This window comes from Streptomyces sp. WI03-4A (assembly GCF_033792105.1).
Classification (GTDB): Bacteria; Actinomycetota; Actinomycetes; order Streptomycetales; family Streptomycetaceae; genus Streptomyces; species Streptomyces collinus_A.
This window is the reverse complement of the sequence record NZ_JARAUO010000030.1, coordinates 56,512-108,146: the sequence shown is the minus strand read 5'-3', so window position 1 is coordinate 108,146 and position 51,635 is coordinate 56,512. Positions and strand designations below refer to the sequence as shown.

Sequence of the window (51,635 nt, the reverse complement as noted above, 5' to 3'; positions counted from 1 at the left end):
GCGCCGCCCCGGGGCGGCGCGCCGGCGGGCCCGGCTGTACAGCAGGGCGCGCAGCGTCGGCGTGTAGGAGGAGGCCACCCGGTCGAGGACCGCCGCGCCCGCCGGCGCGCCGGGTCCGTGGTGCCCGGCGGCGTGCAGCGGGAAAGAGTTGAGCACGCCGGACGGCGACCACCACAGGCGCGGCCAGGGCGCACCCGGTTCGGGCGGGCCGGTCAGCCCCAGGCTGTCCAGGACGGGTTCGGCCAGGACGTCCCACAGCCAGGCCAAGGTGCCGGTGAAGACCTCTCGCGCCTCGTGGTGCAGGGGGTCGCGCGGCCCCGCGGTCAGCACCTCGACGGCCAGCCGGAACGACTCGGCCTGCGCCACGAGGTCGGAGGCGTACAGCCGGGGCAGCCGCACCGTGCGCAGCCCGTCGGCGCCGAGCACGAGCGCGTCACAGCGGCGCGGATGGACGTTGACGCTGACCACGGGCCCCTCGGCGGCCGCCGGCAGCAGGTCGTCCAGGCCGAGCGGCAGCGGGGTGAGAAACCGCTGGAAGCCCGGCCGCCCCTGGAGTTCGGTGATCACCCGGGCCGCCTCCTCCTGCGCGGTCCGGTAGGCGGCCACCTCCTCCTCACCGGGCCAGCGGCCCGGCTCCGCGCGCAGGCGCAGGGAGTGCAGCCGGTCCAGCGCGGTCCGCAGCCGGTCGTGCAGCTCGGCGTCGGCGCCGCGCAGACCGGAGAGTTCACGCCGGGCGTTGAGCGCGGTGGACAGCAGATGGGCCCGGCCGTCCTCCAGGCTCTCCAGCGCCGCCACCGGGTCGCGGTCGTCGAGGGCCTTGGCGGCCTGGTCCGAGGCCAGCCGGGTGACCGCGCCGGCCGGCCGCCCGGCCGGCGCGGTCCCTTCACCGTCCAGCAACCCCACGTTGCGCAGCCGGGAGTTGACCGCCGAGGTCCACTGCGCCAGCAGCATCACCGTGCGCAGGTCCGGTTCGGGCGTCGCGGTCAGCTCGCGGGCGATGTCCACCGCCTCGGTGAAGTCGGTTTCCTCGGACCACAGCATGTACCGGATGAAGAGGGAGAAGGCCAGGGAGGTCCGGGTCTCGACGTGCTCCCGGCTGCCCGGGGCCAGTCCGGAGAGCCTGCGGCGGGCGGCCCGCACCCCGCCCTCCAGGTACCGCAACTGGTCGAAGGGCGACTCGAACGCGAACGCCAACGCCGTGTAGCCGCCGAAGAGTTCCGGTGTCAGCCCCATCTCCCGCAGACGCGTGGGCAGGTCCTCGATCATCCCGCGCAGCAGCGGCAGGGAGGCCCGCATCCGGGCGAGCCGCTCCTCGTCGGGGCCGGGGTCGTGCATGACCCGGAGCAGGGCCAGCATGGCCTGCCCCTCCTTCGCCACGCGGTACTCGGGGGAGCCCGGCGCGAGACGGGGCAGCAACCGCTCGTGGACCTCCTGGAGTTCGTCGAGCGGGGCGGTGTCCACCGGCTGCTGCGGTGGCGGCGGTTCCCGGTCGGCGCCGCCGCCCGTCATCAGGTCCGCAAGAGCCTGCGCGCGCTCGCCCTCGGGCAGCCTGGAGACGCGCCGCAGCTCCATCTCCACCGCCCTGGTCATCACGTCGTCGAGCGAGACCTCCTCGGGGTAGCCGAGCAGCAGGGTGCCGAAGTCCATCAGTTCCTGGCCGCGGCTGCCGCCGCCGGGCTCGCCCATGCCGAGCAGGCGCATCACCGCGGCGATGGGGTGGCCGTCCCCCTCGCCGGACAGCGCCGACCGCATCAGCCCGTCGATGGCGTCGGAGTCGGCCCGCTGCTCGGGGCTGAGGCCCGCCCGGGAGGACAGCTCGCCCTTCAGCACCGCGGCCCGGCGCATCAGCCGCCCGGCCCGCGCGGTCCGCTCGGTGTCCCCGGCGAAGTCCGCGTCGGCCCCGGCCAGCAGGTCGATGGCCTCCTGCGGCCGCTGCGCGGAGACCAGCGCGTCCGCCAGCCGCAGCAGGACGTCCGCCCGCCCGGGGTGGCCGGCGGGGGTCAGGCCGAGCAGCCGGCCCAGCACCTCGACGGCTTCCGCGGCCGGTCCGGCGGACCGGCCGCGGTCGCCCGGGGCCACGCCGAGCAGGACGGCCTCGGCGAGCCGGCCGAGGCGGTCGCGGAGCAGGTCCGTCTCCTGCGCCGGGGTGAGTGCGAGGGAGCGCCGCAGCGCGCCGACGGCCTCCTCCCGCACCCGCGGCCCCACCTCCTCGCCCGCCCCGGCGCTGAGGGCGTACGCCGTCAGGACGTACCCGAGGTCGGAGTGCATCTGGGCCACGTTCTCGTCGGCGGGCCCCGCGCACCGGGTCGCCGTGCGCAGCGCCTCGGCCGACTCCGCGAGCAGGGTGCGGTCCTCGCGCGTGCCCGCCCAGGCCAGCAGCGCGAGCCCGAGGCCGTTGGCGCAGCGGGCGCGGTTGGGATGGTCGTCCGGAGTGTCCGCGAGCGCCGTGCGCAGGACGTCCACGGCCTCGGCCAGCCGCTCCGGATCGGCCCCGGCGCCGCCGGCGCCCAGCAGCAGGGCGTAGCCGAGGTTGCAGCCGGCCAGCGCCCGGTCGGGCCCTTCCGGCGCGAGGCAGGGCATGGCCTGCCGGGTCAGCCGGGCGGCCGCCTCCCAGGCGGCCGGCCAGCTCAGCACGATGCCCAGCTCCAGCAGCAGCATCGCCACGTTCGACAGGGACGCCGCGTGCTCGTGGACGATCGCCCGCGGCTCCTCGGGCCGCCGGCCCCCCGGGCCGAGCAGCTCGTCCAGCGCGGCGCGCAGCGGCGGCGGCAGGACGTCCGGGGTGCCGGGCAGGTGGCAGTAGAACGGCGCGAGCAGCAACAGCCCGTACCGGGCCTCCTGTTCGGCGGTGGGCGCCTCGCGCCGGTCGTCGGCGCGGATCAGCAGCGTCACCCCGAGCGTGTACGCCACTTCCTGGTCGACGTCGTGGGCGCCGTCCGGGCCGGTGCCCACCAGGTGCCGCAGCAGGGCGTCGGTCTCGGCGCGCGCCTCCGCGGTGTGCAGCGCCGTGGTGCCGCCCGGGCCGCCGAGCCCGTCCAGCCGGGTGCGGACCGCGGCCAGCAGCCGCTCCCGGTCGGCCCGCCGGTCCGCGCCGGCCGGCTCCTGTGCCCCTGCCGCGTCCGTCCCCATGCTCCGCACCTCCTGGGCCCGCGTCCCGGCGGGTCCGTCACCTGTGCCGCGGTCCGGCTCCCTTGCGGAACAGCTCCGTGACCGCCGGTCCGGCGCTCGCCCGCACCGGGCGGGTCTCCGGGTCGAACCGCTCGAACAGTTCCGGCAGATGCACGTCCACGGCCGACTCCACCAACTCCGCGTACACGTCCACCCGTTCACGACCGCGCCGCCACGCCACCAGGGCCGCGACCGCCCCGGCCACGGCGGCCGGCCACCACACCGCGCCGAGGAGCAGGTACAGCACCGCCCAGCCGCCCAGGCGCAGCGCCTCGTCCAGCGCCTGCCGGGACTCGGTGAGCGGCGCGCGGGTGGAGTCCGGCAGCAGCAGCCACAAGCGGGGCCAGGCGTCCGCCAGTTCCAGCCGGTACTGCTTGCGGACGCGGACCGCCGGGGCTCGCAGCCGGTCCCCGAACCACGTCGGGCAGGCGGGCCGGACCAGCGCCACCTCGTTGCGCGCCGCCTCCAGGCCGCCGAGCGCGTCCGTGCCCTCGGCCGCCCGGCAGGCCTCGTCGCGCTCCGCCCACCGGCGCCGCCGCCGCTCGGTGAGCCGGTCCGCGAACCGCGTCAACGATCCCGGCCAACTGCCGCGCAGGGCGCGCTCGTACGGTCCCGCCAACGCGTCGGCCAGCAGCGCGGCGGTGAACGAGGCGGCCAGCACCCCGAGCAGCAGCACCGCCGTACGGGTCGAGCCCGAGCCGCCGGCGGTCAGCCCCCGCAGCCGGTGGCGCAGCGACTCTACGTCCAAGGCGTGCCGTTGGCCGAGCGTCAGACCGGCCGCCGCCAGCGCGGTGAACACCAGACCGGGCAGCACCAGCGCCGCGGCCCAGCGCTCGGCCAGCCGTCGGCCCATGTCGGTGACCAGCCCGGTGAGCATGCCGGGCCGCTCAGCTCTCGGCGTCGAAGCGCAGGGCCAGGTCGAACACCTCGCACACCGGCAGTTCCCGGTCCGCCCACCGCCGTTCACGGCGGGCGCATACCCCGCGCGGGCAGACGTGCTCGCCCTGCACCGCGTGCGGGCCGTCGTCGGCGACGGCGGTCGGCAGCGTCGAGCGGACCGTCCCCGGCGCACCCGAGCCGACCGGGCCGGCCGTCTCGCCCCCCTCCGGAGCCGTACCGGCGCGCAGCAGCCCGAGCGCGGACAGGTACTCCTCGACCGGCTCACCGTCCCGGGCGGCCCGCACGGCGCGGTCGATCACCAGCCGCTTCGCCGCCCCCACCGGACCCCGGTGCATCCGGCGCAGCCGGGGCAACTGGTCGCACAACAGGGCGACTTGCTCATCCCGTTCCTCAAGTGACGACACATCACCCATGGTAGTCGGATCCTCTACGCTTGATCCCGGGTTCGGCCCGACGGGCACCGGGGGCCGCGGCAGCGGCACAGCGGACGGGGGTACGGGTGGACGTCCTGCTCGGTACCGGGGACGGGGAAGGCGCCGCACGGGCCGCCGCGCCCGGCGCCCCGCACCCCGCGCGCGCTCCCGCGCCCCGCGCGGTTTTCCGCCGGGACCTGCGCACCGTGCGGAACCGGCTGTGGGCCGCCGCCGGCGCCGGGACCGGCGCGCTGGTGTGCTCCCTGTCCGCCGACGGCGCCCGCGCGGTGGGCGCCCCGGCGCCCGTGGTGGCCGAGAGCGTGCTCGGCGCGGCCGTCCTCGTCCTGCTCTGCCTGCGCCTGCTGCTCACCTCCCTGCCGCCGGTCGCGCTCGTCGCCGACGCCGACGGACTCCAGTGGCGCGGCCCGCTGCGCCGGCTGCGGCTGCCCTGGTCCGGCATCGACCACATCGGCGTGGTCCCGGCCGCCGACCGCCGCCTGCTGGGCACGGGACACCGCTTCCCGGAACTGCTCCTGGTGCGCACGGTGTCCCCGGCCGCCCGGCGCCGGCCCGGACTCCTCTTCCGCCTCGTCGAGCCGACGCCCGCCTGGGACCGGCACTGGGGCGGGCTCACCGTCGACCTGCGCCTGCTGGACGCCGACCCGGCCGCCCTCGACGCGGCGCTCGACGCGCACGCCGGCCCCCGCTGGCGCCGTACCGGACTGCCGCCGGACGTTCCCGGGGAGGGCGGTGGTCCCGCACGCCCGGCATCCGCACCGGGCGGCACCGCGCCGACCGGCGGGCCCGCGCATCCGGCATCGGCGTCGGGCGTCCCCGGGCAGGGCGGCGGGCCCGCGTATCCGGCACCCGCACCGGGCGGCCCTGGGGACGCAGGCCCGGCACCCGCACCGGGCGGCACCGCGCCGAGCGGCACGGCACCTGGCGGCACCGCACCGAGTGGCACCGCGCCGGCCGGCGGGCAGCTGATTCCGGGCCGCCTGCGCTCCCCGTTCGCCGCCGCCCTCACGCACCAGGGCCGCCGGCTGTCGGTGGCCGTATGGCTGCTGTGCTGCTGGGGCTACGGATGGCACAGCGCCGTCCGCCCCGCCGCCGGACCGCACTGGCCGTACCTGGGCGCCGCCGTCGCCGCCCCCGCCGTCGTCCTGACCCTGGCCGCCGCCGTCGACCGGCTGCTCGGCCGGCGGTGCGTCCTGCACCTGGACCCCGGCGGCCTCCGGCTGCGCGTCGGGGCGGACACCCGGACCCTGCCCCGCTCCGCGGCCACCCGCACGGCCATCGAGTCCCCGCCCGGTCCGGGTGCCGACCGCCGCCCCCGCTGGATCCTGCTCGTCCCCCTCGCCCCCGCGGAGTCGCGCCGGGGCTTCCAGGCCGCGCCCGACGGCACCGTCAGGGTCGCGCCGCCCCCGCCACCGCCGCCGGTCACCGAACCGCTGCGGGGCTGCTTCCGCACCGTACCCGGCGGCCCGCTGGAGATCGTCCCCGTGCTCGCGGGACCGGTCGGCGCACCCCACGGGCTCGGCGTGTACCCCGAACAACTCGTCCACGTCCTCGGCACCTACGGCTACCCCGTGTCCGGGCCGGTCCGCGGCAGCGAGGCCGCCCGCCGCTGGACCGGCCCCGCGCTCGGCCCCGTGCCGCCGCCCCCGGACCCGCCGCAACCGCCGCCCGCCTCCCGCACCGCCGCCGGGGAGGTCCGCGTCCTGCGGGTGGCCCGCTCGGCGACCCGCGGGCACCGCAGCATCGCGGCGGCGCTGCGCGCCCACACCGGCGACGGCCCCCTCTGCGTCCTCGTCGAACCGGGCCGCTACCCCGAACCCCTCGTCCTCAAGGGCGACGTGGAGATCCGCGCCGTCCGCGGGCCGGGCACCGTCACCGTCGAGCGCGCGGCCGAGACCGCGGTGAGCGTCACCGGCACCGCCGTCCTGGCCGGCCTCACCGTCGTCGCCCGCGGCAGGGCCGCGGTCGCGGTCGGCTCCGGCCGGCTCGCGCTGCGCGACTGCCGGCTGACCGGGACCGCCGGAGCCGTCGCGCTCAGCGCGGCGCCCGACACCGAGATCGCCGTCACGGGGGGCGAACTCCTCGTCGGCCCCGCCACGCTGGCCGGAGCGCGCGCCGTCTTCCACGGCACCCGGTTCGGCGAGGCGGGGGAGGACGCCCTCCTCGTCGCCGACGGCGCCCAGGCCGAACTGGCCGGCTGCTCCTTCGCCGACACCCGCGGCGCCGCCGTCCACGTCACCGGCGCCGGCAGCCACGCCCGCCTCGTCGACTGCGTGTTCACCGGGACCGGCGGACACGGCGTCCTCGCCGACCGGCACGGCGAGGCCGAGGTGCGCGAGTGCCGGTTCACCGACCTCGCCGGGACCGCGCTCGGCTTCCGCGAACAGGGCCACGGCACCGTCGTCGGCGCCCGGGTGAACGGCGCCAACGCCGGCGCCATCGTCGCCGGCGGCGCCGACCCCGTCCTGCGCGCCTGCGTCTTCGAGGGCTGCCGGGCCGTCGGCGTCCGGGTGACCGACGAGGGCGTGGGCCGGCTGGAGGACTGCGTCTTCACCCGCGCCTCCAACGCCGCCCTCCACGTCGACCAGCGGGGCCGGCTGCGCCTCGACGGCTGCCGCATCGACGGCGCCCGCAAGGGCGTGGTCGTGGAGAACGGCCACGCCGTCCTCGCCCGCCTGGAGGCCCGGGCCCTGACCGAGTCGGCGGTACGGCTGTGCCAGGACGGCACGGTCGAGGTCACCCGGCTGACCGCCGAGGACTGCCGCTACGGGGTGTACGCCTCCGACACCGGCTCGGCCGGCGAGGTCAGTGGAGCGGTCCTGCGCGGCCTGGGTGACAGCGCGCTCGTCCTCACCGGGTCCGCCCGGCTCACCGTCCGTGACGTCCGGGTCGAGGGCGCCCTCGGCGACGGCTTCTTCGTCCGCGACACCGCCGACCTCACCGCGCGCGGCTGCACGGTCGACGGTGCCGGCCGGCACGGCGTCCACCTCATGGACAGCGCCGCCCTGACCGCCGGTGGCCTCACCGTCACCGGCGCCGGGGCGCACGGGCTCCTCGCGGCGAACAGCAGCCACTTCGACGTCGGCGACAGCGCCCTCACCGGCAGCGGAGCGGACGGACTGCATGCCGAGAGCGGGGCCGGCGGCCGCGTCAGCGACACCAGGATCACCGGCAGCCACGGCGCGGCGGTGTCCGGCGAGGGCACCGTGCACCGCACCGCGGTGACCACCGACACACGGCCGCCGACCCCGGCGGAACCCGTGACCGGCGGCGACCCGCGCGCCGCACTCGACGCCCTGATCGGCCTGACCGAGGCCAAGCACCAGGTCCGCACCCAGGCCCACCTGCTCCGGCTGGCGGGACTGCGCCGCGCGGCCGGCCTGCCCGAACCGCCCGGCGGCCGCCACCTCGTCTTCTCCGGGCCGCCCGGCACCGGCAAGACCACCGTGGGCCGGCTGTACGGCCGGATCCTCGCCGACCTCGGCGTGCTGACCGACGGGCGGCTGGTCGAGGTGCACCGCAGCGACCTGGTCGGCCAGTACCTCGGCTCCACCGCGCTCAAGACCCGGGCCGCCTTCGACAGCGCCCGCGGCGGCGTCCTCTTCATCGACGAGGCCTACAGCCTGTCCCGCCGCTTCGGATCGGGACACGACTTCGGCCAGGAGGCCATCGACGAGCTGACCAAACTGATGGAGGACCACCGCGACGACGTCGTGGTGATCGCGGCCGGCTACCCGGCGGAGATGACGGAGTTCCTGACCGCCAACCCCGGTCTCGCCTCCCGGTTCTCGCGGACGGTGACCTTCCGGCCGTACGGCCCCCAGGAACTGGTGCGGATCGCACAGCACTTGGCGGAGAGGCACGGCTTCGAACTGGACGCCGGAGTGACGGAACTGCTCCTGGCCCGCTTCCGGGCCCGCGCGGCCGCGGGGGAGCCGGCCAACGGACGGGACGCGCGCACCCTGTTCGAGGACATGGTGGAACGCATGGCCGTACGCCTGGCGGAGGTGGAACGGCCGGGACACCAGGAGCTGCTGATGCTGCGCGCGGACGATCTGCCGCGATCCTGAACGGAGTTCGCCGGACCGGACGGCCCCTGCACGGGGCACGCCCGGCCGCCCCGGACTTCCCCGCCGACGTGCTGAAACACACGGCGTCTAGACTCTCCGGGCAACGGCCAAGTCTTCGCCGAAAACCGAAGGGCGCGCGGCGTTTTGATACGGATAGAGTCAGTCACCAAGCGGTACCCGGACGGCACGGTGGCCGTCGACCACCTGTCCCTGGAGATACCCGACCGCGCCATCACCGTCCTCGTCGGTCCCTCCGGCTGCGGCAAGACGACCACCCTGCGGATGATCAACCGGATGGTGGAGCCCACCGAGGGCAGCATCCTCCTCGACGGCCGCGACATCCGGCAGCAGCCGGTCGACACCCTGCGCCGGTCCATGGGATACGTGATCCAGAACGCCGGTCTCTTCCAGCACCGCACCATCGTCGACAACATCGCCACCGTGCCCCGCCTGCTCGGCTGGGGCAAGCAGAAGGCCCGGGCGCGGGCCGCGGAGCTGATGGAGCGGGTCGGTCTCGACACCGCGCTCGCCAAGCGGTACCCCTACCAGCTCTCCGGCGGCCAGCAGCAGCGCGTCGGCGTGGCCCGGGCGCTCGCCGCCGACCCGCCGGTGCTGCTGATGGACGAGCCGTTCTCCGCCGTCGACCCGGTCGTCCGCAAGGGCCTCCAGGACGAACTGCTGCGGCTCCAGGACGAGCTGGGCAAGACGATCGTCTTCGTCACCCACGACATCGACGAGGCCATCAAGCTCGGCACGATGGTCGCCGTGCTGCGCACCGGCGGCAGGCTCGCCCAGTTCGCGCCGCCCGCCGAACTGCTCAGCGCGCCCGCCGACCCCTTCGTGGAGGACTTCCTCGGCGCCGACCGGGGCATCCGGCGGCTGTCCTTCTTCCCGTCCGGCGACCTGGAGCTGCAGACCGCTCCCGTCGTCGCCGTCGACGCGGACGCGAAGCGGCTCGCCGCCCCCGGCCCGGCCCCCTACCTCCTCGTCACCGACCACGACGGCAAGCCGCTCGGCTGGGGCGCACCGGACGACCTCACCGCCGGAGAGATCGATCCCGCCCTGCTGCTGCCGTACGGGCGGCCGTTCGTGCCCGGCAAGGACTCCCTGCGCACCGCGCTCGACGGGGCCGTGCTGTCGCCGACCGGCTGGGCGGTGGCCGTCGACGGCGAGGGCCGTGCCGTCGGAGTCGTGTCCCAGCAGGTCATCGGCGAGGCGATCCGGGAGGCCCACGGCCGGGTGGCGGACCGCGCCGGCGTCGAGGCCGCGCGATGAGCGGCTTCTTCGACATCCCGAGCGACCTCCAGCACAGCTACGCCGGACTGATCGGACTGCACCTGCGCGAGGCGCTGCTGCCGGTGCTGGCCGGGCTGCTGGTCTCGCTGCCGCTGGCCCAGCTCTGCGTGCGGTTCCGCTGGCTCTACCCGCCCGTGCTCGGCGTGACGACCGTGCTGTACGCCATCCCGTCGCTGGCCTTCTTCGTCGTGCTCATCGACTACACCGGCCAGACCGAGACCACGGTGATGATCCCGCTCGCCGTGTACAGCCTGGTGGTGCTGGTCCCGGCGATCGTGGACGGCGTCCGCTCGGTCCCGCAGGAGACGCTGGCCGCGGCCACCGCCATGGGCCTTGGACCGCTGCGCCGGTACCTTCAGGTCCAGTTGCCCATCGCCGTGCCCGCGATCGTCGCGGGCCTGCGGGTCGCCACCGTCTCCAGCATCTCGCTGGTCAGCGTCGGCATGCTCATCGGCAACCAGGGCGCACTCGGCAACCTGCTGAACGACGCCAACATCTACCACCGGCCCGAACTGGCCGTGAACTCGGTGCTGACCACCGCCGTCCTGGCCATCCTCGCCGACGCCGTGCTCATCCTCGTCCGCTTCCTGCTCACCCCCTGGATGCCCAGGAAGGGAGCCACCCGGTGAACGTGCTCCACTTCGTCCAGGCGTTCTTCAGCGACGGCGCCCACTGGCACGGCTACGACGGCATCCCCACCCGGGTCGCCGAGCACATCGGCTACACCCTCGAGGCCCTGGCCATCGCCGCCGCCGTCGGCCTGCCCGTCGGCCTGGCCACCGGCCACACCGGACGCGGCGGCAACGTGCTCGCGCTGATCGCCACCGCGGGCCGGGCGCTGCCCAGCTTCGGTCTGCTGGTGCTGATGTTCATCTGGATCGGATTCGGCATGACGTCGGTGATGATCCCGCTGGTGGTGCTCGCCGTACCGCCGATCCTGGTCACCACCTACGAGGCGGTCCGCTCGGTCGACCCGTCCCCGGTGGACGCGGCGCGGGGCATGGGGATGTCCGAGACCCGGGTCCTGTTCCAGGTGGAGCTGCCGGTCGCGCTCCCGCTGATCCTGGGCGGCCTGCTCACCGCCACCGTCCAGATCGTCTCCACCGCCACCATCGCCGCGTACGTGAGCCTCGGCGGCCTCGGCCGGTTCATCATCGACGGCCTCTACCAGCGCAACTACGAGAAGGTCGTCGGCGGCGCCACCCTGGTGGCCGCCATGGCCCTGGCGAGCCTCGCCGTGTTCTGGGCGGTGTCCCGGATCGCGGTCTCGCCGGGGGTCCGCCGCAACGGCTGAGGCGGCGACGGCTGAGGCGGAAGGGGCCGAGGCCGTGACGGCCGCGGCCTCAGCCTTCGGTGCGGGCCAGCGCCTGTTCGAGCACGACGAGCAGCGCGTCCCGCACCGAGCCGCGCTCCCGGGCGTCGAAGACCAGCACGGGGACGCCCTCGGAGACGTCCAGGGCCCAGCGGACCTCCTCCAGGGAGTGCTCGACCTTCCCGTCGAAGGCGTTGACCGCCACGGCGAACGGGATGCCCCTGTGCTCGAAGTAGTCGACGGCCGCGTAGCAGTCGTCCAGACGGCGGGTGTCGACGACGACGAGCCCGCCGACCGCGCCCTCCACGATGTCGTCCCACATGAACCCGAACCGCTCCTGCCCGGGCGTGCCGAACAGGTACAGCTTGAGCGTCGGGTCGATGGTGACGCACCCGAAGTCCATCGCCACCGTGGTGGTGGTCTTGGCGGGGGTGTGCGTGAGGTCGTCCACGCCCGCGGCGACCTCGGTGATGGCCGCCTCGGTGGTCAGCGGCTCGATCTCCGAGATGGAGCCGACGGTGGTGGTCTTGCCCACGCCGAACCCGCCCGCGATCACCATCTTCACCGGCAGCGGCGGCCGTACGGCGGTGGGTGCGGCCGCGACCGGGGTGAGCGGTTCAGTCATGGTCACTCGGTACCCCTCGGGAGTCGGGGACGGCCCGCAGGCCGTCGATAACCCTGCGCAGGACGGAGGCGTCGTGGGCGGCCGCCACGTCGGGCAGGTGCACGGCGAGCTGCCCCGCCTCGTGCAGGTCCTCGGCCAGGACCCGGACCACGTTCAGGTGCAGCCGCAGCCGGGCCGCGACCTCCGCGACCGACTGCGGCAGCCGGCAGGCCGCGACGATGTCGTGCCGCTCGAAGGAGAGCCGGCCGAGCGCGTCGAGACCGGCGGCGGTGGCCACCACCTGGGTCTCCAGCGGCAGCGCCCGGCCGGAGGCGGGGTTCGCCACCCGGCCCGCGGTGACCAGGAACGGCCGTACGGCGGACGCCGGCCCGACCGGTTCGTGGCCCGGGAGCCGGGTGCCGTCCGCCATGGCGACGCGTCCCTCCTCAGCGGGCCGAAGCGGCGCCGACGCTGTTCTTCAGCTCCAGCACCAGCTGCGGACTGAGCGCGACCCCGGCGCGGTTGGCGAACACCGTCATCTCGTAGGCGATGTTGCCGAGCTTGGCGTCCTTGCCGGCGACCACCCCGAGGACCGCGCCGCTGCCGATCGCGGAGACGATGACGTGGCCGCCCTCCAGATCGATGATGACCTTGTTGAGGCCGCCCAGGCCGTAGTTGCCGGAGGCCCCGGCGGCCAGGCTGGTGATGCCCGAGACGATCGCGGCGAGCCGCTCGGAGTGGGCGCGCTCGCGCAGCTCCGACACGGCGATCAGCAGCCCGTCGGAGGAGACGGCGATGGCGTCGACGACGCCCGCGGTCTCCGTCGCGAAACGATTCAGCAGCCAGGTGAAGTCGGCCGCGGCGGCCTGCAGGTCGGTGGGCGCGGGGCCGTCCGTCGGGGTGTCACCTGTCGACGTGCTCACTGCTCGGCTCCTTCCGGAAGGTGGGTCTGGTCGTGCGCGGGGGGCGTGGGGTGCGCGGCGGGCGGCCGCGCGTGGGTGCCGGTGTCGCTGTGGGCGCGGGCCACCGCCGCCTCGAACTCCTCCAGTTCGCTGCGCTCCGCCTCCGCGTCCCGGGTCGGGGCGGCCTGCGGCACGACCTGCGCCGCCCCGGCGGTGGTACGGAGCGTGGCCCCGCGCACCCTGCGGCGCAAGGGGCGGGCGCCGCCGCCGGGGGCGGGCACCTCGGGCGGTGCCGTGCCGGCGGCTCCAGGGCGGGCGGCCTCCGGGGTGGCGGCCATGGCGGTGGCCTCGGAGGCGGGGGCGTCGGCGCCGACGGCCCCAGGGGCGGTGCTCTCGGCGTCGGCGGTCCCGGAACCGGTGGTCCCGGAACCTGTGGTCCCGGAACCTGTGGTCTCCGCGCCCGCGGTCCTTGTGCCGGTGGTCCCGGCGCCCGCGGTCCCTGCGCCGGTGGTTCCGGTGCCCGCGGTCCCTGTGCCGGTGGTTCCGGTGCCCGCGGTCCCTGTGCCGGTGGTCCCGGTGCCCGCGGTCCCTGTGCCGGTGGTTCCGGTGCCCGCGGTCCTTGAGCCGGTGGTCTCCGCGCCCGCCGTCCCTGAGCCGGTGGTCCCGGTGCCCGCGGTCCCTGTGCCGGTGGGCGTGTCGGCCGCCTCGGCGTCAGCCGTCCCGACGCCGGTGGCGTCCGCGTCGGTGATCTCCGCGCCGGTGATGTCCGCGTCGGTGGCCCCGGCGTCCCGGCGCGGGCGTCGGCGGGGCAGTTCACCGGCCGGTTCGCCCCGTTCGCCGGGCCCGCCGGACGGCACCGGCCCCGAGGCGGCGTCGGCGGGCGCGGGCGCCACGGCGACCGGGGACGGCGGCGCCGCCGTCACCGGAGTGAGCGTGAGCAGCAGCGACGCCGGCAGCGTCACCTCCGCCGTCACACCGCCACCCGGGGTCCGGGTCAGCTCGACGCCGATCTCCCAGCGGCGGGCCAGCGCGCCCACCACGAACAGGCCCAGCACCTTCGTCGGCACCAGGTCCAGCCGCTCGCGGCGGATCAGCCGGGCGTTCTCCTCGGCCAGCCGCGCGGCGCTCATACCGAGGCCGTGGTCGGTGACGACGATGTGGGCGCCCTCGGGGCCGGACCGGACGGTCACCTCCACCGGGTTGCCCTCGGGCGAGAACGAGACCGCGTTCTCCAGCAGTTCGGCCGTCATCAGCGTGAGGTCGCCGATGATGTCCGGCTCGACCATCGCGTCCGACGCCGCGTACAGCCGGACCCGCGGATAGCCCTCGATCTGCCCGAGCGCGGCCCGCACCACGGTCGACAGCGGCAGGGGCTCGCCGGCCAGCGCCGTCTCCCGGATGCCGGCCAGCAGCATCAGACTGTCCGCGTTGCGGCGCAGGCGTACGGCGATGTGGTCGATGGAGTACAGCCGCTCCAGCAGCACCGGGTCGGTCTCACCGCGCTCCACGGAGTCCAGCAGCGCGAGCTGGCGGGTGGTCAGGTTGCTCACCCGGCGGCCGACGTTGCCGAACATCTCCGCGGTGTTGCGGCGGCTGACCACCTGACGGGCCAGCAGCGCCGCCGCGGTCGTCTGCACCCGGTTGAACGCCTCCGCCAGGTCGCCGATCTCGTCGCGCGCGGTGACCGGCATGTCCCGCAGCCGGGGCGGCCCGTCGTCCTCGGCGTCGTCGTCGGCGACCCGGGCCAGCTCGCGGCCCGCCACCTCCTCGACCTCGCGCGCGGCCTCGGTGAGCGCCTGCACCGGCCGCACCACCGAGCGGCGCACCAGTACGGCGAAGGCGATCCACAGCGCGAGTCCGAGCAGCGCGCCGTACAGCAGCGATCCGGCCCGCCACTGGGCGGAGTCCGCGTCGGCGTCGGCGCGGTCGGCGATCTGGCCGATCAACGAGGTGGTGATCGCCAGCCGGGACGCGGCCTGGTGGGAGTAGTCCGGGTAGTCGGTCAGCGCGCGCTGCACCGCCCGCCGGATCTCGTCCCGAGAACCGGCCTCCAGCCTGGTGGGATCGATCTGCAGGTCCGCGTACGCCTGCGCGATCCTCTGCTGGGCCGGGGAGCGGTCCATGCCGGCCAGCTGCCGCGCCTGCCGCTCGGTGGCGAACCGGGCGAAGCGCTCGCTCTGGTGGCGGTACAGGTCGTTGGAGCCGACCGCGTGGGTGAACTCGATCAGCGCGTTGGTGTCCCCGGTCGTCGCGGAGAACACGCTGGTCTCGAAGGCGCCGTGGGCGGCGTCCGCGCGCAGCAGGGAGTCGAGCAGGTTGCCGGTGAAGGTGGCGGCGAGGTCGCTGTCGCGGTCGAGCCCCAGACCGTCGATGAGGCCGTCGGCCGCGTCCGTGTAGGCGGGGTCGATGTTGTCGGCGGGCAGATAGCCGCGTTCCACGCTCTGGCGCAGGCTGGACAGGCCGTCGACGTCCTTCAGGGCCTGCGAGCCGGTGTCCGTGAGCCGGTCGCCGAAGGTGGTGCGCACCCGCCTGGCCTGGGCGTCCACCGAGGTCTGCGCGCTGCGGTAGGCGGACAGCGAGGGCGCGGAGTAGCCGGACTCGTAACGCGCCGAGAGCAGGACCGCCTGCTGGTGCTCGGCCTCCAGACGGTCCACGAGCCGGGCGACCTGGGCGCTGTCCCGCACCGTCCGGGCCGCCGACTCGGCGCTGTCCGACTGCCGCATCAGATCGGTGACGAGGTACCAGAGCAGAACGGCGACGACGGCGAGCGGGATGCCGACGAGCAGGTTGAGCTTGCGACGGAAGGGCCAGCGGTCGGTGAAGTCCCCTATACCGCTGCGCACCGGGGCACGCCGGGCGGGCGCGTCCACCTCGTTCGTGGACACCGGGCCTCCTTCGTGGGACGCCTTCCGGCGGAAGCGGGCCCCGTGCACCGCTGTGACCGATATCAACTTCGGTGAGACTACCTGCTCCTTGAAGCATCAATATGCTCGGCCTTTATCAAGAATCCGTTACAACAAGCTCCCAACTGGTCGCAGATCGAAGCCAATCGGTGATCTGAAGGCACTTGACTGATGAAGAAGCGGCTGGATTGGATCAGTGGGTGACTCACACCAACCGCATCAGCAGGACCATCCGGAGGAACCGAGGCGCGGCGGTGGTCGCCCTCGCGGCGGCTACGGCTCTGCTGGCGGGCTGTAGCTCCTCCGACGACAAGGGCAGCGATCCCCTTTCGGACAAGAAGGCGAGCGGCGACGGCGTGGTCGTCGGCTCCAACAACTTCGCCGAGAGCATCCTCCTCGCGGACATCTACGGCGAGGCCCTCAAGGCCAAGGGCATCAAGGTCACCTACAAGCCGAACATCGGCAGCCGCGAGACCACTTACGGCCTGCTCAAGAACGGCTCCATCTCCGTCCTGCCCGAGTACAACGGCGCGCTGCTGGCCTACCTCGACCCGAAGGCGGCACCGACGTCGGCCGAGGAGACCACGTCGGCCATCCTGAAGAAGCTGGACCCGAAGCTGACGGTGCCCATGTACTCGCCGGCGCAGAACAAGGACTCGGTGACCGTCAACGCGAGCACCGCGAAGAAGTACCACCTCACCGAGAAGTCCTCGATCGCCGACCTGAAGCCCGTCGCGAAGGACCTGACCATCGGTGCCTCGCCCGAGTTCCAGACCCGGCGACAGGGCCTGGCCGGCCTGAAGGACGTGTACGGGCTCGACTTCAAGACCTTCAAGGCGCTGGACGCGGGCGGTCCGCTCACCCAGACGGCGCTGACGAAGGACGCCGTGCAGGTGGCGGACATCTTCACCACGGACCCGACCATCGCCAAGGAGAAGTTCGTCGTCCTCCAGGACCCGAAGAACCTCTTCGGCTTCGAGAACGTGCAGCCGCTCGTCCGCAAGGACGCCCTCGACAAGAAGGGTGTCGCGGCGCTCGACGCGGTCTCCCGCAAGCTGGACACGGCGACCCTGCTGGACCTGGACACCCAGGTGCAGTCGCAGAACAAGGACCCGCTGGACGTCGCCAGGGCCTGGCTGAAGTCCGCCGGTCTCGACTGACCGTCAGCGGCGCGGCCACGACCGCCGCTTCCGCCGGTCCGAACGACGCGGGTGTCCCCGGATTTCCGGGGGCACCCGCGTCGTGTGCGTCACGGCACCCTCGCACCGCGGCCCCGGCACGCGCCCGCGACCTAGACTGAACCCCGGACACATTCACACACGGCGCACGCACGGCTCATGTACAGGTCACGTACGGTTCACACCTGACGCGTGTACAGCGAGGAGCGGCAGGAGGACGGCGACGATGGGGACGCCCCGCACCGGCCGGCAGGATCCCTCGGCCGAGGTGCTCACCGAGGCGGCCGCGGCCTTCGGACTGCTCGCCTCACCCGCCCGGCTGCACATGGTGTGGGCGCTGGCCCACGGCGAGAGCGACGTCACCGGGCTGGCCGAACGGGTCGGCGGCGCGCTGCCCGCGATCAGCCAGCACCTGACCAAACTCAAGCTCGCCGGCCTCGTGCGCTCCCGCCGCGAGGGCCGCCGGCAGGTGTACTTCGTGGACCCCGGGGAGCAGGCCGCCGTCGTGGACGTCGTACGCCTCCTCGTCGGCCGGCTCGCCGAGCGGGAGACGGCCGACGCCGTCCCGGCCCCGCGCACCGCCCCGCCGGGCCCCCGGCCGCGCGATACAGCGGGCGTATGGAGCCGCCCCGGAGCATCGGAGTCCTAGGCCGTCGGGAAGAACCTGAGAACTGGGAGGGTGCGGTCATGCTCCGCAACGGACTCGAGCCCTGGCACCTGCTGATCCTCGCCGTCGTGGTCGTCGTGCTCTTCGGCTCCAGGAAGCTGCCGGACACCGCCCGGTCCCTGGGCAAGTCGCTGCGCATCCTCAAGAGCGAGGCGAAGGCGATGAAGGAGGAGATCGGCAAGGACTCTCCGGCCGCCACCGCTTCTGCCGCCGCCACGGCGACCACCGCCGGCCCGGACCGGGGCACCGCCTCGCCCGCGGAGCCGACGGCGGTCGGCGCCGGGGCGGACGCGTAGCCTCCGGCGGTCGGCGAGACCGCGCCGGGGCGGACGCCCGGTCCCCGTCGGCCGCGGTCCGGTGGCCGGTTCGGTCCGCCGCCTCAGGCCGTCTCCCCGGCTCCCGCGCCCGCACCGGCTCCCGTTCCGGCACCGGTGCCCGCACCCACGCCCTCGGCCGGGCCCCCGGCGGGGCCCTGTGACGCGGCCCGTGCCTGCTCGCGGCGCTTTCGGCGGCTCACCCGGGGCTCCTGGTCGGGGAGCCAGCCGAAGGCGAGGCAGCTGCCGACGGCGCCGAACAGGAGGCCGACGAAGAAGCCGCCCAGGTTCGAGGTGAGCCAGGTGCCCAGCGTGACCAGGATGCCGGTGATCGAGTAGAAGAGGCGCTGGCTCGGGTTGAAGAGGATGAGCAGGCCCAGCAGCACCATCAGCGTCGGCAGCAGGTAGCCGGCCAGGCCCTGCATGCCGATGTGCATCACGACCTTCAGCGAGGCCTTCTCGGTGAGCAGGATCTCGCCGCCGCCGAGGGCGAGCAGCAGCCCGCCCCAGAACGGCCGGCGGGCCCGCCATCCCCGGAAGGCGGGCCTCAGCGCCTGACGTGGACGGCCCGGCACGGGATCAGCAACCCGAGTCGCTGAAGCGGAGCCTGAGCCCGGGCAGCTTGAAGACGCCCGCGGTGGTCGCGTAGTTGGTCTGCCGCAGGTTGCCGATGTGGACGGTGTCGGCCTGCTGGCTGAAGACGCCGATCGGGCCCTTCGCGTTCGCCTTGTCCAGCGTGCTGGCGTCGTTGCCGATCTCGATGTTGTCGAACGCCGCGTCACCCGACAGCTCGGTCGAGTCGGTGGTGAGGTCGGTCGCCTTCACCTTCTGCCGGCCGCCGCCCGCGGTGATCAGCAGGTTGGTGCCGCCGAGGTCGACGCTCTGGCACAGCCTGGTCAGCGTGGCCTTCTTGATCGCCGAGGTGACGACGAGCACCTGGCCGCCGGTGTCCCCGGCGTTGGGGCTGCCGTCCGCCATGTTGTCGAGCCCGCCGAACTGCTCGAACCCGGTGCCGTCGAGTTCGGTCGCGGTGACCGTGAACGGCATGCCCGAGATGGCGAACTGCACACCGAGCGCCCCCTCCGAGGTCAGGATCGCGAGGCCGGCGGCGACCAGGGTGGCGGGCACCGCCATGACCGCGGCCCGGCGCAGACGCACCCGGCCCCGTCTCCCACCGGCGGCGGGGGCCCCCGGGGCGGCGGACGCTCCCGCTGGGGAATCGCTTTCAGGGTGCTCGGGTGTGTTGTCGGCGGACGAGAGGTCCGGGGACGAGGCCATGTCTGCTCCCATGGGCATAGATCAATGCGGGTTGGGCTTCAGTGGCGCGGTGTCCTGGCGCGGACGGCGGCTGCCGCGCACGCCTCCTCGCACTCCCGGCGGATGCAAGGGCTTTCTCGTTACGCGACAGTAGCCTTCGAGGAAGTTACCGCCGGTTACATTGAAGGGTCAAGGGAGTTGTGAAAAAAGGGTGTCGGATGTGCGGGGACGCCCTCGTGCCTGGTCGGGAGGCGGTATCCGGGCCGTCGTCATGAAGCTCAACTCGCCTATGTGGTCTTGACGTTGATGACCCATCAGGTCTACAACTCTCCCTGGTTTCACCGGATCCGTGGCGCCGGATCCGTCGAGCGGCTCGGACCGCTTTCCCGGCCTTTCTCAGGCACCCCGCACCGCCCCTCACGCGGCACCGGCACGGTCGTTCTCCCTCATGGCCCGTGCCCCGCCGCGCCCTGACCGGCCCGGCCGGAGGCCTACCCCCGAGGTCTTCGGCCGGCGCCCGGCCGGCCGCCGTCGCCGGTCCGCCACGTACGGAGAAGGCGTCGCGGACCGGCGACGGCGGCGCACCCACCGCGCACCTCCACCCCCACCCCCCGCCAAGCGCTGCCGCGTTTCCGAGCCCCACCCCCCCACGTCACCCCACATCGCCCCCCACCTCGAAGGAGAGGCATCCGCATGCGTACGCGATCCCTGCTCGCCCTCGCCGGAACCGTCACCGCGCTCACCGTGGCCGCGGCCGTCCCCGCCTCCGCGGACGGCGCCGCCGTGCTGACCACCGGTGCCGTCGGCGGCACCGCGGCCGCCGTCGGCGACACCCTGACCGCGCCGCTGGCCACCGGCACCTCCGCCACGCTGTACTCGAGCCCGACCGGCACCAGCGGCGTCACCTGCACGTCGTCGCAGTTCACCGCCACGGTCGCGAGCAACCCGGCCGCCCCCGGCACGGCCACCGAGTCGGTCACCGGGCACTCCTTCGCCGCCAGTAGCTGCACCAGCAACGTCACGGGTGTGCTCGGCGTCAGCGCCATCACGGTCGACAACCTGCCCTACACCGCGACGGTCGCGTCCGACGGCACCCTCACCGTGTCGCCGGCCAGTGGCTCCACCGTCCAGACCACGGTCAAGCTGCGCACCCTGCTCGGCACCATCACCTGCGTCTACCGGGCGCCGGGCCTGACCGGCAAGGCCGACAACAGCGACAGCAGCATCTCCTTCACCAACCAGCAGTTCACCAAGTTCTCCGGCTCGTCGCTGTGTTTCGCCAACGGCTACTTCACCGCCAAGTACGCGCCCGTGACCGACGCGGGCGCCCCGGTCTACGTGAACTGATGCGGACCTAACGGCAGTTCAGCGCCGACGCAGACGCAGGAACAGGGCGGCGCCCCCGGTGAGCACCAGCACCGCGGCGGCGCCGCCCGCCAGCACGGGGGCCGAGGGGCCCGTGTCCGCACGGGTGGTCTCGGCCACCGGCGTGCCGTCGGCGGTGGCCGTCCCCGCCCCCGGCTCCGCCGCGCGCTCCTTCGTCCCGGTGGCGGCCGGACTCCCCGTCGACGGGTGCGCGGCCGGGTGCGTGCTTGCCGTCCGGGTCGGCCGGGGGCTCGCCGGCGTGTGCGAGGCGGGCGCCGTCCTCGTGGGCCCGGCGGCTCCGCCCGTCCGCGTGAAGTCCACGTCGGAGCAGGAGTAGTACGTGTCCGGCGTGCTGCTGTTCTGCCAGATCGTGTACAGCATCTGACGTCCCGTCCGGTCCTTCGGCAAGGTCGCCCGGATGTGGTACGCGCCGTTCGTCAGGGGCGGGTCCTTGACCTCGGCGAAGGGCCGCGCGGGCAGGTCGGACCACTTCAGCGGCTTCTCCGGGTCGTAGCCGGGCCTGGTCAGGTACAGCCGGAACGTGCCCGCGTGCGCGATCGTCGAGGCGTACGTCATCGTCAGCCGTCCGCCCGGGCTCAGCCGGGTCGCCGGCCAGTCCCGCCGGGCCAGGTCGAGCCCCCGGTAGGCGGGCAGGTTCCCGCTGCACAGCCTGCCGTCCGGGATCACCTGCCGGTCCCGGCCCGCCACCCCCGCCACGCGCAGGTTGTCCCAGGCGGTGAAGGGGGCGCCGTTCGCCGCGATCGCCGCCCGGCAGGCGGCCGACCGGTTCGCGCTGCCGCCCTCGGGCGAGCAGGCGTACACCCGGCTCACCGGGTCCGTGGGGGCGCCGTGCGCCTGGGCGGGCCCCGCCGTCCACGGCAGGAGCAGCAGCGGGGCCGCCGCGGCGGCCGCCGTGACGCCCAGGCGGGCGGTCGTCCGGGTCATCCGGGTCATCCGGGACGTCTCCTCGGGAGGCGCGGAAAGGGTCTGCCGCATCCAGTACGGGTCGCGCGCCCCCCGTGTTCACCCGCCCGCGAGTCCGGGACGGACCGGCGCCGAGCACCCAACCGGTCGGGCGGTTTCTGGCAGCGCCCCTCAGTAAGAACCGCGTGGAGGTGCAGGGCGTCCCGAGCGGGATCGATCAAAGCCTGCCCGGTCACCACCACTTGGCCATCGGAGACGTCGGGGGTGTGGCAACTGGGTTAATTTTCGCGGGTGGTTTGCGAAACCGCAGGTCGCGTGCCCGCCCCGGCGCGCGCCTCCCGCGAGCTGTCGGCTTCCGGTGCGGACCACCCGACTCTCATTCGCCGTGGGTGAGTTATCGTATGGGCGGGGCCAAAACAAACCGCGTGTCCCGTTCGGAAGTGCGGCGAGGAGGGGGTCAGACGATGGCGAGGCAGTTACGTGCTGAGCAGACCCGGGCGACGATCATCACGGCCGCGGCCGACCTGTTCGACCGGCAGGGCTACGAGTCCACCAGCCTGAGCGACATCGTCGGCCACGCACAGGTCACCAAGGGGGCGTTGTACTTCCACTTCGCCGCCAAGGAGGACCTGGCGCACGCCATCCTGGAGCTCCAGTCCAGAGCCGCACAGCAGGTGGTGGCCGACGTCGAGGGGCGGGGCTACTCCTCCCTGGAGGCGCTGATGCGGGCCACGTTCGCCGTCGCCCGGCTGGCCGTGGACGACCCGGTGCCGCGCGCCGGACTGCGGCTCGCCACCGCCGACGTCGTCGTACGGGCGCCGCTGCGACACCCGTTCACCGAGTGGCTGGACTTCGCGACCCGCAAGCTCAACGGCGCGGTCAAGGAGGCCGACGTGCACCCCGAGACCGACGCCCGGGTCGTCGCCCACTCCCTGGTCTGCTTCTTCATCGGTACCCGCGTCGCCGGCCGCTCCCTCGAACCGGTCGGACGGCTGCCCCGCAGGGTCGCCGAGATGTGGCACCTCGTGATCCGGGGACTGGTGCCGGTCCACCGCCGCCCCCGCTACCTGACACTCGCCACGCAGCTGGAACGGGAGATCAGAACCTGCTGAACAGCGCGGTACGGTGACGGCCATGCCCGATATCCGCACCGCGCCCGTGATCCTCGGCGACGAACCCGGCTCGTTCCCGCACAGTGTGCTGGCCGAGCGGCACCCCGCGATCATCGAGCAGGTGCGCGAGGCCTTCCCGTACGGCCCCGGGCAGCACCGCGCGCTGGACGAACTGCTGAGCGCCTGCGCCGAAGGCGTGATCGAACCGCTGCCCGGGGACGCCGCCGACCTGAAGCTCTGGCGCGCCTGGGGCCTCGACGAGTACGCCGGGCGCTCCTGGTTCGACGTGCCGTGGCTGTGGTCCGAGAGCTACTTCTACCGCCGGCTGCTCGAAGCCGTCGGCTACTTCGGCCCGGGCGCCTGGCAGGGCGTCGACCCCTTCCGCCCGTTCAAGCGCGCCGAGCTCGACGCCCCCGAGACCGACGAGGAACTGGCCGCGCTCGACGCGCTCCAGGACCGTCCGGAGCGGGAGCGGGCCCGCGCCCTGCTGCACGGCTCCCTCTGGGGCAACCGCGCCGACCTCGGCTTCCGCCTGTCCGCCGAGGGCGCCGAGGCCGCGGCACCGGTCCCCGCCCTGGTCGCCGACGACAGCGAGACCTTGTGGTCGCTGCTGCCGCCCTCCGGCACCGGCACGCTCGTCCTGGTCGCCGACAACGCGGGCCGCGAACTCGTCCCCGACCTGCTCCTGATCGCCCACCTCCTGACCGAGGGCCGGATCGGCCGGGTGGTGCTGCACGTCAAGCCGTACCCCTACTACGTCTCCGACGCCACCACCGCCGACGTCGTCGACGCCCTGCGGCGCCTCGTGGCAACGCCGGGCGCGGCCGCCGGATACGGGCGCGTCCTGTGGACCGCCATGGCCGACGGCCGCCTCACCACCGCCGCCCACCCCTTCTCCCGCGCCCCGCTGCCGTACGCCGACGCCCCGGACGACCTGCGCGCCGAGTTCGCGGCGGCCACCCTGACCGTCTTCAAGGGCGACCTCAACTACCGCCGCCTGGTCGGCGACCGGCTGTGGCCGCCCACCACCCCGTTCGACGAGGTCACCGCGTACTTCCCCGGCCCGGTCGCCGCCCTGCGCACCCTGAAGTCCGATGTGGTCACGGGACTCACCGCCGCCACCGAGAACACCCTGGTCGCGGCGGAGGGACAGCGCTGGCGCACCAGCGGCACGCATGCCCTGATCCAGGTCGGCGGCTCACGCCACGGTGAGCGGAAGTGACTTGAGCCCGTTGATGAAGTTGGAGACCAGCCGTACGGCCGGCGCGGCGAGCCGCGGGCCGGGCACCGCGCGCAGCACCTCCTCGTACAGCAGCCGCAGTTGCAGCCGCGCGAAGTGGGTGCCCAGGCACACGTGAGGACCGTCTCCGAACGACACGTGCGGATTGGGGGCGCGGGCGAGGTCCAGCCGGTCCGGTCCGGCGAACACCCGCTCGTCACGGTTGGCCGAGGCGTGGAACACCACGACCTTGTCACCCGCCCGGATCCCGCGCCCCGCCAGATCGGTGTCCACCGCCGCCGTCCTGCGGAAGGTCAGCACGGGCGGGTGCCAGCGCAGCAGCTCCTCCACCGCCGACGCCGGACCGACCTTCCCGGCACGCAGCAGGCCGTACGCCTCGGGATGTTCGGCCAGGGCCAGCAGACCGCCGGGTGCGGCGCTGCGCACGGTGTCGTTGCCCGCCACGGTCAGCAGGAAGAAGAACATCTCCAGCTCGGCGCCTTCGAGTTCGGCGTCGTGGGCGAGTGTCGTCAGGATGTCGTCGGCGGGATACCGTCTTTTGTATACGGCCAGCTGCCGCGCGTACGCGAACATGTCCCGCAGCATCGCCGGCGACCGGGGATCGACCGGCCTGCCCGCCCCGTCCAGCACCGGCGCACCCGCCTCGTCCGGGTCCTGGTAGCCGATGACCCGCTGCGTCCAGTGCAGCAGCAGCCCCCGGTCGCTCTCCGGCACCCCCAGCAGATCGGCCAGGTTGAGCAGGGCGTACTCGTCGGTGACGGCGGCCACCACGTCGACCGTGCCGTCGCCGGACCGTGCCTCCTCCAGCGCCCGCGCGAGCAGCCTCCGGGCCCGCTCACGCGCGACGGCCGCGAACCGGTCCACCCGCCCCGGCGTGAACGCCCGGCTCACCAGCCGCCGCAGCCGGCCGTGGCCCGGCGGGTCCTGATTGAGCATCATCCGCCGGATGAACGGCAGGTCGTCCGGGTCCGGATCGCGGATCTGGGTGGCGCCGACGTACGAGGAGTACGCCGCGGAGTCCTTGAGCACGTGGACCACGTCGGCGTGCCGGGTCACCGCCCAGAACCCGGGCCCGGCGGGCCAGCCCAGCACCTCCGGCTCGTCCTGCCAGGCCACCGGGTGGTGGTCGCGCAGCAGGCGGTAGTCCGCGTACGGCACCCCGGCCGCGTACCGGCGCGGGTCGAAGACGTCCGGCACCGGCGGGGCCGCGCGTACGCTCACGCCGGCCCGCCCGCGCCCGCGGTGTCAGGCCGCAGGAAGTCCTCCACCACGCGGATCAGCTCCAGCGGCGTCTCGTCCATGGCGTAGTGCCCGGCGCACGGCAGGGAGGCCAGGCGGGCGCGCGGGTACCAGGACATCCACGTCTCGCGCATCAGGGCGGGTGACAGCGCCGGATCGAGCTCACCGGCCACCGCGAGCGCGGGCACCTCCGAGCCCACGACGTCCGCCCGGAAGTCGTCGCCCGCCCAGGAGTCCAGCCAGGCCCGGAACGCCTTCGCGTCGCTGCGCGCCAGCGAGCGGTCCACCATCCGGTCCAGCCAGGCCGCCGGCCGGCGGCCACCGGTGGTGAAGTCGATGATCGCGCGCCGGTTCTCCGGCCGGTGCGCCGCCTCCGCGAAGAGCACGCCCTGCTCGCCGGGCAGCGGCAGCCCCGAGGCCGGCACGGGGGAGACGCCGACGATCCGGCGCAGCCGGTGCGGGGCGACCGACAGCAGCCGCTGCGCCACCGCGCCGCCCATGGAGTGCCCGACCACCGAGAACCGCTCCCAGCCCAGCCGGTCGGCCAGCTCCACCAGGTCCACGGCCGCCTCGGTCGTCGTGTACGAGCCCACGGCGTCCCGTGCCTCGCCGTAGCCGCGCAGGTCGACCAGCGCGTAGGTGAAGGAGGAGCGGTCGAGGTCGGGCAGGACGGGCGCGTAGGCGGACCGGTCGGCGAACCAGCCGTGCACGGCGAACACCTGGTGGGCGCCGTCGCCGTGCACCTCATGAGGCAGCGCGAAGGAGGTCATGCGCCTACGGTGGCCCGCGCGCGGGAGCTCGGCAAGAGCGCGGACGGGTCGGACGGGGTGCACCGGGAACGTACGGGTGCGACACCGGCGGCCGGTCAACGCCACAGCGAGCGGCGGGAGTTCTCCGTTTCGGGACGGGTTCACGCGATGGTGTGATCACGCGTCGCCCGGCGGATGGCCCGTACGACCCCCGGGTAGGGCCCCGCCATGACGCAGCCGTTCGAACTCCCGCACTTCTACATGCCGTATCCCGCGCGGCTCAACCCCCACGTCGACGAGGCGCGTGCGCACTCGACCGCCTGGGCACGCGAGATGGGCATGCTGGAGGGCTCCGGGATCTGGGACCAGGACGACCTGGAGGCGCACGACTACGGACTCCTGTGCGCCTACACCCACCCCGACTGCGACGGCCCCGCCCTCTCGCTGATCACCGACTGGTACGTCTGGGTGTTCTTCTTCGACGACCACTTCCTCGACATGTTCAAGCGCACCCCGGACCGGGCCGCGGGCAAGGCCCACCTGGACCGGCTGCCGCTGTTCATGCCGCTGGACCCCGCGACCCCGGTGCCCGAACCGGAGAACCCGGTCGAGGCGGGCCTCGCCGACCTGTGGGCGCGCACCGTGCCGTCGATGTCCGTCGACTGGCGCCGCCGCTTCTCCGTGGCCACCGAGCACCTGCTCAACGAGTCCATGTGGGAGCTGTCCAACATCAACGAGGGGCGCATCGCCAACCCGGTCGAGTACATCGAGATGCGCCGCAAGGTGGGCGGCGCCCCCTGGTCCGCGGGGCTCGTGGAGTACGCGACCGCCGAGGTGCCCGCCCCCGTGGCGAAGACCCGGCCGCTCAGGGTGCTCATGGAGACGTTCTCCGACGCCGTCCACCTGCGCAACGACCTCTTCTCCTACCAGCGCGAGGTCGAGGACGAGGGGGAGAACAGCAACGGCGTGCTCGTCCTGGAGACCTTCTTCGGCTGCACCACCCAGGAGGCCGCCGACACCGTCAACGACATCCTCACCTCGCGCCTGCACCAGTTCGAGCACACCGCGCTCACCGAAGTGCCCGCCGTCGCCCTGGACAAGGGGCTGCGGCCCGACGAGGTGGCCGCCGTGGCCGCCTACACCAAGGGACTCCAGGACTGGCAGTCCGGCGGCCACGAGTGGCACCTGCGCTCCAGCCGCTACATGAACCAGGGCGCGCGCTCCGCCTCACCCTGGCAGGCGCCGAGCGGGCCCGGCACCTCCGCCGCCGACGTCGGCGCCCTGCTCGCCGCGGCCGCGGCCGAGCGCCTGCGCGCCTACTCCCACCGGCCGTTCCAGAAGGTCGGCCCTTCCCTGCTGCCCGACTTCCACATGCCGTTCGCCCTCGCCCTGAGTCCGCACCTCGACACCGCCCGGCGGAACCTGGTCACCTGGTCGCAGCGCACGGGCCTGCTCCAGGAGGGCGTCTGGGACGAGGACAAGCTCGCCGCCTGCGACCTCGCCCTCTGCGCCGCCGGCCTCGACCCGGACGCCACCGCCGAGGCCCTCGACCTCAGCGCCCAATGGCTCGCGTGGGGTACCTACGGCGACGACTACTACCCCCTGGTCCACGGCCACCGCCGGGACCTGGCCGCAGCCCGGCTGACCACCGCCCGGCTCTCCGCCTGCATGCCCGTCGAGGGCGACCCGGCCGTCGTCCCCGTCAACGCCATGGAACGCGGACTGCTCGACCTGTGGGCGCGTACGACCGCGGAGATGACGGCCGAACAGCGGACCACCCTGAAGAAGGCCGTGGACGACATGACCGAGAGCTGGGTGTGGGAGCTGTCCAACCAGCTCCAGAACCGCGTCCCCGACCCGGTCGACTACCTGGAGATGCGGCGCGCCACCTTCGGCTCCGACCTCACCCTCAGCCTGTGCCGCATGGGCCACGGGCCCGCGATCCCGCCGGAGGTCTACCGCAGCGGCCCGGTGCGCTCCCTGGAGAACGCGGCCGTCGACTACGCCTGCCTGGTCAACGACGTCTTCTCGTACCAGAAGGAGATCGAGTACGAGGGCGAGATCCACAACGCCGTCCTCGTCGTGCAGCACTTCTTCGGCGTCGACTACCCGACCGCCCTCGGTGTCGTCCACGACCTCATGACCCAGCGGATGCAGCAGTTCGAGCACGTGACCGCCCACGAACTGCCCGTCCTGTACGAGGACTTCCAGCTCTCCGGCGAGGCGCGCGCGGCCATGGACGGCTACGTCCACGACCTGCGGAACTGGCTGGCGGGCATCCTGCACTGGCATCGGGAGGTCGACCGCTACAAGGCCGCCCACCTGGCCCGCCGAACGCACGGCTTCCTGCCCGGCCGGGCGCCCGCCGTACCGGCCCTGACCCTGGGCTGACCGGCCCCGCGCGCCCCGGTGTTCCGCGCACCCCCGGTGTTCCGCGGGCACCGCGGGCCGTCCGGCCCCGGGGCCCCTCCGGGATGACTACCCTCCGCCCGCCGCCGGACAGTCTCACTCGTTCGTGTCTCGTCGCGGCCCCGCGCCCCGGGTAGAGCACCAGCCGGAGGCGAGCGAACCATGGAACAGACTGTGTTGCGGCCCAGGCCGATGCCGGGCCGGGAACGAACCGACGGCGGCACCCCCGACGCCCCCAGGCACCCGCACGCCGCGCCCCGGCGCGGCCGGCGGCTCAGGACCCTGCTGCTGGCGGTCGTCACCGGCACCGCCCTGCTCCTGGCCGGGGTCGGCCTCGGCACGGTCGGCGCCACCGTGATCGGCGCGAGCAGGCTCGCGGAACTCCGGCGCGACGCCCCGCACCCGGCCATCCCGGCCGGGACCGCCCGCCCCGCGGCGCACACCGCGGCCCCGGGCCCCGCGGAGGCCCGGACCGGCGCGACCCTGGGCGTGGAGGCCGTGGACGCCGGGGCCCCCGGCGCGCTGGTGGTGGGCGTGCACGTGCCCGGACCCGGCTACACGGCCGGTCTGGTCCGCGGCGACGTCCTGGTCCGGTTCGGCGCCGCCCCCGTCGGCACGGCCGCCGACCTCGCCCGGGCCGTCGCCCGTGCCCGCCCCGGGACTCCGGTCACACTCACCGTGCGCCACCGCGACGGCGGCTACCAGCGGCTGACGGTCGTACCCGGCGTGCTGACCTGACCTGACCTGACCTGACCTGACCTGCCGCCCCGACCCGCCACCCTGACCTGTCGCCCTGCCCTGACCCGCCGATCGACCTGTCGGTTCGGCCCGTCGGACGCGACCCGGGCACCCCGGGAATCCCGCTGGTCGTCGGCCGTCCCACGGGCCATGATGAGCCCGTGCCGCGCAGCGACCGCGCAGACCGCGCCCGCGTGATCCCGCGACCGGCTCGCGCCGCCCTGCCCGGCCGGGCAGGATGCTGCCCGGGACCGTTTCGCCCCGCCACCTCGACCGCGCTCGGAGGCCCGGATGACCGGTAGCACGCCCGCGCCCTTCACCGCCGACGACTACAGGGCCCGCATGGGACGCGCCGCACGCGACGCCGCCGACGCCGGCCTCGCGGGACTGCTGGTGGCCCCCGGCCCGGACATGGTGTGGCTGACCGGCTACACGCCCACGGCCGTCACCGAACGGCTCACCGTGCTGGTCCTCGCCCCCGGCCGCGACCCGGTGCTCGTCGTGCCCACCCTGGAGGCCCCGGACGCGGAAACCGCCACCGGGGCGTCCGCGCTCACCCTGCGCGACTGGACCGACGGCAAGGACCCCTACGCCGTCACCGCCGCCCTCCTCGACGACCGCGGCCGCTTCGGCATCAGCGACAACACCTGGGCGATGCACCTGCTGGGCCTCCAGCGCACCCTGCCCGACAGCTCCTACGCCTCCCTCACCGACGCCCTGCCCATGCTGCGCGCCGTCAAGGACGCGGCCGAACTGGAACTCCTGGCGGCCGCCGGAGCCGCCGCCGACGCCACGTTCGAGGAGATCCGCAAGGTCACCTTCGCCGGCCGCCGCGAGTCCGACGTCGGCCACGACCTCGCCGACCTGCTGCGCCGCTTCGGGCACTCCCAGGTCGACTTCACCATCGTCGGCTCCGGACCCAACGGCGCCAACCCGCACCACGAAGTCGGCGACCGCGTCATCCAGCACGGCGACATGGTCGTCCTCGACTTCGGCGGCCTCAAGGACGGGTACGGCTCCGACACCACCCGGACCGTCCACGTGGGCGAGCCGACCGAGGAGGAGCGCACCGTCCACGACGTCGTGCGCGCGGCCCAGGAGGCGGGCTTCCGGGCCGTGCGGCCCGGCGTCGCCTGCCAGGAGGTCGACCGCGCCGCCCGTGCCGTGATCACCGACGCCGGGTACGGCGAGTACTTCATCCACCGCACCGGGCACGGCATCGGCGTCACCACGCACGAGCCGCCGTACATGATCGAGGGCGAGGAACAGCCCCTCGTGCCGGGCATGTGCTTCTCCGTGGAGCCCGGCATCTACCTGCCCGGCCGCTTCGGCGTCCGCATCGAGGACATCGTCACGGTGACCGCCGACGGCGGCCGCCGCCTCAACGACACCACGCGCGAGATGGTCATAGTGGACTGAGCGGCCAGAAGACACCCTCGACGACACCCCGGAACGGCTACGGCGCGACCTATGACCCAGGCTCCGACACCCACCGCGGACACCGTCCGAAGACTGGTCCGTTCACTGCTCAAGGAGAGCGGGGACAGCGGAGAGAACACGAACGGCCCGGACGGCGGGCACGGCAGGAACGGCACGGAGGGACCCGACGTCCGGCCCGTCGCCGAGAACCACGCGTACACCTGGTGGGTCGGCACCCGCCACGTGCTGCGCCTCGCCCCCGACCGCGACGCCTCGGCCCGCCGCCGCAGGGAACTGCGCGTGCGCGACCTGGTCCGCCCGCACCTGCCCGTCGCGGTGCCCACCAGCGTCGCCCACGGCGACTGGGCTCCCGGCCTCGCCTACACCCTGGACACCAAGGTGGCCGGTGGCACCGCCGAACGGCACGACGTCTCCGCCGTCGGCGAGGCCGACCTGGCCGGGCTGCTCGGCGGGCTGCGCGCGGTGCCCGCCCGGTCGGCCGAGACGCTCGGCGTGCCGCGCACCGCGCCGCGCTCCCTGGAGGCGCTGCGCCGCATGGCCGTGCACGCGGCCGAACGGCTCGCCGCCGCCGACGAGTTCGACGCCGCCCTGCTGCACCAGCTCACCCCGCCCGGCGCCACGCAGCTCGCCGCGCAGACCGGCACCGCCGTGCTCACCCACCACGGCCTGACCGGCGAGCACGTGGTGGTCAGCGCCGACGGACGGGTGCGCGGGATCCTCGACTGGACCGAGGCGGCCCTCGGCGACCCCGCCGAGGACATCGCCGGACTCGCCACGGCCGTCGGATCGCCGGCCGCCGTCCGCGCCGCCACCCTCGCCGGCTACGGCGCCCGCCCCTGCCTGCGCGGTCTCTGGCTCGCCCGCTGCGACACCGTCATCCGCCTCGCCGACCACCTGGAGGGCCGGGCACCCGGCCCGCTCCCGGCGCTGCGCACCCGGCTGGGACGCGTCTGGGAGCCGATCATGCTGGAGCGCGTCACCGAGTTCAAGGACGAGGACACCGAGGCCTAGGCCGGGTCCGGCAGAGTCCCGCCTGCCCCACGACGCCCGGCACGGACACGGTCCAGGCCGGGTCCGCCGGCCGGCTCAGGGCTGGACCAGCACCACGCAGGACTCCCCGGGCACCTGCAGCAGCCCGTCCCGGCCCGGCGCCTCCACCGGCTCCCACGCGGCGAGCACCTGCGCCGGGCGGGTCCCCAGCGGGATCGCCGCCACCTCCTTGCCCAGGTTCACCGCCACCCGCACGTCCCCGCGCCGGAACGCCAGCCAGCGCCCCCGCTCGTCGAAGGCCACCTTGGTGTCGGCCAGATCCGGGTCGGTGAGGTCCGGCTGCTCCCGGCGCAGCGCGATCAGCCGCCGGTACCACGCCAGCACGCGCGCGTGCGGCTCGCGTTCCGGCTCCGCCCAGTCCAGACAGGACCGCTCCCTGGTCGCCGGGTCCTGCGGGTCCGGTACGTCCTCCTCGGCCCAGCCGTGCTCCACGAACTCCCGCCGCCTGCCGCGCCGTACCGCCTCCGCCAGCTCCGGGTCCGTGTGGTCGGTGAAGAACTGCCAGGGCGTGCCCGCCGCCCACTCCTCGCCCATGAACAGCATCGGCGTGAACGGCGCGGTCAGCGTGAGCGTGGCCGCGCACGCCAGCAGACCGGGGGAGAGCAGGGCCGACAGCCGGTCGCCCTGCGCCCGGTTGCCGACCTGGTCGTGGGTCTGGCTGTAACCCAGCAGCCGGTGCCCGCCCAGCCGGGCCCGGTCCAGCGGCCGGCCGTGCGCGCGGCCCCGGAAGCTCGACAGGGTGCCGTCGTGGAAGTAGCCGCCCGTGAGCGTCTTGGCCAGCGCGGCGAGCGGGGCGCGCGCGAAGTCGGCGTAGTAGCCCTGGGACTCACCGGTCAGGGCGCTGTGCACACCGTGGTGGAAGTCGTCGTTCCACTGCGCGTGCACCCCGAGGCCGTTCTCCGCGCGCGGGGTGATGACCCGCGGGTCGTTCAGGTCGGACTCGGCGATCAGGAACAGCGGGCGGCCGAGTTCGCCCGCAAGGCCGTCCACGGCCGCCGACAGCTCCTCCAGGAAGTGGCACGCGCGCGTGTCGTGCAGCGCGTGCACCGCGTCCAGGCGCAGCCCGTCGATCCGGTAGTCCCGCAGCCAGGCCAGCGCACTGCCCACCAGGAACGCGCGCACCTCGTCCGAGCCGGGCGCGTCCAGGTTCACCGCGGCGCCCCACGGCGTGTGGTGCGTGTCCGTGAAGTACGGCCCGAACGACGGCAGATAGTTGCCCGACGGGCCCAAGTGGTTGTGCACCACGTCCAGCACGACGCCCAGCCCGAGTTCGTGCGCCCGGTCCACGAACCGCTTGAGCGCCTCGGGACCGCCGTACGGCTCGTGCACGGCCCACAGCGACACCCCCTCGTAGCCCCACCCGTGCCGGCCGGGGAACGGGCACAGCGGCATCAACTCCACGTGGGTGATCCCGAGTTCCACCAGATGCGCGAGGCGTCCGGCGGCCGCGTCCAGGGTGCCCTCCCGGGTGAACGTGCCCACGTGCAGCTCGTAGAGCACCGCCCCGGGCAGTTCCCGGCCCGGCCACGCGGCACGCCACGCGTACCGGCCGTGGTCGACGACCGCGCTCGGGCCGTCCGGGCCGTCCGGCTGACGGCGCGAGCGCGGGTCCGGCAGCACCGGACCGTCGTCCAGCGCGAACCCGTACCGCGAGCCGTCCCGCGCCTCGGCCTCACCCGTCCACCAGCCGTCCCGCTCCGCATCGCGCTCCAACGCGCTTGTGGCGCCGTCGCAATGGAGCGTCACCCGGTCTGCCTGTGGTGCCCACACCTCGAACTGCACGGACGGTTCCCCTTCGTCTGCTCACCGTGATGTAGCCCGTCCATCGTGCCCCGAAAAGCGATCAGTCCGCTTTCGAATCCGTCCTTTCCCGGTGGGTGTCGTGCGGCACGCGCGCGTGGGCACCGTTTTCCCCGATTCTGGACACCAGGGGTTCACAGAGCCGACAATCACGGATGTGACGTCGTCCTTCGAGTTCCCCACGTACCCCGCGCGGCTGTCCGACGCGGAGCGCGACAAGGCGCTTCAGGTGCTGCGAGACGGTGTCGCCATGGGCCGGCTGTCGCACGACACGTTCGTACGCCGCATGGAACTGGCCCTCGCCGCGCGGGGCGCCGACGAACTCGCCGTGCTCACCGCCGACCTGCCCCGCGAGAACCGCCTCTCCCGTGCCGTCCTCGGCACCGTCGAGGCCGTCTCGGGCTTCACCGTGCGGCTGCGCCGGGCCTGGCAGGCCGAGCGGCTGCCCAAGCTGCTGCTGCCGCACGCGGCGGGCGGCCACCCGCTGCGCATAGGGCGCGACCCGGCGAGCGGGCTGCGGCTGAACCACGAGACCGTCTCCCGCGTGCACGCCGAACTCCGCCGCCAGGGCGGCCTGTGGGTGCTGCGGGACCTCGGCTCCACCAACGGCACTACGGTCAACGGCCGCAGGGTGGTCGGCGCCGTCGTCGTGCGCGAGGGCGACCAGGTCGGCTTCGGGCGGATCTCCTTCCGGCTGGCGGCGCACCGCGACCAGTGACCGGCCCCCCGGCACCGGCGGGCCGCACTCCCGCGTGATCACCCGTTCGGGTGAGTGGAGTGGGGAAGAACGGCCCCCGTGCCGATGCACCGGGCATGAAGCACCTCACCCGAGTGAAAGCGGCCGCGGCGGCCCTGCTGACCCTCGCCGGACTCCTCGTCACGGGCCCGGCCCAGGCGGCGCCCCGTGACACGCTGCGCGGCAGCCGGCTCCACCTGACCGTCACCCGCGGCCTCACCGCCGCCGGCCCCGCCCGGGGCGCCCTGCTGCTGTGCGACCCGCCGCTCGGCCACCCGCACGCGGCCCAGGCGTGCGCCCAACTCGCCGCGGCCGGCGGTGACATCGCCCGCATCCCGTACGCCCACGGCGTGTTCTGCCCGATGATCTACGCCCCGGTGACCGCCCGCGCGCGCGGCCGGTGGCACGGGCGGCCGGTCGCGTTCCGGGAGACGTACTCCAGCGTGTGCGTCCTGCGGGCCCGCACCGGAGCGGTCTTCGCCCTGGACCGCTGAACCCGGCTCCCGGACCCACCGGGCGCGCGGCGCGCGGCGGTGTCACACGGCCCGCTCGCGCGCCTGCCGGGCCGCCACCAGGACCGTCCGCGACTGGTGCTCCACCTGGTGCTCCAACGGCACCCAGCGGGCCCGGAAGCGCTCCGCGAAGGCCTCGCACCAGACGGCGACGAGCTGTTCGAGCCGGGGGGCGGCCCGGTCGTCGGTCTGGCGCAGCACCCGCAGCAGCATCGCCGCCGCCCGCAGCGGCAGCCGCCGCCCGAAGGCGTCCACGCTGCCGACGTACGCCATCGTCGTGCCGGCCGGCTGCGTCTGGATCCAGTCCTGCGCCAGGCCGGGGATCAGCTCCAACGCCCACCGGGCGGCCCGCAGCAGCGGGCCCTCCGCGCCCGCCAGCCGGGGCAGCGCGTCGGCGAGCACCCCTTCCACCAGCAGCGAGTCCCGCAGCAGCCGCTCGGCCAGCCGCCGCATCGCCGCCGCGGGCGCCGGGTGCGGCGCCGGGTCGTCCACCAGGTCGCTGGCCCACATCGGCACCTCGACCACCGCCGTCAGACCGCCGTACCGGTGCGCGTGGTACCAGGTACTGTGCCGTGCGTCGTCCGGCAGACTCGGGTAGGCCACACCCGTCTCCGGGCCCGGCATCACATGCACCCCGGGCCCCGACGCGGGCCAGCCGGCGGCGTCCGAGGCACCCGTCTCGACCGGGATGTGCAGCTCGGCCGCCGACTTGGCGAACGGCTCGGCGAGTCCGGGCACGTCCTTGGTCAACTGCACCCAGCTGCCGCCCAGATCGGTGCCGTGCAGCGTCACCTGGAGGTACGGGCGCAGCTCGTCGATCACCCCGGTCAGCGCCCGCGTCTCGGGCGGCAGCCGGTCCGGCGGCAGCACCGCCGGCGACCACTCGGGCTGCTCCGCGCCGGTCGGCCGGTAGAAGCCGAGGTGGTAGTCGAGCAGGCTGCGCGGCGCCGGGGTCACGTGCAGGCTCGCACCGTCCGGGTCCGCGCACAGCAGGAAGTGCCAGGAGGTGCCGGTGCGCAACTCGCGCTCCGCCAGCACCCGTTCGGCCAGCACCCGGAGGGTGGAGCCGCCCGTGGGTTCGTTGGCGTGGGCGCCCGCCACCACCAGCACGGCCCGCCCGGCGTGCCCCACCGACAGCAGGTGCAGCGGCCGCCCGGCCCGCGAGACCCCCACCTGCCTGAGCGAGCACAGACCGGGCTCCTGGGCCGCCAGCGCCCGCGCGGTGGCGACCAGTTCGGGAACGCTGGGGTAGCGCAGCTCCGGCAGAAGACTCACCCCCGACTTGTCCACCCGGATTCGCCCTCCCAGTGCCGCACGGCGTGGGTGAACTGTCAAGCATCCGGCAGGGGAGGCTCCAGGGGGCGCCCGGACGCACGCACCGCGCCCGCCGCGACCCCTCCCGCCCGCGGGGCCGCCCCTGCTACGGGCGCCGTCCGGCGGGCGTGCGGACCATGGCCGGTGAGCGCGCGGGATTGCGGCCGGTGGGTGCGTGGACCACGGCTGGTGAGCGTGGGGATTGCGGCCGGTGGGTGCGCTGACCGAGGCCGGTGAGCGCGCGGGATTGCGGCCGGTGGGCGGCACCGACCACGTCCGGACGGGCGGGCCCCGTCAACCGCGCCCGCACGCACTCGGCCCGGAGAGGCCCCGTCGGCCCGGACCCGGCCCTCACTCGGCCCGCCCCGCCCGCCCGGACCCCGGCCCCCGAAAGGCGCCGCCCGCCCGCGCCCGGCCCGTGAGGCCCCGCTCGACCGGACCCCGCCCGGAAGGGCCCCGCCGCCCGCGGCGCCCCGATCCGGCTCCTAGCCCTCCTCCACCCGCTCCAGCAGCACCACCGGCAGGCGGTCGAAGAGGTCGGCCGCGCGTGCGTGGCCCGTGAACTCGCGGTCAGGGGACAGGACGTCCGCCCACCGCCCCGGCGGCAGTTCGAGCCGGGTCTCCCGCCAGCCGCCCGTCTCCGCGAGGCGCAGCGACAGCCGGGTCACCGCCGTGACCACCTCGCCCGAGCGGCAGAACGCCAGACAGTGCTCCGCCGCCGGCCCGTCCGCGGTGAGCGGTTCGTACGTCGCCTGCGCGCCGAAGGCGCCGGGCCGCCGCGCGCGCAGCCGCAGCGCGGCCGCCGTCAGGGCGTCCTTCTCGCCGGGCGCCGCCGCCGGGAACGACACCGGCCGCCGGTTGTCCGGGTCCACCAGCGCCCGGTACTCGCTCTCCGTGCCCTGGTAGACGTCCGGCACCCCCGGCATCGTCAGCTGGACCAGCGCGGTCCCCAGCACGTTCGCCCGGACGTGCGGCTCCAGCGTCTTGCGGAAGGCGGCCACGCGCTCCCCGGACAGGCCGCACGGACCGGCCGCGACGAACGCCGCCACCGCCTCCTCGTACGGCGGCTCCTGCTCGGTCCAGCTCGTGTACATGCCCGCCTCGCGCACGTGCTTCAGCAGTGCCCCCTGGACCCGCTCCTCCTCCGCCGGCCCCAGCCCGAACACCGTCTGCCAGGCCGCCCAGGCGAGCTGTCCGTCCGGCACGCCCTCCTCGGCGGTCGTCACCTCGGCGAGCAGCCGGGCCCAGTGGGCCGGGCACTCGGTGAGCACGGCCAGTGCCGCGCGCACATCCGCGCTGCGCTTCGTGTCGTGGGTGGTGACGACCGTGCCGGTGAGCGGCCAGTCGCGCTGCACGCGCGCGCAGTACGCGTGGAACTCCTCCGGCGGCACGCCGGGCACGCCCGGGTCGCCGCCCACCTCGGCCGTCGACAGCAGCGGCACGAAGCGGTAGAACGCCGTGTCCTCGACCGCCTTGGCGCGCAGCGCGGACGCCGTCTGCGCGAACCGGGTCCGGAACTCCACGCGGTCGGCGTGGTCGGGTGCCGACGCCTCGCCGGGCGGCTCGACCAGCAGCCGGCGGACGATGCCGACGGCCTCGGCCTCCTCCCGCACCACGAAGGCCAGCCGTGCCTCCTCGGCGGCCGCCTCGGTGACGACGGCGGACGCGTCCGTGGAGGCGTACGGCCGGTACACCGGAAGCCGCACCAGCAGCTCCTCCAGGGCGGTGCGCAGTGCCCAGGGAGCCCGGTCGCGCAGTGCGAGGTCGGGGGAGGCGGCGCACAGCCGGGCGGCCACCCGGGTGAGCCGGTCGGTCTCGGTGGCCAGCTCGTGCGTGAGCACCTTGTACGCGGCCCGCCGTGCCGTGGCCTCCCAGTTGCCGCCCCGATCGGTCTGGGGCGCGGCGAACGCCCGGTACCGGCCGAGCAGTTCGTAGGCCCCGGTCCGGTCCGTGAACACGCCGTCGATCTGCCGCAGGGCGTCGTAGCCCGTGGTGCCGGCGACGGGCCAGGAGGCCGGCAGGTGCTCGCCGTCGGCGAGGATCTTCTCCACGACCGTCCAGCGCCCGCCGGTCGCCTCGTTCAGCCGTTCGAGGTAACCGTCGGGGTCCGCGAGCCCGTCGGGGTGGTCGACGCGCAGGCCGTCGATCACCCCCTCCCGCATCAGTTCCAGGATCTTGGCGTGGGTGGCGTCGAACACCTCCGGGTCCTCCACGCGCAGCCCGATCAGCTCGGAGATGCTGAAGAACCGCCGGTAGTTCAGCTCGGTGCGGGCCAGCCGCCACCACACCGGGCGGTACCACTGGGCGTCCAGCAGCCGGGGCAGCGGAAGCTCCTCGGTGCCCGCGCGGAGCGGGAAGGCGTGGTCGTGGTAGCGCAGTACGTCGCCGTCGACCCTGAGGTGGTCCAGTTCCGCGCCGACCGGGCCGCCGAGCACGGGCAGCAGCACCCGGCCGTCCTGCGCCTCCCAGTCGATGTCGAACCAGCGCGCGTAAGGAGATCGCGGGCCCTCCCGCAGCACCTCCCACAGGGCACGGTTGTGCCGGGGCGCCATGGCCATGTGGTTCGGCACGATGTCCACGACCAGGCCCAGGCCGTGCTCTCGCGCCGTCCGCGCCAGCGCGCGCAGGCCGTCCTCGCCGCCGAGTTCCTCGCGCACGCGCGTGTGGTCCACGACGTCGTAGCCGTGCGTGGAGCCGGGGACGGCCTCCAGGACGGGGGACAGGTGCAGGTGCGAGACGCCGAGCGAGGCGAGGTACGGAACGGCCGCCGCGGCGGCGGCGAAGGGGAACGCGGGCTGGAGTTGCAGCCGGTAGGTGGCCGTGGGCACCTCCGGTCCGGGGCGCGCAGAAGTCATACAAGGCTACGTACCCCGCCCGCCGTCTTTCGTGTCACCGACCTGTGCTCCGCCCCACGCACGCGTGCCTGGCGTGACGCGATGGGACCAAGGGGACGCCGTCGGGCGCGGGCCGGGCGCGGGCCCGGCGCGGCGAGCCCCGGACCCGCCCGGCCACTACGCCGGACGGACCCGGGTCCCACCGCACACCCCACCGCACGCGCCTGCGCCCACCGCACGCGCCCGCGCAGCACCCGCTCAGGCGGGCCGCTGGAGCACCGTCAGGCTGCGGTCCGGCAGGGTGATGCGGTCGCCGGCCGCCACCTTCGGGCCCGTGCCCGGCGGGACCCCGTCCGGACGGGCCGTGTCGACGACCACCTGCCACTGCCTGCCGTGGTCGACGGGCACCAGGAAGTCCAGCGGCTCGGGCGAGGCGTTGAACATCAGCAGGAAGGAGTCGTCGGCGATCCGCTCCCCGCGCGGACCGGGCTCGGAGATCGCGTTGCCGTTCAGGAACACGGTCAGCGCGGACGCCTGGGTGGAGTCCCAGTCCCGCTGCTCCATCTCACCACCCTCGGGCGTGAACCAGGCGATGTCCGACAGCTCGTCGTGGGTGCCCTCCACCGGCCGCCCGTGGAAGAAGCGGCGGCGGCGGAAGACCGGGTGGTCCCGGCGCAGCCAGACCATCGCGCGGACGAACTCCAGCAGGTCGCTGCCGTCCTCCGGCCAGTCCAGCCAGGCCAGCTCGTTGTCCTGGCAGTAGGCGTTGTTGTTGCCGCGCTGGGTGCGGGCGAACTCGTCGCCGTGACTGATCATCGGCACGCCCTGGGACAGCATCAGCGTGGCGAAGAAGTTCCGCATCTGGCGGGCGCGCAGCCCGAGGACGTCCGGGTCGTCGCTCTCGCCCTCCGTACCGCAGTTCCAGGACCGGTTGTGGCTCTCCCCGTCGCGGTTCTCCTCCCCGTTGGCCTGGTTGTGCTTGTCGTTGTAGGAGACGAGGTCGTGCATCGTGAAACCGTCGTGACAGGTCACGAAGTTGATGGAGGCCAGCGGGCGGCGGCCGTCGTCCTGGTAGAGGTCGGAGGAGCCGGTCAGCCGCGAGGCGAACTCCGCGAGCGCCCGCGGCTCGCCCCGCCACAGGTCCCGGACCGTGTCGCGGTACTTGCCGTTCCACTCCGTCCACAGCGGCGGGAAGTTGCCCACCTGGTAGCCGCCCTCGCCCACGTCCCACGGCTCGGCGATCAGCTTCACCTGGGACACCACCGGGTCCTGCTGCACCAGGTCGAAGAACGACGACAGCCGGTCCACCTCGTGGAACTGCCGGGCCAGGGTCGCGGCCAGGTCGAAGCGGAAGCCGTCGACGTGCATGTCGGTGACCCAGTAGCGCAGCGAGTCCATGATCAGCTGGAGCACGTGCGGGGACCGCATGAGCAGCGAGTTCCCGGTGCCCGTGGTGTCCATGTAGTAGCGGGGGTCGTCCGTCAGCCGGTAGTACGACGCGTTGTCGATGCCCTTGAAGGACAGCGTCGGGCCCAGGTGGTTGCCCTCGGCGGTGTGGTTGTAGACGACGTCCAGGATCACCTCTATGCCGGCCTCGTGCAGCGCCCGGACGGCCGACTTGAACTCCAGCACCTGCTGGCCGCGGTCGCCCCAGGAGGCGTACGCGTTGTGCGGGGCGAAAAAGCCGATCGTGTTGTAGCCCCAGTAGTTGTTCAGGCCCATGTCGACCAGGCGGTGGTCGTTCACGAACTGGTGTACGGGCATCAGCTCCAGCGCCGTCACGCCCAGCTTGGTCAGGTGCTCGATGATCGCGGGGTGCGCCAGCGCCGCGTACGTGCCGCGCAGCTCCTCCGGCAGTCCGGGGTGCCGCATGGTCAGGCCCTTCACATGGGCCTCGTAGATCACCGTGTGGTGGTAATCGGTGCGCGGGGGACGGTCGTCGCCCCAGTCGAAGTACGGGTTGATCACCACCGAGGTCATGGTGTGCGGCGCCGAGTCCAGGTCGTTGCGCCGCTCCGGGTCGCCGAAGTGGTAGCCGTACACCTCCTCGCCCCACCGGACGGAACCGCTGATCGCCTTCGCGTACGGGTCGAGCAGCAGCTTCGCCGAGTTGCAGCGCTGCCCGCGCCCCGGGTCGTACGGGCCGTGCACCCGGAACCCGTACCGCTGCCCCGGCATCACGCCCGGCACGTACGCGTGCCGCACGAACGCGTCGCTCTCGCGGAGTTCCACCGCCGTCTCCGAGCCGTCGTCGTGCAGCAGACACAGCTCTACTCGGTTCGCGGCCTCCGTGAAAACCGCGAAGTTGGTTCCGGCGCCGTCATAGGTGGCGCCGAGCGGATACGCCTCTCCAGGCCAGACCTGCATGGACACGACTCTTTCAGGTGGACCGCCCCGTGGGGGCGACGTTGGCTTCGAGTCTCCCCGGAAGTGAGGGAACCTCCTGTGACTTACGCCCCTCTTACCGACCGACCAGTGCATACGGCGACATGTGTACCCGCCGTGTGCCGAACCAGTGGGGCTACACGTACTCCCGGGGACTTTTGGGGGAGTAGGGGGAAGATGTGCGCGAGATAGTGCACCGCCATCTGGGCAAGGTGGTGGCCGGGACGGCCCTGGCGGTGGCCGGGACCGCCGTCATGGTCGGGATCACCCTGCCGGGCACGGCAGGGGCGAACGAGACGGGAGGAACGAACGGCGACGGCACACAGGCCGCGCAGCAGGCGGGGCAGGGCCCGGACGCGGTCCGGCCCGGTGTGGTCGAGCAGGCGCCCGCTGCCGCGAAGAAGGGCACGGGCCGCGACCCGCTGACCGACGACGAGATCCAGCGGGTCGAGAAGATCGCGCTGAACAAGCAGCTGCTCACCTCCGGTGAGAACGTCGACGGCGACCACGGCCCGCAGCGGCTGAGCGTCGACCTCGCCGACCCCGAGGCGGACGAGCTCGACGACCCGGGCGCGCCGCGCCGGGCGGACGTGACCTTCTACGACTACCGGACCGACACCCTCGTCACCAAGACGGTCGACGTGGAGTCCGGCAAGGTCGTGCGGACCGGCACCCAGCACGGCGTCCAGCCGCCGCTGAGCCGCGCCGAGAACGCCGAGGCGGCCGAACTGCTGATCGCCGACCCGCTGGGCGCGGGTCTCAAGGCGGACTACAAGGACGCCACCGGCCGGGAGCTGACCTCGGCGGACCAGCTCCTGCTCAACGGCGCCGTCTACCGTGCCACTCCGGGCGGGCAGCCCGCCGCGCTCGACAAGTGCGGCGAACACCGCTGTGTGCGGCTGTTCCCGAAGGTCAAGAACGGCCCGTGGATCGACGCCCGGTGGCTGGTCGTCGACCTGAGCGCCCGCAAGGTGGCCCGGCTCGCCCACTGAGCGCCGGCCCGCCGGCCCTCGGCCGGCTCCTTCCCACTCGCCTTCCTGCAAGGGAGCCAACCCCGTCATGCCCGCGAACACCATCAACCGCGCCCGGACCCGCGCGGCCGTCGGCCTCGGCGTGGCCGCACTCGCCGCCGGCGTCACGACCGGCGCCGGACCGGCCGCCGCCCAGCCCAAGGCGGCCCCCGCGGCCGCGGCCGCCGCCGACTGCAGCGCCGCCTACAAGATCGAGCAGAAGCTCGCCGGCGGCACCACCTGGCGCATGTGCTGGCGCTACGACAGCAAGGCCGGCCTGGTCCTGGAGAACGTCTCCTACCAGCCCAAGGGCGAACCCAAGCCGATCAAGGTGCTCAACAGCGCCCGGCTCGCCCAGATCGACGTGCCCTACGACGACGGCAGCGTCGAGTACGACGACCTGACCGGCTTCGGCTTCGCCCAGGGCCTGGTGAACCTGGCGCCCGGCGAGTGCCCCGGCGGCACCATCAAGACCATCCACGTCCCCGACTCCTGGGACCCGCAGCACGCCGACGTCAAGGGCCTGTGCACGACCACGCGTTCGCGCGGCCACGCCTACCGCATGCAGGGCGACAGCGCGAACAAGGTCTTCCAGGCACAGGGCAAGGACCTGCTCGTCTACACGGTCAACCAGGTCGGCTGGTACGAGTACATGACCGAGTGGCGCTTCCAGGACGACGGCACCGTCAACATGAACGTCGGTGCCACCGGCAGCCTGTCCTACGACGACTACGACGCCGGGGACGGCCGCGGCTGGCCCATCGGCAAGGGCGCCAAGGCGTACGCCACCAGCCACAGCCACAACGTCTTCTGGCGGCTGGACTTCGGCCTCGACGGCTCCTCGAAGGGCAAGGTGGAGCAGTACGACTCGGCCGTCACCGCCCCCGCCCCCGGCCGCCAGGCACCGTCCGCCAAGACCACCCGCACCAAGGTCACCAAGGAACTCGCGGGCGACTACAAGACCTACCGCTGGTGGCGGATGGTCAGCGCGACCGGCAAGAACAAGGACGGGCACGCCCGTTCGTACGAGATCGTCCCCGGCCCCACCACGAAGTACCCGGGCCGCAGCTTCACCAAGCACGACGTGTACTTCACCGAGTACAACAAGTGCGAGCAGTTCGCCAGCAACAACCCCGGTGCCTGCCCCGCCGGTTCGGGCAAGTCGGTGGACAAGTGGGTCAACGGCCAGACGCTCACTCACCCGGTCGTCTGGATGAACGTCGGCTTCCACCACATAGCCCGGGACGAGGACCAGCAGCCCATGCCGATCCACTGGCAGGGCTTCGCCATCGCACCCAGGGACGTCACGGCTATGAATCCGCTCACTCCCGACGAGCTGGCATGGCAGAACGGCCACTGGCGACCCCGTAGTTGAGAAAAACCTACCTGTCCATCCGGCTGCACCGCCGACCGCTCCCGGAGTACCCTTCCTTGATCGTTGAGACGGGGAAGGCCCGGGGTGGCGGAAGGCGGTGCACGGGTGGGCTCGGGAGGGCTGGAGCTGCCCCCTGGTGACGAGGGTCACGAGGGAAACTCCACAGACGTCCCGCCCGGCGCGGTGTCCCTGGCCCGCCCGATGGACGCCACGGGGTCCATCGGGCCGGAACTGGACTGGGACGCCGGCGCCTGGCTCGAGGTGCGCACCCGCGCCCAGCGGGCGGGCCGCGCCTACATCTGGCTGAACCTCGTCGAACAGCGGCTGCGCGCGGTGGTCGCCGCCGTGCTGCGCCCCATCTACGAGCCCGTCCACGGCGACGACTGGGTGGTGGCCGCGGCCGGTCCCGCCGGACAGGAGTGGGTGCAGCGGGCGGCCGCCGTCCGCGAGGTCAGCCGCCGCAAGGGCTACCTGCTCGACCCGGCCGACGACAACGTGCTCAGCTTTCTCACGCTGCCGCAGCTGCGCGAGCTGGTGGTCCAGCACTGGCCCTGCTTCGAGCCCTACTTCGACGAGCGTCGCGACCTCGAACTCGCCCTGGACGAGCTGGAGGTGACCCGCAACGTCGTCTCCCGCAACCGGGCCCTGTCCGAGGCGGTACTGAACCAGGCCGAGCGGGCCTCGGCCCGGCTGCTGGAGATGCTCGGCGCCGGCGGCGACGTGCCCTCCGCGCGCCGGCTGCCCGTCGACGCGGTCGAGGACCTGGTCGGGGACCGGTACGCGGACGTGGTGGCCGTCCACGCCGACCGGGTGCGGCTCATGCGCCAGTTCCCGGCCGAGGACCTCTTCGGGGGCGCCCGCCGGCTCGACGCCATCGGCATCGGCCTCAACCTGCTCGTGCAGAACTTCTCCGGGCGCCGGCTGGTCCGGCTGGCGGAGTCCGGCTGCCGGGTGCGCCTGCTCTTCCTCAACCCGGCCTCCAGCGCGGTGAAGCGCCGCGAGCGGGAACTGGGGATGAAACGGGGCGAACTGAGCCGCTCCGTCGAGATGAACATCCTGCACATGCGCCGGGTGCGGTCCCGGCTGCGCGACCCCGGCGCCTTCGAGATCCAGGTCTACGACGAGACGCCCCGCTGCACCGCCTACCTGGTCGACGGGGACGGCGCCGACGGGATCGCCGTGGTGCAGTCCTATCTGCGCGGGGCGCGCGGCATGGAGTCGCCGGTGCTGGTGCTGCGCAACGGCAGCCGGCTGGTCAAGTCGGACGACCTCGGGGAAGTCGGACTCTTCCCGACATACCGTGAGGAATTCGAGCAGACTTGGGCCGACTCGCGCCCGGTGTCCTGAACTGTCCGCCCCGGTAAGCGGAACGCGGTCACCGGATTGTCAGTGCCGCGTGCGAGGGTGGAGGCCACTGGGGGAAAGCACCACCGAGAAGGGGGGCCGCCGATGGGCTGGCACCGGGAACTGCTGATCGGCTTCGACCTGGAGACGACCGGGACCGATCCGTACGAGGCGCGCATCGTCACCGGCGCGGTCATCGAGGTCAGGGCGGGCGAGCCGGTGGGCCGCCGGGAATGGCTGGCCGATCCGGGCGTGGAGATCCCGGCCGACGCCGTCGCCGTGCACGGCATCACCAACGAACGCGCGGCCACCGAGGGCCGCCCGGCCGACCAGGTCGCGGACGCCCTGGCCGAGGTGCTGACCGGGTACTGGCAGACGGGAGTGCCGGTCGTCGCCTACAACGCCGCCTTCGACCTCACGCTGCTCTCCGCCGAACTGCGCCGGCACGGTCTGCCGTCGCTCGCCGACCGGCTCGGCGGCCGCGCCCCGGCACCGGTCATCGACCCGTACACGATCGACCGCCAGGTCGACCGCTACCGCCGCGGCAAGCGGAACCTGGAGGCGGTCTGCGCCGAGTACGGCGTCGTCCTCGACGTCGCCCACAACGCCTCGGCCGACGCCCTCGCCGCGGCCCGGCTCGCCTCCGCCATAGCCGGCCGCCACCCGAAGGTCGCGTCCCTCGGCCCGGCGGAGCTGCACGACCGCCAGATCGAGTGGTACGCCGCATGGGCGGCGGACTTCCAGGCGTTCCTGCGCCGCAAGGGGGAGGCGGACGCGGTGGTGGACGGCGTGTGGCCGGTGCGCGAACCGGCGGACAGCCGGACCGCGTAGCAGCCCGCCGTCAGAACGGGTACCAGCGCACCGTCTCGTCGCCGTCCCGCAGGGACGCCACCCGGCGCTCGAACTCGGCCAGCGCCCCCGGGTTGCTCGGGGCGTGCTGGGCCACCCACGCGCAGCTCGCCGTCTCGCGGGCGCCGCGCAGCACGGCGCAGCCCTCCCACTCCCGCACGTCCCAGCCGTAGGCGTCGGTGAAGGAGTCGTACGCCTCGGCGGGCAGGCCGTAGCGGTCGCGGGAGAGGGCCATGACCACCAGGTCGTGCTCGCGCAGGTCGGCGGAGAAGGTCTCCAGGTCGACGAGGACGGGGCCGTCGGGGCCGATGTGCACGTTGCGGGGAAGCGCGTCGCCGTGGATCGGCCCCGGCGTCAGACGGGGCGTCAGCGCGGCCGCCGCGGCGGCGAACCCGTCCCGGCGCTCGCGCAGGTAGGCCGCGTCCTGCGGGGCGATCGCCGGGCCCGCGAGCCGCAGCCAGCGCTCCACCCCGCCCAGCAGATCGCGGGGCGGCAGGGGGACCGGGGGCGCGGGCAGCGCGTGCACGATCCGCAGCAGCCGGGCCAGGTCCCGGGGTTCGGCCGGCCGTACCGGATCGGGCAGCCGGTGCCACACCGTCACCGGGTGGCCCTCGACCAGCAGCGGCTCCGGCTCAGCCGCACGCACCGCGGGGACGTCCGCCCCGGCCAGCCAGCCCGCGATGTCCAGCTCGCGGCGGGACCGGTCGAGCAGTTCGGCGTCCCGGCCGACCTTGACCACCAGGTCGCCCGCGGCGAACACCGCGTTCTCGCCGAGGGCGAGGAGCCGCGCCTCCCGCACCGGGCCCGGCAGCACCTTCGCCGCGGCCAGTACGTCCCGCGCCCGTGCCTCGTCCATCGTCCGCCTCCGTGCCGTCTTCCCGTGCCGTGTCCCGCCGGTCCCCGGCCAGTCTCGCATTCGCACAGGTCGGACCGGGTGGGAGGGCGACGCGGTGCGGGCGGTGACGGCCGTGGGCGGACGCGGACGGGTAAACCGATTGAACGAGACGTCTCGTCTCGCCTAGCCTCGGGAGCATGACCGCTTCCGCCCAGCCCGCCCTGTCCGCCCGGCCCGCCCACATCGCCATGTTCTCCATCGCCGCCCACGGCCATGTGAACCCCAGCCTGGAGGTGATCCGCGAACTCGTCGCCCGGGGCCACCGGGTCAGCTACGCCATCCCGCCCGCCTTCGCCGAGAAGGTGGCCGCCACCGGCGCGCGGCCCGTGCCCTACACCTCCACCCTGCCCGGTCCCGACGCCGACCCGGAGGCGTGGGGGAGCACCCTGCTGGACAACGTGGAACCCTTCCTGGACGACGCGATCCAGGCCCTGCCGCAGCTGGTCCGGGCCTACGAGGGCGACGAACCCGACCTCGTCCTGCACGACATCGCGTCCTACCCGGCCCGCGTCCTCGCCCACCGCTGGGGCGTCCGGGCCGTCTCCCTCTCCCCGAGCCTGGTCGCCTGGGACGGCTACGAGGAGGAGGTCGCCGAGCCGATGTGGGCGGAGCCGAGGAGGACCGAGCGGGGCCGCGCCTACTACGCCCGTTTCGCGGCCTGGCTCGCGGAGAACGGCATCACCGAGCACCCCGACCCGTTCACCGGCCGCCCCGCCCGCTCCCTGGTCCTCATCCCCAAAGCCCTCCAGCCACACGCCGACCGGGTGGACGAGCGCGTCCACACCTTCGTCGGCGCCTGCCAGGGCGAGCGCGCCGACCAGGGCGGCTGGCAGCGCCCCGACGGCGCCGAGAAGGTGGTCCTGGTCTCCCTCGGCTCCGCCTTCACCCGGCAGCCCGCCTTCTACCGCGCGTGCGTACGCGCCTTCGCGGAACTGCCCGGCTGGCACCTCGTCCTCCAGGTCGGCCGGCACGTCGACCCGGCCGAACTGGGCGACGTGCCCGAGGGGGTGGAGGTGCGCGACTGGGTGCCGCAACTGGCGGTGCTGCGGCAGGCCGACCTGTTCGTCACGCACGCCGGCGCGGGCGGCAGCCAGGAGGGACTGGCCACCGCCACACCGATGATCGCCGTACCCCAGGCCGCCGACCAGTTCGGCAACGCCGCCGTCCTGGAGTCCCTGGGGGTCGCCCGCCGGCTGGACACCGAGGAGGCCACCGCCGACCGCCTCCGCGAGGCCGCGCTCGCCCTCGTCGACGACCCGGAGGTGGCCCGGCGCCTGAAGGAGATCCAGGCCGGGATGGCGCACGAGGGCGGCACCCGCCGGGCGGCGGACCTGATCGAGGCCGAACTGGCCGCGGGCCGCCGGACCTGACGACCGCCCCTCCCCGGCCCGCCTCGGGCCGGGGGACGGCAGGGGCCCGCCGGTTCCCCGGGAACCGGCGGGCCCTCGTCGACGGCGGGGTCAGACGGTCAGCCTCTCGTCCGCCGCCCGCGCCGGGGCGGCCGGGGCCGGCTCCGGCGACTCGTCGTGCGTCAGGTCGGGCAGCCGGTGCAGCCACTTGGGCAGGTACCAGTTGCGCTCCCCGAGCAGGGCCATCACCGCGGGCAGCAGCACCCCGCGGATGACCGTCGCGTCGATGAGGACCGCGGCGGCCAGGCCCACGCCCATCTGCTTCATGGACTGCATGGACAGGGTGCCGAAGATCGCGAACACGGCGACCATGATGACGGCGGCGCTGGTGACGACCCCGGCCGTGGTGACCACGCCGTGCTGGATCGCCTCCTTGGTGCTCCTGCCGCGCATCCGCGCCTCGCGGATCCGGGAGACCACGAACACGTGGTAGTCCATGGACAGGCCGAACAGGATCACGAAGAGGAACAGCGGCAGCCAGGTGACGACCGCGCCGACGCCCTCGGCGCCCACCAGCGAGGCGCCCCAGCCGTGCTGGAAGACGGCGACGAGGATGCCGTAGGCGGCGCCCACCGACAGCAGGTTGAGCACGATCGACGTGATCGCGACGGTCAGCGAGCGGAACGACAGCAGCATCAGCAGGAAGGCGAAGACGACCACGAAGGCGAAGACCGGGACCACCGAGCCGAGGAGCTGGTCGTTGAAGTCCTTGTTGCCCGCGACCTGCCCGGTGATCGGCGCCTGGAGGCCCTCGACCCGGCCGAGGGTGGCGGGCCTGACCTCGTCACGCAGCTTGTCGAGGCTCTTGACGGCCCGGTCCATGTCGGAGCCGCCGACCAGCGGTACGGACACGAGGGCGACGTCGTGCGCCTTCTCCAGCCTGATGTCGACGGGGCCGCGCGAGGCGCCCGAGGAGATCGCCCGCTCCTTGAAGTCCGCCAGCGCCTGCCGGACCTCGGGCGCGTCGATGTCCTTCGCCCTGACGACCACCTGGGCGGGCTCGGAGCCGCCGGGGAACGCGTCGTTGACCCGGTTGTAGGTCTGCACGATCGGCAGCGAGTCGCCGAACTCCTGGTCCAGCGTGAGCTGCTGGGTCTTCATGCCGAGCGCGGGCGAGGCCACGGCGAGCAGCGCGCCGGCCGCCACCACGACGGAGACCAGCGGTTTGGCCAGTACACCCCGCAGCACGGCGGTCCAGAAGCGGCTCTCGGCCGGCGCGCCCCGCCTGGGACGGCGGCGCAGGAACGGGATCCGTCCCTTCTCGACCCGCTCGCCCAGCAGCGACAGCAGCGCGGGCAGCACCGTCACCGAGCCGACCATGGCGACGGCCACCACCATCAGGGAGGCCAGGCCCATCGCCTCGAAGGTGGCGAGACCGGTGAACAGCATGCCCGCCATGGCCACGCACACCGTGACACCGGAGACGATGACCGCCCGGCCGCTGGTGGCGGCGGCGATCCTGAGCGCGGTGCCCGGGTCCTGGCCCGCCTCCCGCTCCTCCCGCTCCCGGCGCAGGTAGAACAGGCAGTAGTCGACGCCGACGGCCATACCGACCAGCAGCATCACGGAGTTGGCGGTGTCGCTCATCGGCTGGAGGTGGCTGACGAGCCCCATGAGGCCCATCGTCGCCATGATCGCGGTGACCGCGAGCGCCACCGGCAGCAGCGCCGCCACCAGCGCGCCGAAGGCGATCAGCAGGATGCCGAGCGCCACCGGCACCGCGGAGAGCTCGGCCTGCTCGAAGTCGTCGCCGAAGGCGTCGTCGTACTGCTTCTTCATGCTGGCGCCGCCGATCTCCTCGATCCGCAGCGAGCCGTGCTTCGCCTGCACCCCGGCCACGGCGTCCAGCACCGGTGCGACGCGCTCGGCGGCGGTGTCCGCGTCGCCGCGCATGTCGAACTGCACCAGCGCGCTGCGGCCGTCCCGGGAGATGGTGTGGGTGTCGTAGGGCGAGGTCACCGCGGTGACCTCGCCGGTGGCGCCGACGGCCGCGACGACGTCGGTCACGGCGGCCCGGAACTCGCCGCTCGTGGCCCGCGTGTCCCCGCCCTTGGCCTGGATCAGGACGGTCTCGCCGGCCGGCTGCTCGATGCCCGCGTCGGCGATGATCCGTGCGGCCGTGTGCGTCTCGCCCTTGAGCTGGTCGTTCTCGTCGACGTCGACCCGGCCGGCCGCCGAGCCGAGCCCCATGGCCAGGACGACGAACAGCACCCATATGCCGACGGCGGCCCACCGGTGCCGGGCGCTCCAGCCGCCGGCCCGGGCGGCCAGCCCCCGCACCCGCACGTCCGTGTTCCCCATGACGGGATGTCCCCCTCGTGTGCGGTGACGGCCCCCTGCCGCCACCTCCTCGCTTGTTCCGTCTCGACGGTAGGCGCCGCGCGCGGCCGTCTCGTCGTGCTGTCCGGTGAGCTCCGGGGGTCGCGGCTCACCGCTGGGGAGGACGGCGGCCCCTTACACCTATCGCCGGCTCTCGGGGCCGAGCCTCGGGGTGTCCGATCCGCCGACAGAGATCCACTTTGTGATTACGAAAGGTTGTTGAACAAATCACAGCCGCGTGTAGGAGTTGATCCGCACCCTCCCCATCGGCCAGAGTTTCGCGCAGTCCGGCGCACGTCCGGGCCCGGCCGTCGTGCCCGCCCCCACGGGGCACGGCGGCCGCTCTAAGGTGTCCGGATGACGACCTATGCGGCACTGCTGCGCGGAATCAACGTCGGCGGCAGCAGGAAGGTCCCGATGGCCGAGCTGCGCACGCTCATGACCGGTCTCGGGTACGACGGGGTACGGACCCATCTGCAGAGCGGCCAGGCCGTGTTCACCGCCGGGGGCGGCGACGAGGAGTCGCTGGCGGCCGCGTTGGCCCGGGCGGTCGAGGAGCGGTTCGGTTTCCCGGTCGACGTGATCGTGCGCGACCACGCCTACCTGAGCGCGGTGGTCACGGGCTGCCCCTTCCCGGCCGCCGCACTGGAGCCCAGGCAACTGCACGTCACCTACTTCTCCGCCCCGGTCACCGCCGAGCGGTTCGCGGAGATCGACCCCGGGGCGTACCTGCCCGAGGAGTTCCGGCTCGGCGACCGCTGTCTGTACCTGTACGCCCCCGACGGCGTCGGCCGCTCCAAGCTCGCCGAGGCGCTGTCCCGGCCGCGGATCGGCAAGGGCCTGATCGCCACCAGCCGGAACTGGAACACCGTCACGAAACTCGTCGAGCTGACCACGCCCTGACCCGCTCCCGTCGGTACGGACCGCCCCCGCCGGTTACGGCCGCCTGCGGAATGGGCCAATGAGAACGCCCTGGATTGGGCCGGGATCTTGAGCCAACGGCGCACTAACGTCAGCGTCATGAGCGCTTCCGAACACGGCCGTACGGCCACCGCCCCCGACCCGGCCCGGGTCGACTTCTTCTTCGACCCCGCCTGCCCCTTCGCCTGGATCACCTCCCGCTGGCTGCTGGAGGTCGAACGGGCCCGCCCGCTCGACCTGCGCTTCCGCGTCATGAGCCTGTACCTGCACAACACGGGCAACGAACTGCCCGACTGGTACTGGGACCTGGTCGACCGGTCGATCGGCCCGGTGCGGGTCGCCTCGGCCGCCGCCGAACGGCACGGCCCGCACGTGCTGCGCGACCTGTACACCGCCTTCGGCACCCGCATCCACGAGCGCGGGGAGAAGGACTTCGACGGGGTGGTCGCCGAGTCGCTGGCCGAACTCGAACTCCCGGCGGACCTCGCGGCCGCCGCCCACGACCCGTCGTACGACGACGCGGTGCGCCGCAGCCACGAGGCGGGCGCCGAACCGGACTCCGGCGGCTACGTCGGCACGCCCACGCTGCACGTCGACGGCACGGTGTGGTTCGGCCCCGTGCTGCGGGCGGTCCCGCGCGGCGCGGAGGCGGCCGAACTCTTCG

The 51,635-nt window shown here is 74.0% G+C and carries 41 protein-coding genes (1 of these 41 running past the window's edge); 23 read left to right on the top strand and 18 right to left on the bottom strand.

Features of this window, described 5'->3' with window-relative positions; all coding sequences use genetic code 11:
* The 3 genes from PV343_RS26865 to PV343_RS26855 all read right to left on the bottom strand — a co-directional run.
* Nucleotides 1–3,129 (bottom strand): CHAT domain-containing protein (locus PV343_RS26865; protein ID WP_415923515.1); only part of this gene is annotated, 3,129 nt, incomplete at its 3' end.
* Between the two features lie 37 nt (nucleotides 3,130–3,166).
* Nucleotides 3,167–4,045 (bottom strand): hypothetical protein, encoded by an 879-nt coding sequence (locus PV343_RS26860; protein WP_319149545.1) that lies wholly within the window; start codon nucleotides 4,043–4,045, stop codon nucleotides 3,167–3,169.
* A gap of 10 nt (nucleotides 4,046–4,055) precedes the next feature.
* Nucleotides 4,056–4,472, bottom strand: coding sequence for a hypothetical protein (locus PV343_RS26855; RefSeq protein WP_319149544.1), 417 nt, complete (start codon nucleotides 4,470–4,472; stop codon nucleotides 4,056–4,058).
* Nucleotides 4,473–4,567: 95 nt separating this feature from the next.
* Between PV343_RS26855 and PV343_RS26850 the strand changes: the two genes are divergently transcribed.
* The 4 genes from PV343_RS26850 to PV343_RS26835 all read left to right on the top strand — a co-directional run bounded on the left by PV343_RS26850 (nucleotide 4,568) and on the right by PV343_RS26835 (nucleotide 11,159).
* The gene (locus tag PV343_RS26850) at nucleotides 4,568–8,569 is read left to right on the top strand and encodes a right-handed parallel beta-helix repeat-containing protein (RefSeq protein WP_319149543.1); all 4,002 of its coding nucleotides are present in this window, start codon (nucleotides 4,568–4,570) and stop codon (nucleotides 8,567–8,569) included.
* Between the two features lie 144 nt (nucleotides 8,570–8,713).
* Nucleotides 8,714–9,844, top strand: a complete 1,131-nt coding sequence (locus PV343_RS26845; protein WP_319149542.1) for an ABC transporter ATP-binding protein — start codon at nucleotides 8,714–8,716, stop codon at nucleotides 9,842–9,844.
* Entirely contained in the window at nucleotides 9,841–10,494 is a 654-nt protein-coding gene (locus PV343_RS26840) for an ABC transporter permease (RefSeq protein WP_319149541.1), read from the top strand. Before PV343_RS26845 ends, PV343_RS26840 begins: the two co-directional genes overlap by 4 nt.
* Nucleotides 10,491–11,159: an ABC transporter permease gene (locus PV343_RS26835; protein WP_319149540.1), complete on the top strand. Its 669-nt coding sequence runs from the start codon at nucleotides 10,491–10,493 to the stop codon at nucleotides 11,157–11,159. The genes PV343_RS26840 and PV343_RS26835 overlap by 4 nt, the downstream gene beginning before the upstream one ends.
* Before the next feature lie 49 nt (nucleotides 11,160–11,208).
* Here the strand turns inward: PV343_RS26835 and PV343_RS26830 are convergent, their stop codons facing one another.
* From PV343_RS26830 to PV343_RS26815, 4 genes are read right to left on the bottom strand one after another with little or no spacing between them, the layout of a single operon-like run.
* Nucleotides 11,209–11,808, bottom strand: a complete 600-nt coding sequence (locus PV343_RS26830) for a GTP-binding protein (protein WP_387950858.1) — start codon at nucleotides 11,806–11,808, stop codon at nucleotides 11,209–11,211.
* Nucleotides 11,795–12,211 carry a DUF742 domain-containing protein gene (locus PV343_RS26825; protein ID WP_319149538.1) on the bottom strand — a complete coding sequence of 139 codons (417 nt, stop codon included), beginning with the start codon at nucleotides 12,209–12,211 and terminating at the stop codon, nucleotides 11,795–11,797. Before PV343_RS26825 ends, PV343_RS26830 begins: the two co-directional genes overlap by 14 nt.
* A 16-nt stretch (nucleotides 12,212–12,227) precedes the next feature.
* Nucleotides 12,228–12,704, bottom strand: coding sequence for a roadblock/LC7 domain-containing protein (locus PV343_RS26820; RefSeq protein WP_319149537.1), 477 nt, complete (start codon nucleotides 12,702–12,704; stop codon nucleotides 12,228–12,230).
* Complete coding sequence (locus tag PV343_RS26815; RefSeq protein WP_319149536.1) at nucleotides 12,701–15,568, bottom strand: ATP-binding protein; 2,868 nt, start codon at nucleotides 15,566–15,568, stop codon at nucleotides 12,701–12,703. Before PV343_RS26815 ends, PV343_RS26820 begins: the two co-directional genes overlap by 4 nt.
* Nucleotides 15,569–15,786: 218 nt before the next feature.
* On the opposite strand from PV343_RS26815, the gene PV343_RS26810 reads away from it, so the two are divergent.
* The 3 genes from PV343_RS26810 to tatA all read left to right on the top strand — a co-directional run bounded on the left by PV343_RS26810 (nucleotide 15,787) and on the right by tatA (nucleotide 17,727).
* A complete protein-coding gene (locus tag PV343_RS26810) occupies nucleotides 15,787–16,746 on the top strand; it encodes an ABC transporter substrate-binding protein (RefSeq protein WP_319149535.1) in 960 nt (319 codons plus the stop codon).
* A 244-nt stretch (nucleotides 16,747–16,990) separates the two neighbouring features.
* Nucleotides 16,991–17,413: an ArsR/SmtB family transcription factor gene (locus PV343_RS26805; protein WP_319149534.1), complete on the top strand. Its 423-nt coding sequence runs from the start codon at nucleotides 16,991–16,993 to the stop codon at nucleotides 17,411–17,413.
* Between the two features lie 38 nt (nucleotides 17,414–17,451).
* The gene (tatA, locus tag PV343_RS26800) at nucleotides 17,452–17,727 is read left to right on the top strand and encodes a Sec-independent protein translocase subunit TatA (RefSeq protein WP_319149533.1); all 276 of its coding nucleotides are present in this window, start codon (nucleotides 17,452–17,454) and stop codon (nucleotides 17,725–17,727) included.
* 83 nt (nucleotides 17,728–17,810) lie between these two features.
* On the opposite strand, the gene PV343_RS26795 is transcribed toward tatA, so the two are convergent.
* Together PV343_RS26795 and PV343_RS26790 are read right to left on the bottom strand one after the other, a co-directional pair.
* Entirely contained in the window at nucleotides 17,811–18,320 is a 510-nt protein-coding gene (locus PV343_RS26795) for a DUF6114 domain-containing protein (protein WP_319149532.1), read from the bottom strand.
* A gap of 4 nt (nucleotides 18,321–18,324) precedes the next feature.
* Nucleotides 18,325–19,023 (bottom strand): DUF6230 family protein, encoded by a 699-nt coding sequence (locus PV343_RS26790; RefSeq protein WP_319149530.1) that lies wholly within the window; start codon nucleotides 19,021–19,023, stop codon nucleotides 18,325–18,327.
* A 672-nt stretch (nucleotides 19,024–19,695) separates the two neighbouring features.
* Between PV343_RS26790 and PV343_RS26785 the strand changes: the two genes are divergently transcribed.
* A complete protein-coding gene (locus tag PV343_RS26785; protein WP_319149529.1) occupies nucleotides 19,696–20,349 on the top strand; it encodes a Tat pathway signal sequence domain protein in 654 nt (217 codons plus the stop codon).
* Between the two features lie 18 nt (nucleotides 20,350–20,367).
* Here PV343_RS26785 and PV343_RS26780 read toward each other — a convergent pair whose 3' ends face one another.
* Nucleotides 20,368–21,321, bottom strand: coding sequence for a lytic polysaccharide monooxygenase (locus tag PV343_RS26780; RefSeq protein ID WP_319149528.1), 954 nt, complete (start codon nucleotides 21,319–21,321; stop codon nucleotides 20,368–20,370).
* Nucleotides 21,322–21,755: 434 nt separating this feature from the next.
* Between PV343_RS26780 and PV343_RS26775 the strand changes: the two genes are divergently transcribed.
* Together PV343_RS26775 and PV343_RS26770 are read left to right on the top strand one after the other, a co-directional pair.
* Nucleotides 21,756–22,403: a ScbR family autoregulator-binding transcription factor gene (locus tag PV343_RS26775; protein ID WP_319149527.1), complete on the top strand. Its 648-nt coding sequence runs from the start codon at nucleotides 21,756–21,758 to the stop codon at nucleotides 22,401–22,403.
* A gap of 22 nt (nucleotides 22,404–22,425) precedes the next feature.
* Nucleotides 22,426–23,625 carry a damage-control phosphatase ARMT1 family protein gene (locus PV343_RS26770; protein WP_319149526.1) on the top strand — a complete coding sequence of 400 codons (1,200 nt, stop codon included), beginning with the start codon at nucleotides 22,426–22,428 and terminating at the stop codon, nucleotides 23,623–23,625.
* Here the strand turns inward: PV343_RS26770 and PV343_RS26765 are convergent.
* Complete coding sequence (locus tag PV343_RS26765) at nucleotides 23,602–24,864, bottom strand: cytochrome P450 (RefSeq protein ID WP_319149525.1); 1,263 nt, start codon at nucleotides 24,862–24,864, stop codon at nucleotides 23,602–23,604. The two genes, PV343_RS26770 and PV343_RS26765, sit on opposite strands and share 24 nt — an antisense overlap.
* Nucleotides 24,861–25,652, bottom strand: coding sequence for an alpha/beta fold hydrolase (locus tag PV343_RS26760; RefSeq protein ID WP_319149524.1), 792 nt, complete (start codon nucleotides 25,650–25,652; stop codon nucleotides 24,861–24,863). The genes PV343_RS26765 and PV343_RS26760 overlap by 4 nt, the downstream gene beginning before the upstream one ends.
* A gap of 207 nt (nucleotides 25,653–25,859) precedes the next feature.
* On the opposite strand from PV343_RS26760, the gene cyc2 reads away from it, so the two are divergent.
* From cyc2 to PV343_RS26740, 4 genes are all read left to right on the top strand, one after another.
* On the top strand, nucleotides 25,860–28,022 hold the full coding sequence (cyc2, locus tag PV343_RS26755) for a germacradienol/geosmin synthase Cyc2 (RefSeq protein ID WP_319149523.1): 2,163 nt from the start codon (nucleotides 25,860–25,862) through the stop codon (nucleotides 28,020–28,022).
* Nucleotides 28,023–28,202: 180 nt separating this feature from the next.
* A complete protein-coding gene (locus tag PV343_RS26750; protein ID WP_319149522.1) occupies nucleotides 28,203–28,778 on the top strand; it encodes a PDZ domain-containing protein in 576 nt (191 codons plus the stop codon).
* Nucleotides 28,779–29,069: 291 nt separating this feature from the next.
* On the top strand, nucleotides 29,070–30,197 hold the full coding sequence (locus tag PV343_RS26745) for an aminopeptidase P family protein (protein ID WP_319149521.1): 1,128 nt from the start codon (nucleotides 29,070–29,072) through the stop codon (nucleotides 30,195–30,197).
* A gap of 51 nt (nucleotides 30,198–30,248) precedes the next feature.
* Complete coding sequence (locus PV343_RS26740) at nucleotides 30,249–31,229, top strand: aminoglycoside phosphotransferase family protein (RefSeq protein ID WP_319149520.1); 981 nt, start codon at nucleotides 30,249–30,251, stop codon at nucleotides 31,227–31,229.
* Nucleotides 31,230–31,304: 75 nt separating this feature from the next.
* Here PV343_RS26740 and treZ read toward each other — a convergent pair whose 3' ends face one another.
* Nucleotides 31,305–33,050 carry a malto-oligosyltrehalose trehalohydrolase gene (gene treZ / locus PV343_RS26735; RefSeq protein ID WP_319149519.1) on the bottom strand — a complete coding sequence of 582 codons (1,746 nt, stop codon included), beginning with the start codon at nucleotides 33,048–33,050 and terminating at the stop codon, nucleotides 31,305–31,307.
* Between the two features lie 175 nt (nucleotides 33,051–33,225).
* On the opposite strand from treZ, the gene PV343_RS26730 reads away from it, so the two are divergent.
* Entirely contained in the window at nucleotides 33,226–33,786 is a 561-nt protein-coding gene (locus tag PV343_RS26730; protein ID WP_020942923.1) for a DUF1707 and FHA domain-containing protein, read from the top strand.
* A 95-nt stretch (nucleotides 33,787–33,881) separates the two neighbouring features.
* Nucleotides 33,882–34,298 (top strand): SSI family serine proteinase inhibitor, encoded by a 417-nt coding sequence (locus PV343_RS26725; RefSeq protein WP_319149518.1) that lies wholly within the window; start codon nucleotides 33,882–33,884, stop codon nucleotides 34,296–34,298.
* 42 nt (nucleotides 34,299–34,340) lie between these two features.
* On the opposite strand, the gene PV343_RS26720 is transcribed toward PV343_RS26725, so the two are convergent.
* From PV343_RS26720 to glgX, 3 genes are all read right to left on the bottom strand, one after another.
* Nucleotides 34,341–35,591 (bottom strand): M14 family zinc carboxypeptidase, encoded by a 1,251-nt coding sequence (locus tag PV343_RS26720; RefSeq protein WP_319149517.1) that lies wholly within the window; start codon nucleotides 35,589–35,591, stop codon nucleotides 34,341–34,343.
* Between the two features lie 524 nt (nucleotides 35,592–36,115).
* Nucleotides 36,116–38,485, bottom strand: coding sequence for a malto-oligosyltrehalose synthase (gene treY / locus PV343_RS26715; protein ID WP_319149516.1), 2,370 nt, complete (start codon nucleotides 38,483–38,485; stop codon nucleotides 36,116–36,118).
* Between the two features lie 237 nt (nucleotides 38,486–38,722).
* Nucleotides 38,723–40,831 (bottom strand): glycogen debranching protein GlgX, encoded by a 2,109-nt coding sequence (gene glgX, locus PV343_RS26710; RefSeq protein WP_319149515.1) that lies wholly within the window; start codon nucleotides 40,829–40,831, stop codon nucleotides 38,723–38,725.
* A gap of 197 nt (nucleotides 40,832–41,028) precedes the next feature.
* On the opposite strand from glgX, the gene PV343_RS26705 reads away from it, so the two are divergent.
* From PV343_RS26705 to PV343_RS26690, 4 genes are all read left to right on the top strand, one after another.
* The gene (locus PV343_RS26705) at nucleotides 41,029–41,841 is read left to right on the top strand and encodes a Tat pathway signal sequence domain protein (RefSeq protein WP_319149514.1); all 813 of its coding nucleotides are present in this window, start codon (nucleotides 41,029–41,031) and stop codon (nucleotides 41,839–41,841) included.
* A gap of 67 nt (nucleotides 41,842–41,908) precedes the next feature.
* Nucleotides 41,909–43,234, top strand: a complete 1,326-nt coding sequence (locus tag PV343_RS26700) for a copper amine oxidase (protein ID WP_319149513.1) — start codon at nucleotides 41,909–41,911, stop codon at nucleotides 43,232–43,234.
* Nucleotides 43,235–43,339: 105 nt separating this feature from the next.
* Nucleotides 43,340–44,581 (top strand): SAV2148 family HEPN domain-containing protein, encoded by a 1,242-nt coding sequence (locus PV343_RS26695; protein ID WP_319149512.1) that lies wholly within the window; start codon nucleotides 43,340–43,342, stop codon nucleotides 44,579–44,581.
* Between the two features lie 102 nt (nucleotides 44,582–44,683).
* Entirely contained in the window at nucleotides 44,684–45,409 is a 726-nt protein-coding gene (locus PV343_RS26690) for a 3'-5' exonuclease (protein ID WP_319149511.1), read from the top strand.
* 10 nt (nucleotides 45,410–45,419) lie between these two features.
* Here the strand turns inward: PV343_RS26690 and PV343_RS26685 are convergent, their stop codons facing one another.
* Nucleotides 45,420–46,283: a phosphotransferase enzyme family protein gene (locus tag PV343_RS26685; protein ID WP_319149510.1), complete on the bottom strand. Its 864-nt coding sequence runs from the start codon at nucleotides 46,281–46,283 to the stop codon at nucleotides 45,420–45,422.
* Between the two features lie 176 nt (nucleotides 46,284–46,459).
* Between PV343_RS26685 and mgt the strand changes: the two genes are divergently transcribed.
* Entirely contained in the window at nucleotides 46,460–47,692 is a 1,233-nt protein-coding gene (gene mgt / locus PV343_RS26680) for a macrolide-inactivating glycosyltransferase (protein ID WP_319149509.1), read from the top strand.
* A gap of 90 nt (nucleotides 47,693–47,782) precedes the next feature.
* Here the strand turns inward: mgt and PV343_RS26675 are convergent, their stop codons facing one another.
* Nucleotides 47,783–50,032 carry an MMPL family transporter gene (locus PV343_RS26675; RefSeq protein WP_319149508.1) on the bottom strand — a complete coding sequence of 750 codons (2,250 nt, stop codon included), beginning with the start codon at nucleotides 50,030–50,032 and terminating at the stop codon, nucleotides 47,783–47,785.
* Between the two features lie 375 nt (nucleotides 50,033–50,407).
* On the opposite strand from PV343_RS26675, the gene PV343_RS26670 reads away from it, so the two are divergent.
* Both PV343_RS26670 and PV343_RS26665 read left to right on the top strand, forming a co-directional pair.
* Nucleotides 50,408–50,953, top strand: a complete 546-nt coding sequence (locus PV343_RS26670) for a DUF1697 domain-containing protein (protein WP_319149507.1) — start codon at nucleotides 50,408–50,410, stop codon at nucleotides 50,951–50,953.
* A gap of 117 nt (nucleotides 50,954–51,070) precedes the next feature.
* Nucleotides 51,071–51,635, top strand: partial view of a DsbA family protein gene (locus PV343_RS26665; protein WP_319149506.1) — the 5' portion only. 80 nt of this gene lie beyond the right edge of the window; only the first 565 of its 645 coding nucleotides appear in the window; the start codon lies at nucleotides 51,071–51,073; its stop codon lies off the right edge, out of view.

What these genes read in the sequence shown, in the direction of transcription:
- PV343_RS26805 (WP_319149534.1), top strand. Translation starts at nt 16,991, where the DNA reads ATGGGGACGCCCCGCACCGGCCGGCAGGATCCCTCGGCCGAGGTGCTC.
- PV343_RS26725 (WP_319149518.1), top strand. Translation starts at nt 33,882, where the DNA reads ATGAAGCACCTCACCCGAGTGAAAGCGGCCGCGGCGGCCCTGCTGACC.
- PV343_RS26750 (WP_319149522.1), top strand. Translation starts at nt 28,203, where the DNA reads ATGGAACAGACTGTGTTGCGGCCCAGGCCGATGCCGGGCCGGGAACGA.
- PV343_RS26825 (WP_319149538.1), bottom strand. Translation starts at nt 12,211, where the DNA reads ATGGCGGACGGCACCCGGCTCCCGGGCCACGAACCGGTCGGGCCGGCG.
- PV343_RS26775 (WP_319149527.1), top strand. Translation starts at nt 21,756, where the DNA reads ATGGCGAGGCAGTTACGTGCTGAGCAGACCCGGGCGACGATCATCACG.
- PV343_RS26780 (WP_319149528.1), bottom strand. Translation starts at nt 21,321, where the DNA reads ATGACCCGGATGACCCGGACGACCGCCCGCCTGGGCGTCACGGCGGCC.
- PV343_RS26840 (WP_319149541.1), top strand. Translation starts at nt 9,841, where the DNA reads ATGAGCGGCTTCTTCGACATCCCGAGCGACCTCCAGCACAGCTACGCC.
- PV343_RS26740 (WP_319149520.1), top strand. Translation starts at nt 30,249, where the DNA reads ATGACCCAGGCTCCGACACCCACCGCGGACACCGTCCGAAGACTGGTC.
- PV343_RS26685 (WP_319149510.1), bottom strand. Translation starts at nt 46,283, where the DNA reads ATGGACGAGGCACGGGCGCGGGACGTACTGGCCGCGGCGAAGGTGCTG.
- PV343_RS26690 (WP_319149511.1), top strand. Translation starts at nt 44,684, where the DNA reads ATGGGCTGGCACCGGGAACTGCTGATCGGCTTCGACCTGGAGACGACC.
- PV343_RS26760 (WP_319149524.1), bottom strand. Translation starts at nt 25,652, where the DNA reads ATGACCTCCTTCGCGCTGCCTCATGAGGTGCACGGCGACGGCGCCCAC.
- tatA (WP_319149533.1), top strand. Translation starts at nt 17,452, where the DNA reads ATGCTCCGCAACGGACTCGAGCCCTGGCACCTGCTGATCCTCGCCGTC.
- treY (WP_319149516.1), bottom strand. Translation starts at nt 38,485, where the DNA reads ATGACTTCTGCGCGCCCCGGACCGGAGGTGCCCACGGCCACCTACCGG.
- PV343_RS26700 (WP_319149513.1), top strand. Translation starts at nt 41,909, where the DNA reads ATGCCCGCGAACACCATCAACCGCGCCCGGACCCGCGCGGCCGTCGGC.
- mgt (WP_319149509.1), top strand. Translation starts at nt 46,460, where the DNA reads ATGACCGCTTCCGCCCAGCCCGCCCTGTCCGCCCGGCCCGCCCACATC.
- glgX (WP_319149515.1), bottom strand. Translation starts at nt 40,831, where the DNA reads ATGCAGGTCTGGCCTGGAGAGGCGTATCCGCTCGGCGCCACCTATGAC.
- PV343_RS26790 (WP_319149530.1), bottom strand. Translation starts at nt 19,023, where the DNA reads ATGGCCTCGTCCCCGGACCTCTCGTCCGCCGACAACACACCCGAGCAC.
- PV343_RS26670 (WP_319149507.1), top strand. Translation starts at nt 50,408, where the DNA reads ATGACGACCTATGCGGCACTGCTGCGCGGAATCAACGTCGGCGGCAGC.
- PV343_RS26785 (WP_319149529.1), top strand. Translation starts at nt 19,696, where the DNA reads ATGCGTACGCGATCCCTGCTCGCCCTCGCCGGAACCGTCACCGCGCTC.
- cyc2 (WP_319149523.1), top strand. Translation starts at nt 25,860, where the DNA reads ATGACGCAGCCGTTCGAACTCCCGCACTTCTACATGCCGTATCCCGCG.
- PV343_RS26745 (WP_319149521.1), top strand. Translation starts at nt 29,070, where the DNA reads ATGACCGGTAGCACGCCCGCGCCCTTCACCGCCGACGACTACAGGGCC.
- PV343_RS26860 (WP_319149545.1), bottom strand. Translation starts at nt 4,045, where the DNA reads ATGCTCACCGGGCTGGTCACCGACATGGGCCGACGGCTGGCCGAGCGC.
- PV343_RS26770 (WP_319149526.1), top strand. Translation starts at nt 22,426, where the DNA reads ATGCCCGATATCCGCACCGCGCCCGTGATCCTCGGCGACGAACCCGGC.
- PV343_RS26675 (WP_319149508.1), bottom strand. Translation starts at nt 50,032, where the DNA reads ATGGGGAACACGGACGTGCGGGTGCGGGGGCTGGCCGCCCGGGCCGGC.